We start from the raw sequence: 57,671 nt of genomic DNA, 5'->3' as shown, positions 1-57,671 counted from the left end.
CGGAATCGGACTGAAGAAGCTGGACAACGGCAAATACGAGGATGTTCCACCACCGGAAGGCATGGACAATGTCGCGTTTAGATTCAGTCTGGCGCCAGGCTATAACGCGCCGAATATTATTCCGTCCGAGAATTATTCGGAAGGTATCTTCATCACCCCGCGCGAGACGGAGGAACTGGCCGCTTTCGAACTGAAGGAACCGCTGCTTCGATACGGAACGATCAATACGCTGCTCGTCTACGATGCGGAGGACTATGAAGCGCTTGAGCAATTCAGTGACTTGAACGGCTGGAACGGCTACGTCAACAAGATTTTTGCCGACTTCGTTATCAACGGGCTGACGGACGAGAAGTGGGAGAAACATCTGAATCAGCTGAAAAAACTGAATGTAGATAAATTTCTGGAAATTCATTCGAAATATCAATTGAAATGATATGATGACAGCAGGTGGCTCCGTGTTTTTGTCTCGAGCCGCCTCCTTCCGTAAAAAAGGTCGAACCGCTTTCAGTCAGAGGAGGTTGGGGTTGTCATGGTCAAAAAGCGGGTAAGGCTGCCCATATACATGCAGTATTTGATTTCGTATGCGATCGTTCTGCTTATACCAACTTTCATTACAAGCATGTTCATTTACAGCAGCATTCTCGATAAAGTCCGGGCGCAGTCTCTGACGAACAACGAACAAATTTTGAAGCAGGTTGGAGAAGTCGTGGATACGCGCTTTAAGGAAATGGTCAGCATCGCGGCGGATTTGTCGACGAACCCGTTAGTGTCACTGAGCCAGTACGGGAACTATTTCTACTTCTATTCCATGCGGCACGCGATGAATTACCGAATGAGCAATACTTTTATCGATCAGGTGTTTCTATACGACCGCGAGAGAGAAAACTTTTACTCTTCGGAAAGCATGTATTCGCTGGATTTGTTTCATCAATTGTTCGCTTATTCGGAGTGGCCGGACGACCAGGTAAGAAACGAACTCAACACGGTCGCATACCCGTTGATCCGCAAAGCTGAGCCGCTGAACGGTGACCGGTATATTACTTATCTACGGCCGATACCGATATCGTCAAGCAAGCCGCGGGGAACGGCCGTTTATTTGATCAGGGAACAGACATTTCGCGACCTCTTGAAATCCGTTTTATTGTACAAAGGAAATGAAGCGTTCATTATCGACAACAACGGTACGGTCATAACTGGCGTTTACGGAGAGGAGCCCTTGGAACCGCCTCTCATTGCCGAATTGCTGTCCGCTGCGAAAAACAACGAGACCTTGCACAAGACGCGTTACGGCGAGCCGGTCTATGCGTCCGGAATCCAATCCAAAACGACCGGGCTCACCTATTTCGTACTTACGCCGAAGCAGGAGCTGCTTCGGGATGTCAATGAAATCAAGCAAATTGCGCTCATATCCTATGTGATCATTTTGCTGCTCGGCAGCATCGCGATTTACATCATCATGCGGTTTAATTACAATCCGATAAGGCGTTTGCTTGAAGCCGCGGAGCGCTGGAACCGGCAGAACGAATTCAACGAGCCCTATGTTCGCCAGCATTTGCTGCTTGGCCTGCTGCAGGGAAGAATAACGGATAAAGAGGAGTTTAACCGCCAAGGCGGTTTTGCCGGACTTAGCATGACCCGGGAAAACTACTTTGTCGCGGTCATTCAGAATGAGAACGGACTGGCATCCGATTCCGTAGACCGATCCTACTTCCGGGAACTGGAGCAGAAGGGGCATCAGGTTTTTGACGTGTATACGGAGGCAGGCGTTACGCTGATCGTTTCCGCAGAGGATAACCGGCTTATTCCAGAAGCCGAACTGGCCGCCCTGCAGACGAACTTAACCAGAAGCGTCATCCCGCCCGTTACGATCGGCGTCGGAACGGTTTTCAGCGAGTTAAGCCGGGCTACACATTCTTACATTGAAGCCTCTACCGCGCTGGACCATAAATTCATATACGGCAGCGGGAGGGTGTTGTTTTTCGCCGACCTTGATCTGAAGCTGACGAAGCAGGGCTGGGACGTAAGAACGTCCGTGGAAAACCTTCTCGTCCATATGGATCGGGGAGCGGTCGAGCAAGCGATGAAGACGGTTGAGATGATCTCGTCCGAAATCAGGGAGAGAAGCAATTCGTTGTTTCAAGCCAAATCGAGCTGCATTGAAGTGATCAATACGATTCTGAAATATTTGAGCCAGCATTACAATTCGGGTTCCAGTAAAGGCTCCATGCCGCTGCCCGATATTATCGCCTACGCCAACTTCAACTCCATCGACCGGTTGTTGGAGGAAGCTGTGAAAGTTTGCAGGATGGCTTGCGAGACGATCCAGAGCGTTAACCGGCATCCTGATCGTTCGGGTACGGACCGTATTATTGGGTATATTCAACAGCATTTTGACGATTACAACCTGAGCATTCAAAGCATGGCCGACGATTTAAGTTATTCGGTCTCATATATCAGCCGGATTTTCAAAGAAGAAACGGGAAGTACGATTATGGATTATGTCAAAGAAATGCGTATCGCCAAGGCGAAGGAACTGCTCAAGACAACCAGTATGCCGGTGCAGGATATCGTGGAAACGGTCGGATATAAGGATGTGTCCAGTTTCATTCGCAAATTCAAGCAAAAGCTGCAAATGACGCCCCAGGAATTTCGGAATTATTACAAAAGAAAATAAGAATAAGCCATCTAGATGCATTTTTAAATCGAATAAAGCGAGGTAAATCGAATGGCCGCTTACGAAAAATGGATTTGGATCGAGCTGTCGGCGCTCGTCCGGCAGTTGAGCCGGACGTGGAAGGAACGCGGCGTCGTGGCGCTGTCGTCAGGGGATGGTGACTGGGAATGAGCCGGCAAGGCGCGAAAAACTGGTACATTATCGACGGCTACTTGCCATACAAGGGAAAAGTGGACGGCGATATTTTCGAAGGCCACGAGGCGGTAATGATTTTGAACTGCCAATCGGAAGACGCAGAAGTGCGCATGGACATTTTTTACGAGGATCGCGAGCCGGACAGGGACATTCCCATTCTCGTCAAGGCGGAGCGGGTGAAATGCATTCGTATGGACCGTCCGGAGGAGATCGGCGGCATTCGGCTTGAGCGCCAGCTGCAGTATTCCCTGCGTTTCAGAAGCGACAAGGATGTCATCGTCCAGTATGGAAGAATGGACATCGCCCAGCCCAATTTGGCTTATATCGGCATGATCGGCTATTCGGAATAAAAAATCTTATAGGAAGGCTCCTCCTCGGGAGTCGTCTTCTTTCTTAATTGGAACAATGGTCCCTCACGCAGATCTTAACATATTGTTCAAAAAGCATTTGGAGGCCGTCGAAGTATTCGGCGGCCTGGATGTAGATGAAATTGGACGATAAGGGGGGAAACCATGAGTCCAAGTCTCAAATCTTCTTGTATTAGTAAGCAGAAAGTAAGTTTAAAAAGTTCCATGCGTTTAGTTTGGGAACAACACGTATACTGGACAAGATTGACGATCATAAGTCTGGCTATTAATTTGCCTGATGTAAGATTTACTACAGCACGTCTCCTCCGGAACGCTACATATATGGGAAATTTACTAAAGCCTTTCTATGGAGATAGAATAGCCGCAAGATTGAGCAACTTAACAAGGAAGCACTTGGTAATTGCTGTGGAACTTGTTAAAGCTGCCAAAGCAGGCAATCAAAAAGCTGCTGCTGCAGAGAGAAGATGGTACGCAAATGGAGAAGAAATTTCCGATTTCCTTAGTACAATAAATCCTTATATATCAGAAAATAAATTCAGTGTTTTCATGGTTTTCCTCCAACCTATATCAAGAAAACGAAAGAAATTCGAAAGACATTATTATTTTTATAATTATAGCATAAATTAAAAAACAACACGTCTGTTGAATAACCACTAAAAACCGTTGGTTCCCGACACGATAGACCGGTGAGTGGGAGCTTGACACACATGCTTTTCATCTTGGTCATGGACCAGGCGTACGGCAAGCTGGACTGATTGGATCGCATCAAACAAGAAGGGCAAGCGTTTCCGCTTTGCGCGAATACGTCCATCTGGAGAAGTCAAAAACGTTATGGCCGGCAAAGCCCAACGGAATCGCAGGTTATTCGTGATATCACTTGTCAACTTGGTACCCCGAAATGCCGTTCGGAAAGCATTATCGAGTCGTGATCTGTCAAGATTTCGAAGGCCGTGAAATCCGAATGGTAACTGATTTGATGCATGTAACGGGGGAGCAAATTACACAGATGTATAATGCTTGCTGGCAGATTGAGGTCTTTTTCCGCTGGATCAAGCAGGCTTGATCCGAAAGTATACCCCTGTTAGGGCTGTTGGGTAACAATTTCTGGTTATTCAACAGGCCTAAAAAAACAAATACATATGCAAACAAAACGAAAGAAAAAAACGAATTCATAAAATGTTTTTGTGCATTCTGAAAGTTCTATTTACTAAATTGTGATTATCTGATAATATCCGTAATATATTCTTTCGTTGTTATTTTCGAAAGAGCGTTATTTCTTTCGATAATAGAAAGGGGCGTAATTTTGATTGATAGATTGATTGAGAAGATTACGTTTTATACCAATTGGTAGCAATCATCCGGAAGCATCCAATGTGAAGACGAATAACGAATGGGGTGGAAGATCGTCAGCCATCCTCACGGGAAGAACGTCTCGGTCGGGCCATGATTCAATTTCTGACCTACGATCGGCAGGTTTGGGAGCCCGAATTGACGATCGAGGAGTGGGATGTCGGAGAATTCGACGAAACGGATCTTCCCGTCCGGATTGCCGACTTTACGAATCCTCTTTTTCAAACGCGGATCAAGGAAATCGTTAAGGTGCATTTGACGCAATTTCCCGGCATCGATTATTTGTTTCTGGAGTTCGAAGGTGTGAGAAGCACCGCTTTGCTAGTGATTTATGAGGACAAAGGGCTTCCCCAGCCGGAAGACGTTCATTACGATCCGGAGAGGTCCGCTCATTGCGAGCGTATAGGCCAGCAGCCGGAGATTATTTTATCGGACGAGGTACATGCGGTAAGGCAATGTCGGCGGGCGTCGTCGTACGGTTGGCAAGCATTCAGAAGATTCGCGGACCGCTATCGGTCGGAAAACCCCTGTCGCCGGACAAATCCTGCAAGGGGAATCATGGAGGGGACGATAATGCTGAAAGAGACGGCATATGAAAAATGGTTGTGGATCGAACTAATCGGCTTCGATAACGAGCTTCCCGATTTCGGAGTTGCGGCTTACCTCGACAAAATCGAGTTTACGCCCGTCGGCGTTTCGCTGCTCTTTTTTACACCTGACTTTGTTCATGTTTACGGAAGCTTGGATGAGGAGCGTATACTGCCGCCCGAAATTTGCTCGTACGCCGCGCGGCCGACCGGGAAGGAACATGACCGGCAAGTATGGACGAATGTTCAGCTTAAGCAGCTTGTCGCAGAGCTCCAGAAGCATGGGGTCGGCGTTTACTGCAGCTTTTTCAATTTGTTCCAGTACGAGCTGGACGGAGAGATTTACAAAGGCGAGTGGTGCGGCAGCCATCCCGAGCTTTACGAAATGGGCGGAAACGGCACGCCGTTTCTGATGTTGAACCCTCTTCGCCGGTACAAGGACGGCACGTTCTACGAGGACGATTTCGTTCACCGTCTGGCGGAAGCGATGAACGCTTACGGCTTCGACGGCTACCATGGCGCGGACGGTTATACAAGTCCCCGGATGTGTCTGGCATATGCGGACTATTCGGACGATATGGTGGAGCAGTTCGTCATGTCCGGCTGCACGGATCAGGACGACGAGAGGCTTGCCGCTTGTGACGGAGACGCAGAACGAATGAAGCGGCGGGCTGAATGGATTTGGGAGTCGAAGCGGCTGGAATGGATACGCTTTTATGCGGGCCGCTGGGAAACGTTCTGGCGAAAAGTCGTCGCCGCTGTGCACAAGGACGGCAAGAAGGTTGTGTTTAATACGGCTTGGACGAGGGATCCGTTCGAAGCGCTCTATCGGTATGGCGTCGATTACAGGCGAATTGCGGCTGCGGGTGTAGATGCTTTCATTGTCGAGGCCGGAGCCGCTTCCCTGTCGGCCGGGGGAGCCGACATCGAGATGGAGCCGCTCAATGAGTTCAAGGCGACGCTGATGGCGATCAAAGCGTATGTACCGGAGATGAAGCTGATCTATCTCAACACGATTCACGATACGATGGAACAATGGGATGCCATTCAGCATGCGCCTACGCTGCTGGAGCGGGATATTTACGCGCTGTCGAACGTGTTCTTGCATGACGGCGAAGGGAATGTGATCCGCTGCGCTTCCGGACTGATGGCGTGCCTTGCCGACGGCATGAGCCCGGATGAATGGAAATGGGTCCGCAACCGGTGGGACTTCGGGTTCGCTCATCAGCCGGACAGTACGGTTGGAGTAAGCCTCGTATGGTCCGACAAGGCTCTGTATGACGAGCTCGGCGAGTATAGCGAGAGCAGGGAGTTTTCCTCCCACAAATTCGCACATGAACTAATCGGCAAAGGAGCGCCGCTTCATTCGATCGTCCGGTCTGACGATCTGGGGCGGATGCATGGAGCGATTTTGGCCGCAAACGTGCATTTGCTGCCGGACGAGGAGCTCCGCCGTGTCCTGGACTACCGGAACGGGCCGGTCGTCGTGCTGGGCAGGATAAGCGGACAGCTAAGCGAGGCCGGTATTCGTATTGCCGATGAAGCGGGGCTGCAGCCGGACGATTTGTTTTGTGCGGTTCGCGATCTTCCCAATCACGGGAGTTTCAGGCTCATGGCCTTCGAAAGGGCGGAGAGCCGGGAGCAGGTTGAAATAAAGGCGGCGGACGATGCCATCTCATGGATTTACAGCTTACCGTTCCAGCCGGTTTCCGACTCGTTCCTGCGCGAATGCGCCGCGGGTATGACCGATTGCGCGGGCTCGCCCCGAATTATGACTGAGGCCGAATATGTCACCGTGGCGTCGACGGAAACTGCGGAAGGCACATGGTATCTTGTGATCGGTAATTCGAGCATGATTTACAGAAGACCGACGATCGATGTCGGCCGTACAATCGAGTCCGTCCGCGCCCGCGGGGGGTATCCATATCTTCCCGTTCGGCATAAAGGATCGAGCTTTACAGTGAAGGTACCCGGCCGGGGGATGGTTATGCTGGAGGTTCGTTTCGCTTGACTGCAAAAGGTTACCGGATTCTAAAAGTGATGCTGTTTAAAAACATGACCTAAGAGAATGGAGAACAAAACAAATGCTGAATATCGAAAGAGCGCTCGTCATTTGCGCGCATCCCGATGACGAGGTGCTTGGTCTGGGCGGCACGATCAAAAAAATGACGAATGCGGGCATCCAAGTCGATGTGCTCATGTTTGCGAACGGCAATGAGGGCTACACGACAATGGAAGACAAGGAACGCATCGTAGAGATCAGGCGCAAGGAGCGCGAGGCGGTGCAGCAAATTTTGGGCATTCGCCATTTTGAAACGTACGATTATGAGGATTACGCCATACCGGCCAACGAGGTTACATACAAGATTTGTATGAAGGCCATTCGCACGTACAAGCCGGATGCCGTCTTCACGCACTATTGGAAAGAATACAACACGCACAAGTCGGTCGCATCCATCGTCAGCGACGCGTTCTGGCAGGCGGGCTGGATCTGCTCGCTTGACCTCGGCGACCCCTGGAAAGCACAGGCGCTTTATCATTTTGAAGTGATCGAGCTGTTGCCGCATGTTTCCCACATGGTCGATATTACGGATACGTTCGAAGCCAAAATGGAAGCCATGCGAGCGTACGCCTCTCAATGCTCCGTCGTCTCTGGGGCTTTACAGCAGATCGAGGGCAAGGCGCTGATGCGGGGCGCGCAGGTCGGCTTGAAATACGGCGAAGCGTTCATCAAAAACATTAATCGGCCCGAAATCATTCGTTAAATGAAGAGGAGGAATAGGCATGGTCAACATACCGGTATCGGAATTCGGAGAAAGAATCGAGAGGCTGAGGGAGCTCATGCGTGCGGCGGACCTCGATGCATGCGTAGTTTACGGCGACGAATACAGACGGGAAAACTTGCGGTATGTCAGTAATTTTTGGCCGCTGTTCGAAAGAGGAGCGCTGATCGTTCCTCTGGCGGGAGAACCGGTGCTGCTGGCAGCCCCGGAGGGCGAAATGGTATGCCGGGAAATGACCGCTTGGCCGGATATCCGCGTTATTCCGGATTTCGCCTGTGTGACGGTTCCGGAGGAAATCGAATATCCGCAGGCTCACTTTACGACGTTCCAAAAAGTGTTCGACGAGCTCAGGCAGCGCGGTCCGCTTCGCAAGGCGGGGCTGGTAGGCGCGGACGCGATGTCGCATCAGGTATACCTAACGATCGTAAACAGCCTTGCGGATTGCGAGCTTGTCGACGCCAACTCCATGCTGCACGAGGTTCGGCTGATCAAATCGCCGCATGAAATCGCCTGCCTGAAAGAAGCGGCGCGTNTAAACAGCCTTGCGGATTGCGAGCTTGTCGACGCCAACTCCATGCTGCACGAGGTTCGGCTGATCAAATCGCCGCATGAAATCGCCTGCCTGAAAGAAGCGGCGCGTATAGCGGACAGCGCTTATCAAGCGCTGATGGATGCGGCTCAGCCGGGCAGGACCGAGCTGCAGCTTGCCGCGGCCGCACACGAAGCCGCCTACCGCGCCGGCGCGGAGACGGTGCCGTTCTGCCTTGTCTCGAGCGGGAAGCGGGTCGACACCATTATCGGCAGGGCAACGAGCAAGGCGATTGCGGACGGCGACATGATCATGGCGGCGCTGTCCGTCCAGTATGAAGGCTATATCGCGACGATCAATTTTCCGTTCGTTGCCGGCAGCCGCAGCGAGGAGCAAAGCCGCTTCATCGACTTGCTGATCGAGGCGAACGATATTGCCAAATCGATGCTGAAGCCGGGCGGGAAACAAGCCGATTTGGTTAAAGCGGTTAAAGATTATTTCCGCAGCCAGGGCGTCGACCGTTACGATTTATATCCTCCGCTGCACGGCTGCGGCGTCGCTGAAGCGGAATCGCCGTACCCGAATGAAGCCTCTACGGGTGAATTTGCGCCCGGAATGACGGTGAACACGGACATCAGCCTGTTCGGCCATCCGGAAGGCTCGAACCGCATAGAGGAGTGCTTCGTCGTTACGGAGGACGGCTATGAGCCGATGTCGGCGCTGGTTGGGCAATTGTGCAGGGAGTGGAAGGCGGAGCGCAGCGGACGGTAAGGCCTGGCATAAGTGTGGGATGGAAGGTAATAACCCAATCCATTAAGGAATTACGAAAAACGAACCGTTCTTATTAAAGCTGTCGTGTTGGACTTGATGCGCAGCACCGGGCACACGGTACTTCTGATAATATCCGTAATATATTCTTTCTATAATCGAAAGAATGTTACGTCTTTCGATTATAGAAAGTAACGTAATTTTGATTGACAGTTTGATTGAGAAGACGAATACTTGCAGACGGTTGTCATGCAGTTGAACCGAATAAAAAGTAGAGAGGAGCAAAAATGGAATGAGTACTTTGAAAATTGGTGTCATTGGCGCAGGTTCCATTTCTGAAGCGCATCTTAACGCTTATAAAGGAAACAAAGAGGTTGAAATTTTCGCAATTTGCGATCTGAACAAGGAAAGAGCGGAAGCTGCTGCTAAAAAATATGGCGCTTCTTATGTATATACAGATTACAATGAACTCCTGGCTAATCAGGAGATTGTAGCGGTCAGCATATGTACTTGGAACAATACGCATGCCCCAATCAGCAAAGCGGCTGTACAAGCGGGCAAGCATGTACTCGTAGAGAAACCACTGTGCCGCACGGTTGAGGAGGCACTTGATTTGCAGGAAGCGGTCCGCGCATCGGGCAAGATTTTGCAAGTCGGTTTTGTACGCCGCTATGATCCAAATGCGCAAATGCTGAACAAATTTATTCAAAACGGCGATGTTGGCGAAATCTATTATGCAAAGGCTTCCTCGCTTCGCCGTCTGGGCAACCCGGGCGGATGGTTCTCCGACTTCGAGCGTTCGGGCGGCGGTCCGCTGATCGATATTGGCGTACACGTTATTGACCTTTGCTGGTATATGATGGGCCGTCCGAAAGTAAAATCGGTCAGCGGCAATACATACAAAAAGCTGGGCAATCGCAACAATATCGAGAACCTGTCGTTCTACAAAGCATCGGACTACAATGCCGAGCTCAACACGGTTGAAGACATGACCAATGCGCTTATCCGTTTCGAAAACGGCGCTTCGCTGATGGTAGATGTCAGCTTCACGCTGCATGCGAAGAAGGACGAAACGATGGTTAAACTTTTCGGCACCAAGGGCGGCCTCGAAGTTGATCCGGCTGTCAGCATCGTGACTGAGAAATATAATACGATTTTGAATATTGATCCGCAAGTGGACGCTCAAAGCTTTGATTTTCCGCGCGCATTCCAGGCGGAGATAGATCATTTCGCAAACTGCATTCAAACAGGCAGCGAATCGATCAGCCCGGTTGAAGACGGCTTAGAAATAATGAAAATTTTGCGCGGCATCTATGAGTCTGCAGCTACTGGCACAGAAATTCACTTTAATTAATATAAAAAAGCGTACGCAGCGTCAAGGCGCAGCGGGAGAGGATGACATTCGGATGAAACTCGGATTAAGCTCCTACAGTTTGTCGCGCGCCATTCAGGCGGGAGAAATGACGATTCTGGAAGCTATCTCCTGGGTCAAGGACCATGGTGGCGAACATATCGAGATTGTGCCGTTCAGCTATGAGATGGATCAGAGCCTGTTTGAACAGATTCGCAACCAGGCGGAGAAGGTTGGCATTGAACTGTCCAATTATGCAATTGGCGCGAATTTTGCCGTAGATGATGATGGTGCGTACGAAAATGAAATTAGCCGCGTTATGAAAGAAGTGGAGAATGCCGCTGAGCTGGGCGTTAAACTGATGCGCCACGATGTTGCATCCCGCAGCGACATATCGATGAGCAATTTCTTGGCCGATCTGCCGAAGCTGGCAGAAGCCTGCCGCCGTATCGCGGATCATGCTGCACAATATGGCATTACGACCAGTGTTGAAAACCACGGGTACTACATTCAGGCAAGCGACCGGGTGCAAGCGCTCGTTCATGCGGTTGACCGTCCGAACTTCCGGACGACGCTGGATATCGGCAACTTCATGTGCGCAGACGAAGAGTCTGTCGCCGCAACGATAAAGAACTTGCCGATCGCTTCGATGATGCATATCAAAGACTTCTACCTGCGTCCGGCGAACGAAAACCCGGGACGGGGCTGGTTTCGAACAATGGCGGGCAACTATTTGCGCGGAGCCATTGCAGGACAAGGCGACATCAACATGCGCGGAGTGCTGCGAGCAGTGAAGGAATCCGGTTACGACGGCTTTTTGTCCATCGAGTTCGAAGGTATGGAAGATTGCCGTCTCGGTTCTGAAATCGGATTGGAGAATGTTCGCCGCATCTGGGACGAAGTATAGGCTCCGGTGCAGGAAAAGGGCAGTTGCCACAAAGGCTGGCGGCCGGTGGTCGACGGGCATTGACTATAACGATACGGAGGTTGGAGTATAATGGCGATTCCAAATAAAATTGGCGTCATCGTCGACAGCTTTAAAGTCGGTGTACGCAAAGGCTTAGTAAAAGCAAAAGAAGTAGGAGCGGACGGCGTGCAAATTTATGCCGTTAGCGGCGAGATGGACCCGGATAATTTGTCCACGGCGCAGCGGAAAGAGTTGAAAGATTACATCAGCTCGCTCGGACTGGAAATTTCGGCGCTTGTCGGTGATTTGGCTGGACACGGCTTCCAAGACAAAAACGAAAATCCGTGGAAAATTGAAAAATCGAAACGGATTCTCGATCTGGCTGTTGAACTGGGCACCAACATCGTCACAACTCATATCGGAATCGTGCCGGATGATACAAATGGCGAAGTTTACCACTCAATGCAAAAAGCGTGCGAGGAACTGAGTAACTATGCAACCAGCCTGAACGCCTATTTCGCGATTGAGACAGGGCCGGAAACATCCGCCCATCTCAAAAGCTTCCTGGATACACTGAGCACGAACGGTCTGTCCGTCAACTTTGACCCGGCCAATATGGTCATGGTTACAGGAGACGACCCGGTTCAGGGCGTTCATAACTTAAAAGATTATATCGTTCATACCCATGCCAAGGACGGGATCCGTCTGCATCAAGTGGACCCGCGTATCATTTACGGTTCGCTCGGCTTCGAGCCGCTAAGCCATGAGAAACTGGCTGAAATGGCTACAGACGGCGAGTTTTTGCGCGAAGTGCCGCTTGGTGAAGGCAAAGTTGACTGGCCGGCATATATTCAGGCGCTGCAAGATATCGGCTACAAAGGCTATTTGACGATCGAGCGCGAAGTAGGCACAAATCCGGAAGCGGATATTGCCAAAGCAGTCCAGTTCCTGAAACAATTTAAATAATCGAGTTTATGCGTAGTCTGGCCATGTTTAAAAGAGCAGCCGGTATTAAGAAGTAAGCATAAAGTGAAGCAGTAGTAAGTATTAAACAGTAAGCATTGGGGAGGGACGTCTAGTGGGTTATGATAAATTTGTGGGCCCTTGGAATGTAGAGAGCCTGCAGCAGGCTCCGTCCGTGAAATGGGGCAGTACGATCGAGCATCCCGATTGTACCCTGAGCCAGATTAATTACTCAAGCGAGCCTTACAAAGGCAAAGTTGCCGAAGTGTTCGCGTATTATGCCGTTCCAAGAAGCGTATCCGCTCCATTTCCCGCTATCGTATTGGTGCATGGGGGAGGAGGAAAGGCATTTACCGAATGGGCTGAGCAATGGGCGAAACGAGGCTATGCGGCTATTGCCATGGATTTAACCGGCAGGGACAGCGGTGGCTCCCGAATGGAAGAAGGCGGACCGGACATGACCGAAGAGAATATGTTTCGCGGTATATCCGAGGATGCTTTAACGGAGATGTGGAACTATCATGCAGTTGCTGCAGTTATTAAAGCAGTGAGCTTCCTGTCGGTTCAATCGGATATCGATTCCAAAGCGATCGGGATGATGGGCGTTTCGTGGGGAGGATACGTAACCGAAATCGTAGCGGGTCTTGATTCACGGCTTGCTTATGCGATGCCCGTGTATGCTGCCGGCTATTATCAGGAAGGATCCTGCTGGCAGAGCATTCTGCGGGGAATGGACGAGGAGAAACGCCAGTTGTGGACCACGAACTTTGACGTGAAACAATATATCGGACAGTCGATGTTCCCCATGTTGTTGGCAACGGGCACAAATGATACGGCCTTCTATCTGGATTCCTGGCAGAAAACTTGTCGGTTAGTTAAAGGGGAGCAAACCCTCCGATTGATCGCGAATTGGGAGCATTGTCATGAAACGCCGTGGGCAACCCAAGAGTTTGGCATCTATGCCGACTCGATCGTTAAGAATGCAGAGCCTCTGCTGAGGGTAACCTCTTCAGGGAGATCGGATGTTGAAGCATGGACCATTTATTACGGTTCTCGTCCGGTCCATTCGGTAAATTTGCATTATACTTCGGATAGCGGCGAGTATACTTCGCGAAGCTGGCAATCTAGTTCAGCCCGATTGGACGAGGAAAACAAGAAAGTATCGGCCCGTCCTCCCGCTGACGCGACTGCATATTTCTTTACGATCGAAGACTCAAGCGGAAATGTCATTAGTTCGGATTTAACCATTAGCTGATCTGTCAGCGCAAAGAGCAAGTAGAGCAAATCCCGACACACACCGTCGGTTTTTTACTTTTGCTAGGCACTCGAGACGTTGTGTCTGACGTGGCTGCGAAGCTCGGTTTCAACAATGCGATTCCACATTTGCGAGGGTGGTGGAAGTATTTCGTATACGGGAATGAAACAGTGTATTTTTTTGTGCAGTTTGCCTCAATGCGATATAGGAACATCATTTCAAAATGTATTTCAGCTCACTAGCATTTCATTACTGTTCTCAGAATCATCAAAATATTCGGCCTAATGGTCATTCAGACACGAAAAATCCTTTACAATGGAATGGAAGGTAGTACCTGCCCATAATCCACCGAAAAGGATCTGCCATGGGCAGGGACCCCCTATTCGGATGGCCATTCGTTTATCCCCATGGATTTCGCCTTACTCAGCTCTGCGAAATCGCAGATCAATGGCATCACAGAGGGAATTGACAAACGTACCATCGGCTATAAGCGACGCGAAGAAGCGTTACCTCCGGCTCCTCAAGTGATTGCGTCCATGATCGAGCGTGCCATTGCTGCCGGTGTCTCAGCATCTTACGCCTTAATGGACAGCTGGTTTACTCATGCGCCGCTCATTAAGGAAATAGTAGGCCGCGGGTAGCATGTCATCGGTATGATTAAGAATGATAATAAGCGATACCTCGTGAACGGAAATCGGCTGTCCCTGAAGGAATTATATCTGGCGGCCCCGCGAGTAACAGGGAAGAACGCCAACATCCTTCGCTCGATCCGGATAGAATTGGCTCAACCGATCCTGCCGGGCTGGAACGAAGTGAAGGGAATGCATGGGACAGCGGGCGCGTGGAAGGAGCATGTTTGAAGGAGCACCTTTGTAAGGGCATACCCGGTATGAAGGTCCCCTTTTAACGGCTGCTCCATTTATGTGAATCGAAATGTAAATGAGCGCCCTTCGTATTATCTATGTTTCTGACAATTCCGAATTGGTCCTCCCTTCTCAACAAAATTGCCGTTCGAAAAGAGAAGTCCGGTAATCTGTTCGTTGAATTATTTTATTTTGATGGAGACCGGTATGCCGTACGAAAAGGCTTCTGCTTCTTTAGGCAGAGGCCTTTCGCTAGTAATTTATCTCTTGCAGCTGGCCGGCACCCGCCTCAATTAAGCTGATGTTCTTCATGTTAAAGATGTCAAGAAACTGTTTATCCGGCGTTTTGTCGGTCACGATGATAGAAATGCGGCTGAAATCGGAAATTGGGAACAACACTTTAATATTGTTAAATTTGCTGTGGTCCGCGAGGATAATTGCCTCTTTAGTCGATTCGATCATCACTTTGCGAATGGCCGCTTCGTCTGCCGTCAAATCTCGCAGTCCTTCAAAAATGATCCCTTTGGGCGAAATAAATGCTTTGGACGTCTTCAAATTGCTGATGAACGTTTCTCCGAGAGGACCGTTAAACGAGTCCGTGAACGAATTGTACGAGCCGGGGATAGCATATAGGTGTATGCCTGGAGTCAGCTTCAACAAATTGATAATTGGCAGGCAATTCGTAATGACCGTAATGTTGGCGTTCGGGCTCAGCTGCGAAGCCAATATGACAGAGGTATTGCTAGAATCCAGAAATAACGTATCGCCGGGGACAATTAGTTCGGCTGCCCGTTTGGCAATCGCGGTTTTGGCCTCAAGAAGAGGCGTATTCGGTAAAATTCTTTCCTCGTGGGACGAGTTGTCGATAATAACGGCGCCGCCATGCGACCGCTCGATCCCTCCTTGTTTGGCGAGAAACTCAAGATCGCTGCGGATCGTCACTTCAGATACTTGGAAGAGTTCTTTGAGTTCTGTTATTTTGACAGTTTTTTTGGCTGAAATATACGAATATATAGCCGAACGTCTTTCATGTGTTTTCATGGTTTTCCTCCAAACTATATCAAGAAAACGAAAGAAAATCGAAAGAGATTATCTTTTTTTTATAATTATAGCATAAGTAAATTAAAAACAACACGTCTGTTGAATCACTAAATGGTAGAAAAAGAGCCGCTGACTGTCGGTAAAACCCGTTTGCCATGGGCTCCTTATCATGGCAGTAACGAGAAAGTATCAAACTGCATGTGGCTCTTCGGGCCTAGACGGAGCAACGCTACTAGTCGTAGAATCCGTTGGTTCCCGACACGATAATGCATTTCGATGTAAGGGGGCATTTTTTTAAAAATTAATACATCTTGGTATTGCAACCAATTTACAATTTCATGTGTTTTTGTCCGACGACACAAACAAAGGTGCTTTGAGTTCCCCGTAAATTAGGTTTTTTCTGTGACAGTCTTATTTGCCGCATGAACTTTAGAGCACCTCGAAAGAATCTTGATTTAAGTTAATGATGTGAAAAAGGCAATAGGATGCCCGGGATTCGTTTTTCCGAAGCCATGTATATGAATATATCCGTACGCCAGTAGACTCCCGTACACTCCATAGCAATGTGGGTAACATCCTTGGACTCGAGCCATGTCAGTAATTCAAATAAGTCCCGAGTCATCGTCGGGTACTTCCGAATTTCGATCTAAGGTGCTTCATTCGTTTCTCATGTCATTACACAAACAACGATGTTTTCTTGATGGACATCCATGCCGGCACAACGGGGAATTGAAAATCTTGTCACTAACTTCATTCAAGATAATCTAGAACGAATCATGAAAGCCGAAATACAAAGCTTCTTGGATAGCGACGATTCATCACAGTCCAACAGCCGGAATGGTTATTACAAACGCTCCCTACACACCAAGTTCGGCCTCATCGAGGACCTTCAGGTTCCACGGGATCGTAGCGGCGAGTCTCAAACCCAAATGTATCAACCTTACCAGCGACGTGACGGTTGGTTGGAAGATGCGGTCATCCCAAACAATTTTACACCGTCAACATCTTGGGCATTTCTCCAGCAATAGCTGGGACTATTATGTTAGTAGTTAGGATTATTGATGCTTTATTTGATATTTGGTTGGGGGCCATGATTGATTAAGTAAAAACAAGATGAGGGAAGTTTAGACCACTTTACAGTATTGTATCTATACCTCTTGCTTCCGTATGACGTTTGTCGTGACGAATTCGGACTTTGGCTCCCGTACGATTCCGGAGAGCAATATCCTGCTCCGCTGTATACCGAAGCTTCCTTTCGGGCCGCTTTCCTGGACCCGAGAAAACCTCCGATTATCGCCATCAACACTACGGCGTTAAGTATGAAATGAAATGTTTTCTCTCAAATTCTTCTGTTTTCTTGGTACAATATAGTCATACATCGTAACTACTTAGGTCTACCTTCTCAAATTTGAGTATTAATTTGTCGGTCGAAAGGTAAGTGGGAAATTGTGGATAACACATTGTTCATCACTTACTCGTAGAGGCTGAATTTCATGAAATTTACAGAAGAAGAAGTCCTTACTATCAGCATAGGCGATCGTGAAATTGCTAAACGAACGTTGGAAGTGTTGTTGCGAGGACACCAAGTCATTACCGCTATGCTTGATCGGGCGATTGCCGCAGGACTATCCGCCTCTTACATATTAATGGATAGTTGGTTCACGCTATGACCGCACGCTTGGCTGCTTGTTTTATGATCTATGTGATGAAGTGAGTTCACTAGACTTGGCGATGCGTTACAACAAATGATTAAGTTAATCTATGCAATCGCCACAAAAGCAGGCAAGAAACTTGCCAAGCTAATTGAAAGTCAACTCCAGCTTTTGATTGCCGGTTTACCCAAGTACATCACAATATTCATTGGAGTGATAGTAATGAGGATCCGTTCTTTCGGTTATTTCCCTAAAACCTCAGATAAATCAGCCAAGCCAGAGGGCGGGGGCATCCATCCGTACTATGAGCTGCTGTATGTGTCCCGAGGGACGTTCAGTCTGGAGTGGCTAGGCGAACTGTATGTCTGTACGGGGCCCTCCGTATTCCTACTAACGCCGAACAGCCCACATCGTCTGGAGGTGTCATGCGGAATGATCGAATATTTCTATATGGAACTAGAGTTGGATAATACGAATACGTATCCTTCCCTACCACAGATCATTCAATGGAATTCGATGCAGGGCAGTGTGGACCACTCTTCCGGCTTGACTGCGCTTCTTTTCAGAAGCCTTGATTTACTGCGAGACACAGCCATCGAATTGGAGGAAATCCAGCACGGGCTTTTTGAAGAGATTACGGTGTTAGAGACAACCAAGATCCTATACCTTATTCAGGAGATCCTTGATCATGGCGCCAAGCGATTGAGCAGTCATCATAAAGAGGGACATGAGCCTTTAGTAGAGTCCCTACTGAAGTATTTGGAGACCAACTACAAAGAGAACATCACCTTGCAATCGCTATCTCTACTAGTCCATTTGAGCGAATCCTATTTGATCCGCATTTTCAAGTTGCACACAGGAATAACTCCGTTTCAATACCTAGAGAATCTGCGTATGGAGGCGGCAGTCAGTTACCTGCTGAATACCTCTTTCACAATTCAGAAAATTAGCCAATTAACTGGGTACAACAGCATTCACTATTTCAGTCGGCATTTTAAACAGAGATACAGCGTAAGCCCATCTCAGTGGCGGAACGAGCAAAGTGTTCGTTAAAAAATGAAGATTGTGTTTTCTCGTTTTCTCTTGAATGGATAGACTTCTGCAAGTTGCATATCTATATATAGTCAATGTTTCTAAATCATTATATTAATTAGTTACTGGAAGCGCCTCGATCCCTCGTGTTAAATACCATTCCACTGTTCATGGAAAATAGTTCTCCCGGTCACACCCATTGGTAATTCTTGACCTGGGTGACGATAAAGCACAGATCCTCTTTCTCGGGAAGTATACCGAATCCTATACACTTAGTGCTGTAAGCACGTCATTTCCGTCTGTCAGTTCAAGTGTGGAACAGTTCACTTGACCCTGCCATAAACATCAATTCACACGTTTAACCTTCATTCTTATTGTGCTTATGTCAGAAACGGACCTTCTCCCGGAGAGGCAGTGTAGCTCCCTCCATGCAGAAAAACTAAAAGGAGCCTTTAAGTAACATTATCGATTAATACCTTTGTCAATATATTGCAAATGGTTGGTTGTTTATAAAGTGAACTATGTTGTAGTATTTTTCGTATTATGCGATATAGTACAAAGACAAATTGGGTGGATCTTTATAAAATATATAGGTATAGCAAACGCTTTCGAATAATGCAGCGATAGTAACAGTTGGCTCTGGCAATTATACACTCGAGTATGACCTTGAAAAAGTAGCTGAATATACTCTTGGAAGTTAGCGAACATAATGTAACATTTTATGAGGAGAGATGGAAAATGGCCGATACGGTTAGAGACGAACTTTCGAAATATGCACGGAAAATCGTTGCCAAGGGACTCGTGGTAGGGCCAGGGGGAAACATCAGCGCCCGCTCGGGCGACACGATGTACATATCCCCAAGCGGTTTCGATCTGGCGGAAATCGATCTTAAGCAATGGTGCGCTGTTGATATCCCCAGCGGACAGGTAGAAGATGGCGCGCTGCGTCCTTCGTCGGAAGTTTTGATGCATCTAGATATCTATCGCACCAGGCTCGACATTCAGGCTGTCGTACACACTCACCCTGCCTATTGCATTGCGTTGGGTCTCATTTCCAAGGACCTGCCGATGATGTTTCCGGATCAGGCTGCACTTTTAGGGGAAATCCGATTTGTTGATTATGTATTACCTACGACACAACAATTGGCAGATTCCGTCGCAGCTGAAATCCAGCATGCTGATACGTTACTTCTAGGAAATCATGGCCTCGTGACCGCGGGCAAAAATCTACGCGAGGCCTATTACCGCACTGAAGTAGCAGAGGAAAGCGCAAAAGTATATTTACTGGCCAGCGCTGCGGGCAAGCCCAAATTGTTGACGAAACAAGAGATTGCGGAAATCCGCGGATTAGGTAGTGAAGCTTATCGAATTGCTTTGCTACAACAACAATCCTAAAAGGATATGAGACAATGTCGATACATGTATTGAGACTACTTGCCTTTGATTTCGGTGCGGGAAGCGGCAGAGCGATTGCTGGGGAGTTTGATGGAAATAGGATCCGATTGAAAGAAATCCATCGGTTCGCCAATGAACCGGTTTCTCTGCAGGGCCGTTTGAATTGGGATTTCTTGAGGTTATTTGCAGAGCTGCAGAAGGGGCTGTTGGCTTTTAAAAAACACTACGGCACGGAACCGGATTCCATAGGTGTCGATACTTGGGGGGTCGACTTCGGGATTATCGACGGAAACGGCATCTTGTTAGAGAACCCATACCACTATCGGGATTCACGTACTACAGCCGTGTTCAATGCGGTTATGAATGAGTTTTCCAGGAATGAGTTGTACCAGTCATCCGGCATACAACCCGCTCAAATTAATACGATGTTTCAGCTGCTTGCATGGAACAAAATCCGCTCCTACACGCTTCCAAATAATTCGAAGCTGCTCTTTATCCCGGACCTGTTCCATTATTATCTAACCGGCGTCCAATCGGCGGAATATTCTATTGCCAGTACTAGCGGATTGATTGAGCCTAACAGAAAAGAATGGAACCATGCACTCATGTCCAGATTATCTACTGACAGCTCGTTGTTTGCCCCAGTGATTATGCCTGGCACACGTATCGGGGCCTTGCAAACAGGAGTCCGAAACGAACTGCAGGTCGGCCCCATTCCAGTGACCGCTGTCGCCTGCCACGATACTGCTTCGGCGGTTGTCGCGGTTCCTGCCCACGGTAATTGCGTATTCATCAGCTGCGGCACTTGGTCAATTATGGGAGTGGAAACGAATCGGCCGATCATTACTGAACGGAGCGAAGCTTTGGGATTTAGTAATGAGGGAGGCGCCGGGGGGAAAATCAGATTGCTAAAAAATCTGATGGGGTTGTGGCTGCTTCAGGAATGCAGGAGGCAATGGGAGCTGGAGGGCAAATCATTCACTTGGCCGCAGCTGCAGGCGATGGCGGAACAAGTTACGGGAAACGAATGCTATATCGACCCGACAGATAGCCGTTTTCTTGCGCCGGGAGATATGCCAGAACGCATCCGCATTTACTGTAGACTGACCGGGCAGCGCATTCCTGGGACACATGCAGAAATCGTTCGTTGTATCCTCGAAAGCCTCGCTCTTGCTTACAAGCAGGTGCTTTTGGAATTAACAGAGCTAACGGGCTGGGAATTCTCACAGATTCATATGATAGGAGGCGGTATCCAGAATTCGCTGCTGTGTCGCTTGTCAGCAGACGCTACCGAGACCCAAATTGTGGCTGGTCCTATTGAAGCGACGGCTATCGGCAATTTGCTGATGCAAGCCGAAGGCATCAGGGCGCTGGAAGGCCTTTCGGAGATTCGGAATGTCGTACGCCTCTCGTTTCAGCCTGTTGTGTACGACCCGGGTTCCTCCCAGCTTTGGAAAACTAAATATAAGGAGTTCACCATGGTGGTGAATTCCGCATTTAATAACCGTTGAATATCCGGGTTTTAACCTGAAGACAGTTTATCAAGAGGATGAAGCCATAGTATAGTTCATTTGTACGATTCGGCGGAAAATATAGCGAGCATTATCGTGAGGTTTTTAGAAAAAAAGTGGAGAATGCTTCACGCATTTTTCAAATAAACGGAGGAATGTCTCTTGGCTAAATACTCAGTGATTTTATCTAATGTTGGGTCCTGTGCGGACCGATATGTACCACAAGGATACGATGATCCGTTCGAACTCTCGGAGTTGTTTGCAAGGGCTTCCTATATTCCCCAAGTGTCCGGAGTCGAGTTGGTCGGAACATGGCATGTGCAGGATAATAAGGTGAAGGAGCTGAAAAAATATCTGGATGAGTATCAGCTTCAGTTATCCTCCATCATCCCGGACCACTTTGGTCAAGCCAAATGGAAGTATGGCAGCTTCGCCTCTCGCGATCCGCATATTCGCCGCCAAGCCGTGGAACATGCCAAGGCGATGATGGATGTGGCCGCTGAACTGGGTGGGAACCTGATTAGCTTATGGCCAGGCCAGGATGGGTATGATTATGTCTTCCAAAACGATTATATCCAGGAACGAAATTATATTGAGGAGGGCATCCGCGAAGTATGCAATTACCGGAAAGACATCAAGGTAGGGCTGGAATATAAAATCAAGGAGCCCCGCACGCACAGCTACATCAGCACAGCGGCCATCACACTGCTGCTTATTCAGGAGATTGGGGCAGGTAACTGCGGAGTAACGATTGATTTTGGACATGCAATGAACGCTTATGAAAATCCTGCGGAGACGGTGGCTCTGCTGAAAAAGTATGGCGACAAGCTTTTCCATGTCCATATGAATGACAACTATCGGCATTGGGATGACGATATGATGGTCGGAAGCGTACACACTGTTGAAACACTGGAATTCTTTTACTGGTTAAAGCGTACGGGCTATAACGGATGGCTTTCGATCGACCAGTATCCTTATCGTGAAGATAGCCTGGAAGCTGTGCAGGAAGGCGTTAATGCTATGGAGGATTTTGTGGAATTGGTTGATCGTTTGCCTGCTGATGAAGTAGAGGCTCTGATCCAAAGCGGCAATACGGTTCAGACGAGAGCATTCTTACGGAAGCTGCTGCTTTCTTAAGCGCCGTTTGTGAGGAAAATGGGCAAAGGAGTTAAGTCACATGCAATGACTTAACTCCATTATTTGCCGAGCCAATGGAGTGCCGTAACCGTCTGGCGGTCGATCTTCGGCAGCGTGCGCAAGCCAAGGAACACGGCGACGATGCCGATCGGCTTCGTGATAAGCTGGTATCGCTCGAAGAACCGGATCTGGTTAAGCTAAGCAGCTGCCTGTTCCGGTTCAAATCGATCGTAGCTAAGATGAAAATAATAATAGCCGAGCGTTCCCGAGAAACGGCGACTGCTTCTTGCAGGCAGAGGCCGTTTTTTTTGCGTTCAGGCGAAAGATTGGCCAATAAAAAAAGCACCTTCTACAGCAGCACAGGTTGACCCCTCAATGGGTGTAACCGATATTGCTATATAAAATGCCGATAATGAATCTTGCGGCTTGAATGATCGTCTTCGCGCAAGTTGCTACGATTCCTGCAATTGGGCGGAATCCGTTGTGATCAAGCCGATTTGTTTTTTATTAAAAATGTCGAAAAACTGTTTTTCCGGTGTTCGGTCCGTAACGACTGCTGAAATACGGCCAAAATCGGAGATCTGGAACAATACCTCAAAATTGTTGAACTTGCTATGATCGGCGAGGATGATCGCTTCTTTCGTCGATTCGATCATGACTTTGCGAATGGCGGCTTCGTCCGCCGTAAGGTCCCGCAGCCCTTCGACAAGAATGCCTTTGGGCGAAATAAAAGCTTTTGACGTTTTCAACTGGCTGATGAACGTTTCCCCAAGCGGTCCGTTAAACGAGTTTGTGAGCGGATTATATAAACCCGGGATGGCATACAGCCTGATGCCCGGAGCGAGCTTCAGCAAATTGATAATCTGCAGCGAATTCGTAATGACCGAAATGTTCGAATCCGGGCCAAGCTGGGAAGCCAATACGACCGAGGTTGCGCTCGAATCCAGAAATAACGTGTCGCCGGGAACGATTAGTTCGGCGGCTTTTTTGGCAATCGCGATTTTGGCGTCAAGCAGCGGCGTATGCGGCAAAATGCCTTCTACCGGAGTCGAGTTGTCGATAAAAGTGGCGCCTCCGTGTGACCGTTCGACTCTGCCTTTGCTGACCAGAAAATCAAGGTCGCTGCGGATCGTGACTTCGGAAACATGAAAAACTTCTTTCAATTCCGATATTTTGACGTTTTTTTTGACGGAAATATACTGGAAAATCTCCTGTCGTCTCAGGAATGTCTTCATTCAAATCCCCCATTGATATGGAATAAGCCTCGGAAAACCAGCTAATCGCTTAAAACGAAAGAAAAACGAAAGCGAAGTTGTTTTTCACATTCTAACATATTGGTTTCGAAAAACAAATATAAAAGAAAACAAAACATAAAATAAATTTAAACAAAGAAAATATTTTTGTTTATGACGAAAATTATGTTTACTAATTCCGATAATTTTGATATTATCCAAGTAAAGATCTCCTGATTGTCTTTCGAAAGAAAGTAATTGCTTCCGTTGTCTTCGGAAAACGTAAGTTATAATCGAAAAGAGGTGATTGCATGGGGTCATAGACGATTATTCGCAGACGATCGCGGAACAATTGAATCGAATGTACGCTTCGCAGCGACAGGCGATGGAACAAACGGCGAAGCTGCTTGCCGATACGATCGAGCGGAGCGGATCGTTGTTTATTTTCGGGTGCTCGCATTCGAGCATAATGGCCCAGGAGTTGTTCTATCGGGCGGGGGGATTCGCGCTGATCAATCCGATATTTGCCCCGGGGCTTACGCTCGAAACGCCTCCGGTCACGCGAACGACGAAATTTGAAAGGGTTTCCGGCATTGCGGAAGCGGTGCTCAGCGAATCGCCGATTAAGCCCGGGGACGTTTTGATTTTATGTTCGATATCCGGGCGCAACATTGTGCCGATCGAAATGGCCCAATATGCCAGAGATCATGGCGTTCACATCGTGGCGGTCACGAGCGTCGATTATGCCAATACGGTGGACAGCCGGCATCCGAGCGGCCGCAAGCTGCATGAGCTGGCCGACATCGTGCTCGACTGCTGCGCGGTGCCTGGAGACGCGGTGATTGAGATTGAAGGTCTACCCGTCAAGACCGCTGCGACATCGACGATAACCAGTATCGCGATGCTCCATCCCGTGATGGCCAGAACCATCGAGCTTTTGATCCACAGAGGACATGCGGCGCCGGTTTTTGTGAGCGCCAATGTCGATCACGGAGATGCGCATAATGAAAGATTGCTGCAATCATACCGGAACCAGATTCATTATTTGTGAGAAAAGAGGGTTGATGAAGAACATGTTAGCCAATGAAATTTTAGCCGAGTACCGCCAATTGATCCTTACCATCGAGCAAAACCAACTCGCGGTCATTGACAAGGTTGCTGCCGTAACGGCAGATTCAATCGCGGCAGGAGGCTCTCTGTATATTCATGATCGGGGCCATTTGCTGAATTACGAGCTGTTCCATCGTTCCGGAGGATTGGCGCTGCTGAAAACGCTTCCGCTATCCGCATCAACCGGCGAAGGGGTGCAAGGCGAGCTCGGCGCGGCGGAACAAACGGTGTCCCAATCTTCCTTGCGGGAAGGTGACATATTGATTCTCGGCTCCGTCTCTGGACGTGCCGCATCCGTCGTGGAGCTTGCGATGCAAGCGAGAAAACGCGGTGTCGTCACGGTTGCGCTTACGGCAATGGACTATACGTCGCAGACGCCGTCCCTGCATCCGAGCGGCAAACGGTTGTTCGAAGCATGCGACTACATATTGGACATCATGACGCTAAAAGGCGATGCAGCTCTTTCGGTGGAAGGAATGGAGGAGAAAATATTGCCGACCTCCGGTATCACCTCCGCTGTCGTCGGTTGGTGCTTTATCGCCCAGCTCATCGAACATATGCTGCGCAAAGGCCTTGTCCCGTCGGTGTTTCGGAGCGTCAGCATGCCGAACGGCGAAGCGCAGATCGAAGCAACGAAAGCGCGGTTTCAAGAGCTTGGCTACTGATTGGGGGGATCCGCGTGACGCGAATCATCTTGAGTATCGAAAGCGGCGGCAGCAAAACGTTATGCCTGCTGCAATCGTCCGAGGGCGAGCTGCTCGGGTGGGGTCTTGGCGGACCGACGCATCATTTGTCCTCGGAGGCGGCTGTATGTTCCATCCAACAATCGATCGAGATGGCGATGGAGAGCTCGGGCGTCGCAAGCACGCAAGTTTCCCTCGTTTGTTCCTCTCAGCTTGGTCATTTCGATGCTCTCCGCACGGCGCTCGGGAGGAATGGGCTTAAAGAGGAGTTTGTGTTTGTCGACGAGCCGACGGCCGTGTTGTACGGAGCGTTATGCAGCGATTGGGGCGTTGTCGCTTTGAGCGGCACCGGCTCGTTCGTGTATGGCAGGAATCGGGCGGGCGCAAGGCTGCTCATCGGCGGTTTGGGGGATTTGCTTGGCGATGATGGAAGCGGTTACGAAATAGGAAAGGAAGGATTACGAGCAGCGCTCCGTTATTTGGAAGGCTGGGGAGAGCCCACGCTGCTGGCCGATGAGATTTGCAAGGAATGGAACATCACCGAATTTATTTCGGCCGTAATTTTTTTGAATCCGGTCAGCCGAACGATTGCGAAGAACGTATTTCAGTCATTGCCCGACAACTACCGGCATTTGATCGCGAGGCTAAGCCGTGTCGTCGCAAGGTGCGCCTATCAAGGGGATGCCATCTCCCGAGCGATCATTCAACAAGCGGGGCAGAAGCTGGCCCGTCAAGTCGTTGCGGTATGCGAACGGATCGACATGGGCGATGCCACGATTCCGATCGGATATGCCGGCGGCTGCTGGCGGATCGGCGAGATGCTAACTGAAGCGTTTCAAGAGACGCTGCGCTCCGGGATGACCAAGTCCTACCAGGTCGTACCGCAAATGCTTGAACCGGCGTTTGGCGTTTATTTGGCTGCATTGAGCCATATCAACGAACCATGGAGCGTTACTTTGCTTGAGCGTTTGGAGCAGGACAATGAATATGTTAAGAAAGCAATATCCATGTAAGACGAACATTTGGCTATTTCATGCTGGAGGCTCCTGAATTATGGGAAATATTAAATTTCATCATGTGTTTAAATATTACAAAGGTGAACCGAACCCTTCAGTGAATGACTTCCACCTTGACGTGGCCGACGGCGAATTTCTCGTGCTGGTTGGACCTTCCGGCTGCGGCAAATCGACGACGCTGCGGATGCTCGCCGGGCTTGAAGAAGTGTCGGGAGGAGACATTTACATCGGCGGCAAGTTCAGCAATTTCATATCGCCGAAAGACAGGGATATCGCGATGGTATTCCAAAATTACGCCCTCTACCCGAACTTGTCTGTTTATGACAATATGGCGCTTGGCTTGCAGCTGCGCAAAGCAGCCAAACACGAGGTGGAGCTGCGCGTGAATCGGGCGGCGAAAATGCTTGAAATTTCGCATCTGCTCGGCAAAAAGCCGAATCAGTTGTCCGGAGGACAAAAGCAGCGGGTTGCCTTGGGAAGGGCGCTTGTGCGCGAGCCGCAAGCTTTCCTGATGGACGAACCGTTGTCCAATCTGGATGCAAAGCTGCGAGCCCAGACGCGAGCGGAAATTATTAAGATACATAGTCAGCTCCAAACAACGTTCGTGTACGTCACCCACGATCAGACGGAAGCGATGACGATGGGGACGCGGATTGTCGTCATGAAGGACGGCCTCATTCAGCAGGTGGCTCCTCCGCAGCAGTTGTACGACGAACCTTACAACATGTTCGTGGCCGGATTTATCGGAACGCCGCAGATGAATTTCCTGAACGGCGCGATCGTGCAACAAGAGGGCGCCTTCTATTTCGAGACGAGGCGGCTCAAGCTGCGAATTCCGGAGGCGTATAACCGTTATTTCAAATCAGCGGGAACGAACCTGCGGCATGTGGTACTCGGCATACGTCCCGAGCATGTCGTTTGCGAACCGGATACAGTCGGGATCGAAGCGTATGCCGGGTGGCGTTTTATTGTTGCCGTGGAGATGAAGGAACAGATGGGCTCGGATACATTTGTTTACGGGAGAGCCGGCGAAGATACGCTGATTGCCCGGGCCGACGCGCATACGCCGGTGAGGGCGGGGGATTCGCTACAGCTCGCGCTGCGTATGGATAAGGCGCATTTTTTTGATCAGGAAAGCGGCGTTTCGTTATGTTACGCGGAGAGTCGGCCATGAAGCGGCGGTTCAAGCGAAGAACCGTTATCGGCATCGTATGGGGCGTCATCTTGTTGGGCGCCGTTGCGTTATGGTCGGCACGCGATATGCTGAACGAATCGGTCACGATTCCGGTGCTTGATGCAAGCGCTATCAATTTATCTTCGGCAGACGCGGAAGCTTCCGGCGGAGAATCGTTGTCATACGTTCAGTGGCAGCGCAGCGAAACGTTTCAGGCGTTGGGGCGAAGCTCGAATGGGGGCAGCCGCATCGCCATGACAGCGGCCGAACCGGCGGCAGTTTCCGAGGATGCCGGAATCGGCTTTCGCAAGGACGAGGAAATCGGCGCTGCGGTAGCCGACTGGCACGAAGCGAAAGGCTGGCTGGAGTGGCACATCGACGTGCCGCAGGACGGACTGTACGAGCTTGCCGTGGAATATGCCCCGCTCAAAGGCAGCTTCGCATCCATCATACGCGGACTTCAGATTGACGGGAAATACCCGTTCAAGGAAGCGGAGCATCTTACGCTCGACCGGGCCTGGAGGGACAGCAAAACGCCGTATGACAAAAACCAGCTCGGCAACGAAATCCGCCCGGTCCAGGAAGAGCTCGGCGGATGGAGGACAGCGGCGCTGACGGACTATGGCGTATCGTCCGAGCCTTTGCTATGGCCGCTGACGAAAGGGCCGCATACGATCCGGATGACGGGCGGCCGGGAGCCGCTCGCCTTGAATACGCTGACGTTTACGGCGCCGGAGCCGATTCCGGCTTATGTGCGGTACGCTAAGCTGCACGAGACGGATTCGGCCAAGTCCGCGCCAAGCTGGTTCGGACAGTTCGAGGCGGAGCATTACGCGCGCAAATCGGCGATCGGCGTCCAGACGCAAAGCGTAGCCGAACCGTATATGTCGCCCGACCCGAAAGGCCGTCTCATCTATAACGCGCTTGGCGGCGACCGCTGGCTGAACGCGGGCGAGTGGGTCGAATGGGAGTTCGAGGTTCCAGCAACCGGCATGTACGCCATCGACCTGAAATATTTGCAAGGCTACAACGGCAAATCGAATGCGTATCGTACCGTCATGATCGACGGCAAGGTGCCGTTTAGCGAAATGCTCCATTATACGCTGCAGGCGAACACCGGCATGGAGATTCGTACGATCGCCGACGACAGCGGACAGCCGTATCGCTTTTATTTGACGGCGGGCGCGCACAAGCTGAGGCTCATTGCCGATGCCAGCCCGGTGAAGCCTGCGGTCATCGCGCTAAAGGAGAAGCTGAAGGAGCTGGCGGCGATCGACCGGAATATCCGCGTTATTACGGGCAATTACGGGATGGGCAGTTCCATGAACCTCGATACGGGGCGCACATGGGATCTGAGAGCGTATGACCCCGACATCGAGCGGAAGCTGGAGCGCATTGTCGGCGAGCTTACGACGATCCGCGATTATGTGGACGGCTTGAACGGCTACGTCACCGATCCGACGACGGCGATCAGCGCTGCGGCAGGCAATCTCGAAGAACTGCTGGACGACGTCAACGATATACCGAACCGGGTGCAGGTGTTCGCGGACATTCAATCGAGCCTAGGCACCTGGATGAAGCAAATGGAAAGCCAGGCCGTGCAGCTTGATTACATCGTCGTCCGGACGCCGGAAACCGATCCCGGTTTGAAAGAGCCGGGCGTATGGGACCGCATCCGCTACAGCACGGTCAACTTTGCCCGCACGTTTTTTCAGTCGTACGACTTGAAGGACCTGAACGAGGATGATGCGATCACGGTATGGGTGCAGCGGGGAAGAGACTATGTCGACTTGCTGCAGAAGATGATTGAACAGGATTTCACGCCGCAAACGGGCATTAAGGTGAACGTCAATCTGATGCCAAGCCCGAACGTGCTGATGCTCGGGCATGCGGCAGGCGATCAGCCGGACGTCGCGCTTGGCGTCGGCATGGAAATGCCGGTTGACTTCGCGATGAGGGGAGCATCGGCCGATTTGAGCGGGTTGCCGGGTTTTGCCGATGTACAGAAGAGATTCAACCCGGGCGTGCTCCGTTCCTACCAATATAACGGCGGCACGTATGCGCTGCCGGAGACGCAGTCGTTCGCGGCGATGTTCTACCGGACCGACGTCTTGCAGCAGCTCGGATTAACGCCGCCGGATACGTGGGAGGACGTGTACCGGATGCTGCCGACGCTGCAGGAAAACGGGATGACCTTCTATTATCCGACCAAAGAGTTCGTCATGCCGTTTTACCAGCACGATGCGGAGTTTTATTCGCCGGACGGCATGGAGGCGAACTTGAAAGATGCGCCGTCCATCGCTGCATTCAAGCAATGGACCGACTTGTTCAACAAGCAGGATTTGCCGAAAGACGTGCCGGCATTCTTCAACCATTTCCGGTTCGGGGATATCCCGATCGGCATCGGCGATTTCAGCACCTATGTCCAGCTGCAAGTCGCAGCGCCGGAAATCGCCGGCCGGTGGAGGATGGCGCCGCTGCCGGGAATGAAGCAGGCAGATGGCCAAGTCGCCCGCTGGTCGTCGCAGGGGTCTTCGGCTGCGATGATGATGAAGAACAGCGCGAAGCAGGAGCAAGCATGGAAATTCCTGCAGTGGTGGACCTCGACCGAGGTGCAGAGCCGCTATGCGAGCGACATCGAATCGTTCGCGGGCCTTGAATACCGCTGGAACACCGCGAACGTCGAGGCGATGAAGCTGCTCCCGTGGCCGGCCGAAGATTTGGCCGTGGTGACCGAGCAGGCGCGCTGGGCGAAAAATCCGCCCTACGTGCCGGGATATTATTTCCTCGGCCGGGAAATGGATTTCGCCTGGAACAATGCGGTCATCGGCCATATGCCGCCGCGGGAGGCGCTGGAGAAGTCGGCAAGCTCGCTGCAGCGGGAAATGGCGCGCAAGCAGATGGAGTTCGGCCTTACGCCGGGCACTGATTTGCACGTGCCGCAGCACGATAAGCCATACGAAGGGAGTGAGCGATGATGCGGTCGAGAACGCAGCTCAGTAGTGGAAAGCAAGCGGAGCCGGGAGCGGTCGTCGCCATTCCGCAGCCGGCGGGGGAATCGCCGGCATCCCGTTTCGCGCGAAGGCTGCGGCGGTTTATGAGCGAATGCTGGCGCGACCGGATGTCCTACCTCTTTTTGGCGCCGTTCCTGCTTTGTTTCGCCTGTTTTATTCTGATTCCCGTCGTGATGGCTGCGCTGCTCAGCGTAACTTCCTTTAACGGCTTCGAGTTCCCGCGGTTTGTCGGGGTGAGCAATTTTATCAATTTGGTAACGCAGGATCTTGTATTCATGAAATATACGCTGCCGAATACGTTTACGTTTGCCGTCATCGTTGGCCCCGGCGGTTATATCCTATCGTTCATTTTCGCCTGGCTCATTCATCAGCTGCCGAAAGGCATCCGCGATTATTTCACGCTTGCGCTATATGCGCCTTCGATGGCTGGAGGGGTGGCCTTGTCCGTCATCTGGATCGCCACGTTCAGCGGGGACCGGGTCGGCTATTTGAACAATATGTTGCTGAAGTGGGGCTTCATCGAATCGCCGCAGGTATGGCTGCAGGATCCGAAATATTTGATGACGATCATGATTATCGTCACCTTGTGGACCAGCATGGGGGTCGGATTCCTGGCCATGCTCGGCGGCTTGCAGACGGTTAATACCGAGCTGTACGAAGCCGGGCGGATCGACGGCATCAAAAACCGGCTGCAGGAAGTGTACTACATCACCGTTCCGTCGATGAAACCGCAAATGCTGTTCAGCGCCGTTATGGCGATCGTCGGCACGCTGAAGGCGGGAGCGATCTCGACGCAGCTGACCGGTTCGCCGATTTCCCCGAGCTATTCGGGGCATCTGATCACGAACCATATCGACGATTACGCTTTTTTGCGCTACGAGTGGGGTTATGCTTCGGCCGTATCCGTCGTGCTGCTGCTCATCTCGTATTTCATCATGCGTTTCTGCTACAGATTGTTTGCCGCCAAAGAGGGGGAATGAACGATGGCAAACACCGCATCGGGAACGATAGATCCGCAGGCGGCACGATCTTTTCGCCCGGATCGTACTTTATCCAGGCTGTGGAAGCGGGGCAAGCGCGTTTCCGTATTCCAGACGCTGCTGGTTTTGTTTCTAACCGCCCTAGGATTGTTTATGCTGCTGCCGATCGTGTTCTTGTTCAACAACGCTTTTAAGCCGCTTAACGAATTGTTTTTGTTCCCGCCGACGATTTGGGTGAAGGAGCCGACCATGCGCAACTTCGAGCAGCTGTTCCTTCATTCCGCAGCGGGCGTCGTCCCGTTTACGCGGTACTTGTTCAATAGCGTCATCGTTGTTTCGCTTTCGCTAATCAGCGTCATTCTGGCGAGCACGATGGCCGGCTACGTCTTATCCAAGCATCGGTTTCACTTCAAAGCGCTCATCATGTCGCTCATTATGCTGTCGCTTATGTTCGCGCCGGAGACGGTGTCGATCCCGCGATATTTGATGGTCAGCGGACTTGGCTTGACCAACACCTATTTTGCACACGTGCTACCGTTTATCGCTTCGCCGGTGGCCGTGTTTCTGATGAAGCAATTCATCGATCAAATTCCGGATGCGCTCATGGAGGCGGCGAAGCTGGACGGGGCAAGCGACATGTACATTTTTACCCGGATCGTCATTCCGCTGACGGCGCCGGCGGTCGCAACGATCTCCATCATTACGTTCCAGGCGGTTTACTTGGACGGGGAGGGCTCCACGCTGTACACGCAAAAAGAAACGATGAAGACGCTTGCCTTTTATGTCACAAGCTTGACGGCCAACTTGCAGAACAGCGTCGCCGGACAAAGCATCGCGGCCGCTTGCGCGCTGCTGATGTTTATCCCGAACCTGATCATGTTCCTGCTGTTCCAGCGGAAGATGATCCAGACAATGCTGCATTCGGGCGTGAAATAACGTGGGGGGAAAAAGGATGAGGATGAACGATCAAGCGATACGCCTGTTCCCCAAAGCTTTGCTGCTGCTCTCCCTTATATGTCTTCTGTTTCCGAGTACGGCCTCTGCCAAACTGCCGTACCAAACCTGGTTTATCGACGAAGTATCCGGTCAGATGATTCAGACGCAGCCGCTTTACGTGCCGGACGGCATCATCGGTTGGCAGCAGCTTGAGATCCCGCTCTCGGAGCCAAGCGATTTGTTCATGACGGGAGATAATCGCGTTTATGTCGCCGATACGGGCAACAGCAGAATCGTCGAGCTGGACGGCAAAGGGAAGTTTGTCCGGTCGATCGGTGACGCAGACGGGGACGGCAAGCTGAACCGGCCGCAAGGCGTGTTCGTGGCGAAGGACGGCCGCATTTACGTTGCCGATTCGGACAACAATCGGGTCGCCGTATTCGCCGCGAACGGCCGGTTCGAACGCGCCTTCGCCAAGCCGGAGTCGCCGCTGCTGCCGAAGGATTACTTTTTTGTGCCAAGCAAAATCGTCGTGGACGACCGCGGGGTCATGTATCTTGTCGTGAAGGATTCGTACCAAGGGCTGCTCCGGCTTACCTCGGACGGCAAGTTCGGCGGCTTTTTCGGGGCGAATAAAACGGAGCTTTCGTGGCTCGATCGGTTCAAGCGGATGCTGCTGAACAAAGAACAGATGGACAAGGAAGTCGCGAGACGGCCAGGAGCCATCGAAAACGTAACGCTCGCCGGGGACGGCTTTCTTGTGACGGCCAACACTGGCGTAACTAGCGGTCAATTGAAGAAGTTGAACGCCGGCGGCAGGGATGCGTTCGAGAATAAACGTTTTTTTGAATCCCAGCTATCCGATGCGGCGGTCGACGTGAACAGTTTCTTATACGGCATCAACCGTGAATTCGGAGAAATCTCGATATACAATCCGTTCGGCGACGTGCTTTATTATTTCGGCGACAAGGACGCCGCTTCCCGCCAGTCGGGCGTGTTCACCTATCCGACGAGCATTGCGGTCGGCAGCGACAACAGGCTGTGGGTGACGGACAGCGCAGCGAATACGATCCAAGTATTCAAGCGGACCCCTTTCGGCGATTCGTTCCTGACGGCAACGAAGCTGTATTATGAAGGCCGGTACGCGGAGAGCAAGCCGTATTGGGACAAAGTCATCCAGGACAACGGCATGATGAATTTATCCTTCGACGGGCTTGGCAAAATCGCGCTGCACGAAAAACAATACGAATCGGCGATGGCTCATTTTGAAGACGCTTATGATGCCAAAGGATATTCCGAGGCGTTCTGGAGCGTGAGGTATGAATGGATCCAGCGTTATTTCCTGATCGCTGCGGCAGGATTGATTCTGGGCGGATGGGCGGCAATTTGGCTCTCCCGCAGAGCGTTGGCTTCTGCGCGGGGCCGAGTCTGGCCGCCGGCGGCTGCCAGGCTTGGGAAGGAAGCCGCGGACGGAATTTATTTGATATTCCATCCTTATGAAGGGTTCTATCGGCTAAAGGAACGGAAAATATCGTGGACGATGTTGGCCCTGATCGTGGTGCTTGCTGCAGGAACGAAGCTCGTTTCGATTTACGGCATGGGCTTTATATTCCATCCTTACGATCTGAGCAAGGTGAACGTGGGGCTATCGCTTGCGATGCTGTTCGCGCCATGGATCACTTGGATCGTCGCCAACTATTTGGTAAGCGCCGTGAAGGGCGGCGAAGGGCGCTTCCGCGAAGTGCTGCAGGCAAGCGCCTACGCGCTGATTCCGTATATCGTGCTGACGGTGCCGGCCATTCTCATTTCGCGGATCGTCGTGGCCGAGGAACGGATCGTCGTCGACTCTATCGACAAACTGGCCTGGATATGGCTTGCGGTACTCTTCTTCGTCATGACCCAAGTGATCCACAATTTCGATTTCCTGGAAACCGTCAAAAACGTGCTCATTACGCTGTTCACGATTGCGGTCATTTGGATTTTCCTCATCATCATTTCGGGGCTGGGCTACAACCTGCTCGACTTCTTGCAACAGATTTACCGGGAGGTGACCTTTAGTGGCTAAAGCGGGGACGCCGCATGAACCGATGCGGCCGCAGAGCAATAACGGCACTAGGAGGCTTTGGCCGACAACCCGGCGAGGATGGACTTGGCTATTGGCCGTGGCGGTTTGTGCCATAGTACTCGTAGTTTATATTCTGGTTGCCGTCACCCGCAAACCGCTGCCGACGCTTGCGGAGATGGGGATCCAGGTGCCGGAGCGTGCCGCAATGTCGGTATATTCGGATACGCCATGGAATCCGGGACCCATAGATGGGTCCGGTTTCGCCGTGGCGGCCGAGAATGGCGACTATATGCTGCTGGTTGAGCCGGGTACCGGACAAATTGCCGTGAAGGAACGGCAAAGCGGCTACGTATGGCGCAGCAATCCGCCTGCCTCGAAGCTGGAAAGCGATATCGCGAAGGGTCAGCAACTCACCAATTTGCAGTCGCCGTTCGTGCTGGAATATGTCGTTGCCGGCAAAACGCAGCGCAGCCTGACAAACGCTTTGGAGCCCAAACCTAATATCGGTTTCATGAAAACGAAGCAAGGCATCCAGGTGACGTATGATTATCCGGAACTCGGGTTGTCGCTGGCGCTTCAATATGAGCTGACCAAGGACGGATTGGAAGTATCGGTTCCGTCGGCCGGCATGAAGGAGACAAGCGACAATCTGATCCTGTCTTTGCTCGTCCTGCCTTATTTCGGCGCGGTGTCAGGTGCGGAGGAGGAAGGGTACTTGTTTGTGCCGGACGGGCCGGGAGGATTGATTTATTACGATCGCCCCCGTCCCGCATTAAACAATAAGTATAATTTTACGATTTACGACGAAGACCCTGCCAATCTGCAGGAACGTCAGGTGTCTCGCGAGTCGATTGCCTACCCGGTATTCGGGCTGAAGCGCGGCGATCGGGCTTATGCGGCAATCGTCGAGGAAGGCAAGTTCACTGCGCGCGTTCAAGCGGTCATGGGCGGGCTGCAATCATCGTATCACTCGCTTGGGGCCTTGTTCCAATATCGTGAAGAATACCACCGGAAAGTCGGCAAGCTGGCGCCGCCGGTCCCGACGATCCAAAAAGACCGGGTGAAGGAAGACCGCCGCGTCGAATACCGCCTGCTCCAAGGGGCCGCGGCTGATTATAGTGGTATGGCCGCGGCGTACCGGAATTATTTGCTGGCAAGCGGCCGGCTTGGCGAGGCGCTACCCGAGCGGGACCATGTGCCGCTCGTCCTGTCGCTTGTCGGCGGGGCGACACAAACAAGTTCCAGCGGCGACAGATACGTTGCGGCAACGACGTTCGAGCAAGGCGAACGCATCGTCGAAGAGCTGGCAACCGCCGGCGTCGCGGATATGCGCGTCCTGTTCCGCGGCTGGCAGGACGGCGGCTTCCGCAATTCCGACCGCCGCTTCCCTGTAGCGTCGCCTCTTGGCGGGGCCGAAGGAGCCGAGCGATTCGCGGCGTCGCTGCATAAGCGCGGCATCCCGCTGCTGTTCGACGATTACGCCGCATGGATGGACATCGACCATGCCGATGCCGCGATCAAATCGGACGGCATTCGCGGCATCGATACGATTTTGTATCGCGACCGCAAGGGAGAGAACTTCTTGTTCAAGCCGGATACGGCGGTCCGGTCGGCGAAACAAACGATCGACCGATTGGCCGCGCTAGGCGTCGACGGCATCTTCTATGACGCGCTCGGCCGCACCGTATTCAGCGATTACAACGTATCGCAGCCCGTATCGCGCGAGCGGACCTCGCAGCTGTACGCGGAGCTGCTCGCCTATGCGAAGAAGCGGCTCGGCTCGTCCGCAACCGATCGAGGCAACGATTATGCGCTACGCGGCAGCGATTTGCTGACCCGCTTCCCGCTCGAATCGAGCTACGATGTCTTGATCGACGAAACGGTGCCGTTTTATCCGATGGCCGTCCACGGCTCGTTGTTGTATACGGGAGTCGAAGGCAATCTTCGCGATGAATACGACAAGCAGCTGCTGAAGTCGATCGAATACGGGGCGGTACCCTATTTTATGCTGACGTACGGGCGCAGCCGCGAGCTTCTCGGGACGGATTACGCGACGCTGTTCAGCGGCGAATTCGCGGTTTGGAAAGAGCGAGTCATCGCGGAATACAAAGCATTCGACCGATTGGCCGGCGTAATGAACAAGCGGATGATCAACCACAAGAAGGCGGCGGAGGACGTGTTCGTCACTACGTATGAGGACGGCACCCAAGTTACGGTCGATTACAAGGCGAACCGATTTGACGTGAAGAAGGGAGGAGCGACGCCATGAGCCAAAGGATGAAGAGCAAGTCGGGGCAGCTGCAGACGGCTGATGGCATAGGGGGCGAAGGGCATAAGGCTGTCAGCCCGGATGCCGGTGATAGCGGGCTTTCCCCATTAACCGAGCGTCAGCGTCGCGCCGGCGCCTTCCGCTACCGCTGGCGGGAATACCGCACAGGGTACATCTTCATGCTGCCGTGGGCGATCGGATTTTTGGTTTTCGTTGCCGCCCCGCTCTGCTGGTCTATATTCAACAGTTTCAACAAGGTTAGAATTACGCCGCAGGGGTTCAAATACGAGTGGATCGGCTTGGACAATTACCGCAAGGCGCTGTTTGAGGACAATGTATATCCGATTACGATGATCACCTATTTGCAAGAGATGATACTAATCATCCCGCTCATTCTCATTTTCTCGTTTCTCGTATCGCTTATGCTGAATCAGAAGTTTCCCGGACGCACATTCGTGCGGGCGATCTTCTTCCTTCCGGTTATCTTCGCGACCGGGCAAGTGCTGACCGAGCTGTTCGTGCAGGGCGCCGGCAAGCTGCCCTTTATCGAACAGTACAACCTGGAAGGCATCGTGCGCGAATACGTCAGTCAACGGATTGCCGATTCGGTGCTCAGCGTACTGAGCAAGACGATTATTATTTTATGGTACTCTGGCGTGCAAATCTTAATTTTTATTGCCGGCTTCCAGACGATTCCGAAAACGGTGTACGAAGCGATTCGCATTGACGGCGCGTCGCCGTGGGAAAGCTTCTGGAAAATTACGCTGCCCGGCATGGTTCCGTTCATCGGCTTGAATGCGGTGTTTACGATCGTCGACCTGTTTACGTTCCCGTTTAATCCGGTTATGGATTTCGTGAAACAGAATATGTTCAACCCGCAGACAGGCTACGGTTATGCCAGCGCATTGGCCTGGTTGTATTTCGCCGTGATCTTCGTGCTGCTGGCGATTGTGCTTGGATGGACGTACCGCACCGCGGTCAAGAGGGGGGCGACACAATGAAACAGACGGCAAAAACGGAAAAAGCAATCGTCCAGCTCACAAGGGAAGCTGGTCAAATATGGCACAGCCGGGGTATGCAGCATTTCAAGCGACGCATCCTCGGCCAATACGTCAGCGACGGCTGGCTTTTCCGAATCGCGCTTTTTTTTATACTCGCGGTCATCGCCTATTTGTACTTGCAGCCACTGCTGTACATGATGACGACAATGGTGAAATCGGTCAGCGACTTGATCGATCCGGCCATCAAATGGATTCCACGAGAGCTCAACTGGAAAAACCTGATGGACGCATGGCGGGGACTCCATTATCCGAAGGCGTTCGGCATTACGTTTGGCATTTCGTTGACATGCTCGGTGCTGCAGGTCGTCTCGTGCGCCATTACCGGCTATGCCCTTGCCAGATTGAAATTTCCCGGCAAGAATGTGGCGTTCATACTGGTCATTGTGACGTTTCTCGTGCCGCCGCAAATTACGATCATTCCGCTGTATGCGATTTTCGGGAAGCTGGGCTGGATCAATACGCCGCTTGTGTTCATCGTGCCTTCGTTGTTTGCGCAAGGGCTGCGCGGGGCATTGTTCATTATTATTTTCCGCCAATTTTTCCTGACGCAGCCGAAAGCGCTGGAGGAAGCGGCCAAGATGGACGGGGCTTCCGCATACCGGCTGTTCTTCCGCATCATGCTGCCGCTGGCAAAGCCGGCAATTGTCGTCGTATTTCTATTTTCCTTTATATGGTACTGGAACATGTATTACGAGCCGTCGATGTTTCTGAACAAGGAACTTTTCCCTTTGTCCATAAGGCTGAATATGCTGAACGACGAACTGATTGGCGACTCCCGGATCAACTTCACCACCGCATTCGGTAAAGACCCGGTATCCGAGGGGCCGAAGATGGCCGGCGCTTTTCTGATCATCATGCCGCCACTCATTATCTATGCCTTGGCGCAGCGCTGGTTTACCGAAGGGATCGAGCGAACGGGCTTGGTGGAATAGCAGGCAGGTAGCCGATTCGAAGCTTGTCATGCTAGACGCGAAAGGGGTGATGCCATTTATCGCATCTTGGGTCCGGCACAGATGAATGTATAATTCAATAAACATGGGGAGGGTTTTACGGATGATTAGAAGGAAAAAGGTGTTTTCGCTGCTCATGGCGTGCATGTTGGTCGCTGTTTTGATGCTGTCGGCATGTTCCAAGGAAGAGCCGAAGAATGAAGCGAATGCGGGCGACAAAGGAAATGTGGAGCAAGGCAAGGACAATCAACAGCCGGAGGAGCAAAAGCCGGAAGGGACAAAGCCGGAGGAGCACGAGCCGGTCACGATCCGGCTGCTGACATGGTTCGTCGGGGATTATCAGAAAGAATTCGATCTGTTCCATGAAAAATATCCGTGGATTACGATCGAGCCGCTTGTCGTTGGCGGCGATACCGAGATGATGGCGAAGCAAGCTGCGCTTCAGGCCGCGGGCGATTCTGCCGACCTTACCTGGATTGCGGACTTGAGCGTCTGGATCAAAGACGGATTGTTGGAGGACTTGGCGCCATATGTAGCGGCCGATCAGACCATTAAAAATGCGGATGTGGCCGAAGGGTTCGTCGATGCGTTCAAAACCGGGGACAAAATGTATGCGATGCCGTTCTCCAAAATTGCCGAATGGATTCTCGTCAACAAAGATATGATGCAGAAGAAAGGCCTCGAAATGCCGTCGAACGACTGGACATACGATCAGTTCTTGGACCTGGCCAAAAAGGGAACCGACGCAGCTGCAGGCGAATATGGGATCGCCAACGACAGTTTATTCATGAGTCACTTCAAGTGGTCGGTACCGGTCGCGAACGGCAATGCCGACAACCTCGTCTACATGAACAGCGATTTGACGCAAAGTGTGGCGAACAACCCGGCAGTAATTAATGATTTGCGCTGGGTTCAAGATTTGACGACGAAATGGCACGTCATGCCGACGCCCGAGGAAGCGCAAAAAATCGGATGGGACGGTAACAGTGCCTTCCTGGCGGGGAAAGCGATGTTTGCGCTCGGAGCGGACTGGACGTTGCCAGGGCTCGTGAAGGAAGCCAAATTCAACTGGGACATTCTTCCGATGCCAAAGGGCAAAGCGAAGCAGGTGACAACGCAAATCCTAGGTCCGATCGGCATTTTGGCGGCATCGAAGCATAAGGAGGAAGCATTCAAATGGCTCAGCTTCCAATTCGAATTGGAGGCGCAAAAATGGATGCTGACCAACGGCTCCAACACGTATGTCAACTATCCGGAACTGGATAAATACATCGATGAGGTTTCGTTATGGAAGGGCAAAAATATTGAAGCGGTCAAAATTTCCAACAAAATGTGCTGCAGCCTTCCGAACGCCAACATCCCGCTTTGGGGCAAATATAACGGGGAAGTTGATGGTGCAGTGACTGGAATGCTGCAAAATGGCGGCGACTTGAGCTCGATTATTGCCTCCGTCGACAATTGGAATAAGGAGACACTAAAAGCGCGCGAAGAACTAGGATGGAAATAGCGATCGAGGGAGGCGCGCGTTGACTTCGGAAGCCGCGTCTTCCTCTTCTTCTCCCCAAATCGAGCTCTTTTTAAAACGTTTCGTTTAAATATATCTAACGAAATGTATTGCGAATTGTTTTCTTACTAAATTGAAAGTTTGGGGGTTATGTTATGGCCAAAAAGAAATTTGGAGGCTTTGCGACCTTAATACTTACCGGACTCGTTCTTACTTCCGTGCTCCCGGCCTGCGTCTCGGCGGACGAAGCCGGGAAGAGCCATTTCGGCAAAACAGAGTTTCCGATCGGCATTTTCTGGCCCCCGCCACCGCAGGAAACGACCGATGAGAAATACGCCGAGCTGAAAGCAATGAACGTCAATTTTATCGTTGGCGGCAACGGGCTGGAAACCCGCGAATCGAACTTAGCCGCATTGCGATTGGCTGCCAAATACGACATCGGCCTGCTTGCCGCCGATCTTCGGTTTCATATGAAAAACGACCATGAGGCCTTCATTGAAGAGACTGTGCAAGATTACGGCGGTCAGGAAGGATTACTCGGCTATCATCTGCTCGACGAACCGGATGCGCTCAAGCTTGCGCATACCGAATACTTAAACCGGCTTTTGAAGAAAAAAGACCCGAAGCATCTTGTCTACGTCAACCTGGATCCGATATACGCAAACGCCCAAGTACTTCAGCTCGATCAGTATTCCGGCACCTATGTTACGCCGGATCAACCGATTGGGCAAACGTTTCGGACGACAGCCGCTCAAACTTCGATTTCAACCGTTCAATTTTATATCGACTTGAACCAATGGTCCGAAGACGAGCGGCTTACATTGACGCTATGGGATTCTCGCGCAAAGAACAGTAAAATCGCCGAGAACACGCAAGGAAAACCGGCCGGTCGATATTCGGTATTTACGTTAAACGCGCCGGTAAACCCGAACAGCACCTATTATATGGAACTGACGCACAACGGGGGAGGAGACCGAAGCATCGGCTGGCTCGTTCATTCGAACATCGGCGACAATTGGCTTCAAGGCGGCACGGCTTACAAAGGCGATGTACCGCTCGACGCCGATCTTTGGTTCGCCTTCGATCAAGCCATCGAACCGATCAGTTACGAGGATTATGTGTACCGCTGGGCTAGAACGCATCCGGACGTCCTGTCCTTCGACCATTATCCGTTCATGTACAACGGAGACATGCGCGGCGATTATTACGCCAATCTGGAAGTTATCCGCAGGCAGGCGCTGGCCGCAGGCATCGACTTCTGGTCGTACATCCAGTCGATCGGCATTACCGATGCCTATAGGCAGCCGAACGAGCAGGAGTTGCGGTACCAGATCTATACGAACTTGGCGTATGGCGCCAAAGGGTATATGTATTTCACCTATTGGACGCCTGAGCCGGGAGCGGAGAAATTTTTCAACGGCATAATTTTGAGGGACGGCACCCGGAACGAATCTTATGAATGGGCTAAGAAAATCAATGCGGAGGTTCTTAACCTCGGGCCGGTGCTGCTCGGTCTTACCTCCGAAGCGGTCTATCACACGGGGCAACTCCCAATGTCGACGACAGCGCTGCCGGACGACTTCTACTTGCAGCCGGACGACCGTCAGCAGCCGTTTGTCATCGGCTCGTTCACGAACAAGAAGGATCGGCGTTATGTCATGATCGTTAATCGAGACTTCGAGCACGAACGGACGATGTCGTTTGCGATCGCAGGCAAACCGAAATCGGTGAAAGAAATATCGAAGGAAACCGGCGGAGAGACCGCTGCGGATTACGACAAGTCGACCGGCAAGCTGACCGTGACGTTCCAGCCAGGCGAAGGCCGATTGTTTGCTTTACCAAAAGAAAAGTAACCCCATTTCATCGGATGAGGTGAAGGTAAATGAAGCTGATAAAAATGTTTATCCCGGTTTTCGTTATCTTAACCATGCTGATCGGCGGAAGTGTATCGGCCGATTCAGCGAATATAGATCAAAAGGGTAACGATGCCAACGAAGAACCGGCGTTCCCTATCGGCGTATTTTGGATCCCTTTTGTCGATAAAATCAACGATGACGCGATGCAGGCAATCAAAGATATGAACGCCAACTTTATTTTGCCGATCCATCATATCGACATGTTTGATCGTGTCGATTATGTTCTCGATTATGCGGAAAAGCATGGATTGAAGGTATTGGTAGAAGACTACCGGCTAAATTTTCTGAACGGCAACAAGCCGTCAGACGAGTTGATGAAAGAAATTGCAGAGCATTACAAAAACCATCCCGCGCTGCTCGGCTACCATGTGGTCGATGAGCCGCAAGGCGACGAAGCGCTTGTAAAATTGAAGGAATCGATCGATGTGCTGAAGGCGGCCGATCCGAACCATATGGCGTTCGTGAACTTGACCGGTTATTTTGACAATTTTAATCATACCGGAATTTTCCGCCCGCTGAACGGCGAATATGTGACTCCAGCGACACCGCTCGGTCAAACGTTTCGCACGAAGCCGGATGAAAGGGAAATCAAGTCGGTTCAATTGTATCTTGATCCCCGCATGTGGACGGATGATGAAAAACTAACGGTAACGATTTGGGACTCCCCTGCCAAGAAAAAGAAAATTGACAGTACGACGCTGTCCTCGGAGCATTCCAAATTGTTTCCGACGTTTGAATTCAGCGGGAACGTGAAGGTGAGGGGAGATACCGAATACTACTGGGAGCTTACCCATGAAGGCGGTGGAGACAACTCTGTGGGCTGGGTGATCCGGACGGAGAACAACGACGACTGGTATCCGCAAGGGACTGCGTATGTCAATGGAACGAGCATTCCCGCCGACTTTTTGTTCCATGTCAATTCATCGTTTTACGAAGCGAATTACGTAGCCCAATGGGCAGGCTACAAGCCGGATGTTCTGAGCTTTGATTCGTATCCGTTCATGGAAGGCGGAGGCGCTTCCGACAACATGTTCCGGACGATGGAGATCATCCGACGCCATGCGCTGCTGAACGGCTTGGACATTTGGTCGTACATGCAATCCGTCGGCATCGACGGCAGTTTGCGGGCGCCGAACGAAGGCGAAATGAGATACCAGCTGTATGCGAATTTAGCCTACGGCGTTAAAGGAATTATGTATTTCACGTATATGACGCCTTATCCTCCAGAGTTTCATGACGGTTTGTTATTGCCCGACGGCACGAAGAACGCGTCGTATTATTGGGCGAAGCAGCTCAATGCCGACCTGCTGAAGCTGGGCCCGACCTTGAAAAAACTGACTTCACAGGCCGTTTATCATACGGGCGGCGAGATTCCGGCAACGACGGTCCGGCTGCCGGACAAATTCGAATTGCAGCCTTCCGATCCGTCCGCTCCGTATATCATCGGGCAGTTTGAAGATAAAGACGGGCAGCAGTATGTGATGATCGTCAACAAGGATTACGCGAATCCGCGCGAAGCCGTGTTCACGTTCAAGAAGAAGCCGAAATTTGTTGAAGAAATATCGAAGGCGACCGGACAATCGATTGACACCAACTACGACCGGAAAACGGGAACATTGACCTTCAACCTGGCTCCGGGGGAAGGCAAACTATTCAAGCTGCCGGAGAAATATTTTAAGAAATAAATATTTTAGGCTTTCAAAGGCCATATTCCCGGACTACGGGGATATGGCCTAACTCGGATGAAATGGCGCTAAATATTTGGACAGGTTGTAAATTCATTTTATTGGAGGCCCGAAGATATGGAAACTTATCAGCATGCCGAAAGAAAAATGGAAATGCATATGCTGCCCGCTACAAGTATCGGAGACTGCATGATCGTCAAGTTTCAAAATAAATCAATGCTCATTGATACGAACAGTCAAGTGGATAAAGTAAAAACAATTGAAAGCTGCAAACAACTCGCTCCCAAAATTGATTATATTATGATTTCGCACTATCACGATGACCATGTCGGGGTGTTGGAGGAAATTGCCGGAGCATGCGATATTCGAGGGGCGACGGTTTTCCTGCCGCAAGATATCGAACCTTCGTACCTGTCGTCAAGCGAAGAATTGTCGAAAACATTTTCTCTGGTGCAAAATGTGATTGCGAACTATGAACTAAACGCGGTGTACCCGGATGAGAACACGATGTTGAATATAGACGGTGTAGAAATTACGTTCTACAATACGGATCACGATGACTACTATGCGCAAGGCAATGCGGATACGTTTGATTATAACAACATGTCCTTGTGCGCTTTGTTTAAGCTGGGGCATACGAGCATTTTCTTCTCCGGGGATCTTGCGCTTTACGGCCAACAGAAAATCACGGACGCATTGCCTCCGGTCACGATTTTGAAAACGCCGCACCATGCGGGCGACCCGATCGAATATTCGCATTTGCCTTTTTATCAGCTGTTGCGGCCCAAGTTGATGCTTGGCTGTTCGCCTTGCGGCGACGGATGGGATTGGTTGCGACACCGTTCATTCGTCTACAAGTATGCTCAAGCGAACAATATCGACAATTATGCCACCGGCAATACCGGCGAAAAGCTTGTTCTTTATGTGGACGATTACGGCTATCATTTGGACGGCGGCAAAACGTTTACTTTGGAGTTGACCCCCGAAGAACTACACATTTGCAAAGGAGTTACATCGAAACTGTGACATGTTACCAGCAGACCGCGCTACCCCTCCAGCAAATAAGTCGCCGGAAAGGCCGCGTAATCGCCGATGCTCTCTCCCAGTTCCGCGGGGACGACCCGACAAACTTCCAACGATTGGGGGAGCGCTTCACGGCGAAGGATCTCCAGCATCGGCGGCTCCAGCAGGGTCTGCTGTCGTTCTCCAGCAAGATGCACAGCGTATATTCAACTGCTGAACCCTACTTCCCTCCAAAATCAATTCCATTTCATTGAAGTCGTGACCGTGAAGGTCGAAGCTGCGTTTTACCCGGTATTCGGTTATTTTCATGATCCTTCCAACGATCTAATGAGAAATCTTTGAACGACTTTGGGGAGCCCGATGCTGGAAATCTGAACATAGGGTTCCTATCAACTTTCCGGTGTTCTAGTCTCGCAACTCCACCCATATAATCTACGGAGCTAGTAATCCGGGAGATAGGATGGTGGGAATGATGTCGATGGCGAGGACGAGGATCGTGATCGAGTCGAACACGACGGACAAGCTTTTCATAGGCGGCAAGCTTGAGAGAATCGCGCGGAAAAACGGTTTCGCTTTGATATATGGAATTGTGGTGGCGGTACTAACGGTGGTTGGATTGCTTGCCGTCTCGCCGATGCGGGTGCATGCGGCTGTTGAATCGGATCAGGCTGTGATACAGGAAAAAAGAAGCGTTGTGAAGTCTTCCTATGTCGTACCAACGAAACCAACGGTGTATTTGACCTTCGACGACGGCCCGAGCAAGCTGACCCCGAAGGTGCTGGATATTTTGCGCAGCGAAGGCGTGCCGGCCACTTTTTTTGTGCTGGGCGAACAGGCGAAAACACACCCGGAGTTGATCAAGCGGATCATCAAGGAGGGACATGCCCTCGGCAACCATAGTTATAACCATGAGTACAAGCAGTTATATTCGGGCTACGAGCAGTTCATAGGCCAGATACTGGAAACCGAGGACATTCTGAATGACATTGTCGGCATCCGGCCGAAGCTCGTAAGGGCTCCCGGCGGAACGTACACGAACTTCGACGCATTGTACTTTGCCAATTTGAAGGAAGCGGGATACATCCTTTTCGATTGGAATATCGATAGCGGCGATGCTTTGCGCAAAAATGTCCCGATGAAGGAGATCGTCGCGAAGGTCAAGAAGTCGGCGCTCCAGCATGAAACGATCGTATTGATGCATGATGGCGGGGGACACGAAGAGACAGTGAAAGCACTGCCTGAAATCATCCATTATTTCAAAAACAGAGGTTATGCGTTCGCCGCGATTACGCCCGAGGTAAAGCCGGTTCAATTCCCGATTGCGAAGCATCTGAAATGGAACAGGGGGACAAGCTCCTCCGATCTGGCGAAAAACGGCGGGAAGAAGACAGAGGAGGACAAGTCCGCTGTGGGACAACAGACAGCAGCTCAGCAGTTCGGGCAACAGACCGCACAACAGACCGCACAACAGACCGCGCAGCAGACTATGCAACAAACGGCGCAATCGGCCGCAAAAGAACCGATCGCAACGCAGCCGAAGTTGCACGCCGGCTCGCAAGAGTCTACTGCTGAGCAGCGCACTACCAAGACAAAGGGCAGGCAGCTTATCGCTGCGAAGACCGATGCAGCTGCTTCGACGAGCCGGGCGAATTCGGTGCTCACCCTGCAGATCGGCGACGACGAGTTAAGCTTGCAGCAGCATCAATTCGAATTGCGGAACGGCGTCGTTTATGTTCCATTGCGGGCGCTAATCGAAGGGATGGGAGGCGCGGTAGTTTGGAACGAGTCACAGCAATCGGCGCAGTTCCGTATCGGAGGCTACGACGGAGAGCTGAGCTTGCCGAAGCAGGAGCTTCAGCTGTCAGGTAGCGGGCAGGCACCACAGACGATAGGCTCCTTCGACTACCGATGGAAGACAGGTAGCATCCTCGTTCCTCTGCGTCAAACCGTCGAGCTGATACAGCACACCGTTGAGGCGTACACGATGCAAGCCGGGAAGATCGAAATTCGCGTTGCCTGAAGGTGCGTCTAAAAATGAATCGGGATGGGAAAGCTAGGTAGTATATTTGCAAATCTACCAAATGATCGGAGGATTTCCCTACCATGTCGGTACAATCGCCGTCTTTTCTATTCGACAAGCCAAAAGATATGATAGAACGCGCCGTTGCGAGAGTCGAAAAAGTGATCGTCGGCAAGCACGATACGATCTCGTTAGCGATGATTGCCCTATTGAGCGGGGGCCACATTTTGCTTGAGGACGTGCCGGGGGTCGGCAAAACGAAGCTCGCGAAGGCGTTGTCCGGCGTTATCGGCTGCACCTTTCGCAGAATTCAGTTTACCCCGGATTTATTGCCGTCGGACATTACGGGCGTATCGGTATATAGTCAAAAATCAGGCGATTTCGAGTTCCGTCCCGGCCCGCTGATGGCGCATATCGTCTTGGCTGACGAGTTGAACCGGACATCGCCGCGTACGCAAGCCGCGCTGCTCGAAGCAATGGAAGAAGGAAAGGTAACGGTGGACGGCGCCACGTACCGGTTGCCTGAGCCGTTCATCGTCTTGGCTACGCAAAATCCGTTGGAATACGAAGGGACGTACCGTCTGCCGGAAGCGCAGCTGGACCGGTTCATGATGAAACTGCATTTAGGTTATCCGCAACCGGAACAGGAGGCGGATATGCTGGGACGCTTGCAGTCGGCGCCGCCGGTGGAGCAATTGAAGCCTGTGCTCATGCGGGAAGAACTGCTCGCTTTGCAGCATGAAACGCGTGCCGTTCATGTAGAAGACTCGCTTAAGCGTTATATCGTCGCGATTACGCATGCAACCCGCCAGCACAAGGACATTGAGCTCGGGGCAAGCCCGCGTGCTTCATTCGCTTTGCTTCGCGCCGCGCAAGCGAAGGCTTTTATGCAGGGCCGTACTTATGTCGTGCCGGACGACATCAAGCAGCTGGCGACCGTCGTTTTGGCCCATCGTCTGCTATTGAAGCCGGAAGCGCAGCTGTCCGGAAAGCGGGGAGCGGCGATCGTGGAGCAAATTTTGTCGGGAGTTGCGGTGCGATGAACGAACGGCTGCGATTTGCGAGTTTGCTGCTGTTTTGCGGGATGTCGTTTGCGCTTGGCTGGTGGCGCGGAGGGCTTGCCGCTTGGTTTTTGTTTTATGGCGCCTGCGCGCTGCTGCTCCATTGTTTTATCGTCTATCTGTTTTCCATGCGGCATATTGAAATCGAGCGCGAGCTGTCGCCGGTCAAGGTGATCGCCGGCGAACCGGTCACCGTTACGTTGACAGTGCGGCTTCGATCCTGGCTGCCGCTTGTTTGGCTTGTTGTCTCTGATTGCTGCGTTACGGAGCAGTCGGACAATTTGATAGATTCCGCCGGAAGTATAGGAAAGCAGCGCCTGGTCCACCGGAAGCTGCTGTTTCCGTGGTTCCGCAACCATATCGTCTACCAATACCGCCTGACCCAATTGCAGCGGGGAAGCTATCGTTTTATTTCTACGCTATGCATGACGGGTGATTGCTTCGGTTTTGTAACTAAGAAGAAATGGAGCCGCGCAGAAGCGGCATTTCTCGTATTTCCGCGACCGCTGGAGGTTCGGCTTGCGCATTGGAGCGGCGGCGAGCAGCTTGCGCTTGACAGCGTACAGGCGAGGCTGCACCGAAACGGAGATATTCCGGCCGGTTTCGTGCGCGACTACGTCAGCGGCGATCCGATCCGGCGGATCCATTGGAAGAGCACGGCCAAGTCCGGCGAGCTCAAAACGGCGATGACGGAAATCGAATCCAGCCGTCCGCTCTTGATTCTGCTCGACGCGTCGGCGGCGAGCTACGGGTCATTGCCGCGAGGCGAAGCTATATTCGAGACGTGTTTGACGGCGGCTGCGGGTCTGCTTCGGCATGCCGCCGCACAGAAGCGAAGAGCCGCCTTCGTATGCCGGAGTGCCGTGCCGTATTCGGTGCCGTTCGGACACACGCTTGATATGCCGCGGGAATTTTCTTTTTTGGCCACGGCGGCATGCAATGGGCAATCGGCTTTTCGCGATGTCGTGCGGGCGGAGGGCGAGCAGTTGTCAAGCGATGTGCTGCTCGTATGCGTGACCGGCTCATTGGACGAAAGTCTCGTGGAGGAGCTGCTGCGGCAGCTCGCTTGCGGAAGGAAAGTCGAGTTCGTTTACGTTTACGGCACGACGGCTTTATCGGCGAAGGACCGGCAATGGAAGCAGCGGCTGGAACAGTCGGGCTGCCGGTTTACCGCTTTGTCCTGCCCTGCCGCTGAGCCGCAGCCGAAGGGAGGTGTCGAGGATGTCGGACCGGTTGGCGCCTAACTCGTCGTTTCTTCAGAAGCGAGCCTCCCAAGCTCAGGATCTCGACGATCCCGGGCCGTTGTCCCGGAGTTTCGTGTTATCGCTGCTGCTGTTCTTTCTTTTTGCCGAATGGGTTCTTCCGCTTGTTCGGATGTCGGAGATAACGCAGCTGTATCGGATCGAACCGATCTTTGCGGCGATTGCCTGTTTTTTGCTCGTCGGCATTTGGCGAATACCGTGGTGGGGCGCTTGTCTCGCGAATAGCTTGATTTGCTTCGGGCTTGTCGCTTATTTGTTCCACGGCGAAGCGGGATTGCCTATGCTGGATTGGTTCATCCGGTACATCGCGTCATTGCCGGAAGAAGGGGGAAGGCTGCTCAGCGCCGAATTCAGCGCAATAACGGGGCCGACGCGTACGCTGATATTGTTTGCCGGCTGGGCCATGTTCGTTTCCTCCATCCAATCGTTCGTGTTTTATCGTCAACGCGGACTGCTGTTCGTCGGCGCTACGTTGATATATTTGTTCGCTTTGCAGCTGTGGCTGGGCATCGATACGACTGCCGGAATCATTCGTGCCGCCGCCGAAGGGCTGCTCTTCCTCGCGCTGCTGCGCATTCCGAAGCTGGAACGGCTGTTGATGCTGCCGACGCGCCGCCCCGGCTGGCCCGCCGGCTGGTTGGTCGCGAGCGTTACGGCAACCTGCTGCGGCATAGCGGCCGCGTGGTTATTGGCGCTGCCGTCGGATCGCCCGATCGAGCCGATCCGTTGGCCGGAACTCGCCGAGGCGTGGAGCGCCCTGCCGTTTTACGGCAGCGGAAACGGCTCCGGCGACCGGCCGGCGCAGGTGGAGGCGAGAATCGCCACGACCGGCTACGGCTTCGACGATACGAACCTCGGCGTACAGCTTACGGCCGACAACTCGATCGCATTTACGGCCAAAACTCCGCTGCCGACCTACTGGCGGGGCGAGTCGAAGAGCGTTTATACCGGCAAAGGCTGGACGCAGCTTGATCGTTCTTGGCTGGAGATCGAGCCCGGTTCGACGATGCCGCGGACGCTGCTCACGAACCTGACCCAAGCGACGCCGATCGAGCAGGAAATCAGTTTGCCGCGAGCGGGCGGCATGGATATTCCGGTGCTCGCGGGCGGCGCTATCGCCAAGGTCGTCGACGTATCGACGACGCAAGGCGGAAGCTTCGGCGGAGCGCTATGGTACGACGCCGGAAGCGGCGCTTACCGTCTCAAGCCGGATTCCCCCGGCAAAGGGACGGGAGACGTCCGCACGGCCACGGTTACCGGCGACGCAAGCGGAAACGCTGAGCAGGATGAGGCAGTTGAAGCCAGGTCGCCCGGGGGATTAGGCGCTTCGGCGGAGAGAGTCGCCCATGGTAGATCGGCAACGATAGATTCGGCCGTCATGCCCGGCTTAACCGGTATGACCGACAAGCCTTACTCGCCCGAAACGACCGGCGCAGCCGTATCGTCCGGTCTGCTCGTCGTGCCCGATATGGCTGTCACGCCAAACATGCTCTCAACGCCCGACATGCGGGCTACGCCCGGCATGACCGGCACCAGCACGACCGGCACGCTTGCCGCGGCCGAAACCCTCGGTACGTCCGGCATCGTATATAAGCTGCAGGTAGAGGTACCGGCTTGGGATGCCGAGGCGCTTAGGCGCGATCATGCGCCTGTGCCGGACGAAATCGCCGCCGAGTACTTGCAGCTTCCGGAAAACTTGCCGGACCGTATCGGCCGTTTGGCCGCCTCGGCAGTCGTCGGGTTCACCGATGCATACGACCGCGCCAAAGCCATCGAAAGCTTCTTGAGGCAAAATTACGCCTATAGCTTGAATTCAAGCGAACCGGCCAAAGACGAAGATTTCGTCGAACATTTTCTGTTTACGCAAAAATCAGGGTATTGCAATCACTTCTCGACGGCGATGACGGTCATGCTTCGTTCTATCGGCATCCCTGCCCGTTGGGTAAAAGGCTTTGCGCCCGGCGAGCGGGACTCGGAGGACGGTTCTCTATACACGGTTCGCAACAGCGACGCGCATGCCTGGGTCGAGGTTTATTTCCCTTCTTACGGATGGGTCGCGTTCGAGCCGACTCCGGGTTTCACCGGCCACGGCTCCGAAATCGGCGGTGCAGCAGCGGTACAGGCGGTGACAGTCGATGCCCGAGTTATGCCTGCGATGGCAGACAGCCCGATCCTGCGGCGGATGCTTGAAGCGCAGATGAACGGCCTTGTGCTGGCAGCGGAGTATGTCGCGTGCTGGGAACGTTCGCTCCCAGCTGCGGAGAGTGCTGGAGCTGCGCTGTTTTATAGCGCAATCGGTCTTGCTGCTTGTGCCGCTTTGTTCGGCATCTTGTGGCTGTTCCGAACCCGATTGCAGCTAAGCCTGCTGCTATACGCCTTGCGCTATCGCAAACCTAACCATCGCGTAATTATCCGAATTTGCGATTTGTTATGGAGCAGGGTGTACCGGCAGTTCGGGCGCAAGTCCGCGGATCAGACGCACCGGGAGTTCGTGAATGCATTATCGCTGCCCGAAGGCACAACGCGCGATACGCTGCTGCGATTTCTTCGGGATTATGAATATGCAAGGTATAGTGCTTCCTCTCCGGAATACCGTCTTTGGACGAAAGCGCAAACGGAAGAACTGTGCAAAAATATGATGAGCCTGAAACTGCGTTAATCGGAGAAAATCTTATCCCTTTTCAGGTTTACACAATCTTTACATTCGTTTAACCGTGCATTGACACTTTATTCCGACGGAAGCCGTACAATGAATGGATTAAGCGATCGGTCGATTGCAAACCTATGAGCGGCGGTGCATGGAATGGGATGGCTTTGGATATTGGCGGCTTTAACCGTTGAAGCTGCAGGAGTGATCGCGGTGAAATTTGTTCCGAAGTTGAGCAGGAACGGTTCAATCGCGGTGATGGCTTGCTGCTTTGCCGGCAGCGTGGCTTCATTCGTTTGCGCCTTGCAAACGGTCGAATTGTACGTTGCTTTCGGATTTTGGGCGGGAGCGGGATCTTTGCTGCATGCCGCGCTTGGCATGTATCTTTTCGAAGACCGGATGTCTCTTGTCAAAATGATTTCGTTTCGCATTGCGATAATTGGCGCGGTTGGTATGCAGCTGGACGGATATACGCTTGAAGCGGGTGTTTTATAAGAATGCAAGATTAAAGAAGGGCCTTGATGCAAGGTCCTTTTTCTTTTGCACGGTAGAATTAATCCGGGAAGGACGGGTAGTGTTTAAGTCGGTTGTATATACTGTTTTATATATAATCGGTAAACGTAACCACCAACTCATGCGGTGGGAACCGTTTGTCCTTGACTCCGCTATTTGCGGTTATATATAATAAAATTTATTGCAAATGCGGATATTTTCAGGAGGTTCGGCAATGAACAAGCCCAATGAGCTTATCGTCGTCATCGATTTTGGCGGCCAATACAATCAACTTATCGCACGCAGAATTCGCGACCTTGGCGTCTACAGCGAACTGGTGCCTTACAACACGACGGTCGAGCGGTTACGCGAACTGAACCCGAGAGGCATCGTATTTTCGGGTGGTCCAGCAAGCGTATATGCGGAAAATGCACCTTCGGTCGATCCGGCGATTTACGATCTCGGATTGCCGATTTTGGGAATTTGCTACGGCATGCAGCTGATGTCGCACCAGCTCGAAGGCAAAGTGGAACGCGCCGACAAACGCGAATACGGCAAGGCCGACGTCGATTTTACGCAATCGTGCGAGCTTGTTCGCGGACTCGATGCGAAGCAAACGGTATGGATGAGCCACGGCGACCTGGTGTCCAAGCTGCCTACGGGCTTTATCGTGGACGCAAGCACGGACCATGCGCCGATTGCGGCGATGAGCCATCCGGAGAAAAAGTTCTACGGCGTGCAATTCCATCCGGAAGTGCGTCATTCCGTATACGGCAACGATATGATTCGGAACTTTATTTACGGCGTATGCGGCTGCGAAGGCAACTGGTCGATGGAAACGTTCATCGAGGATACGGTCCAGGACATTCGCAAGCAAGTAGGCAGCAGCAAAGTATTGTGCGCATTAAGCGGCGGCGTCGATTCCTCCGTCGTAGCGATGCTGGTTCATAAGGCGATTGGCGATCAACTGACTTGCATGTTCATCGACCACGGCTTGCTGCGCAAAGGCGAAGCGGAAAGCGTCATGGATACGTTCGTCGGCAAATTCGACATGAAGGTTGTCAAAATCGATGCACGCGAGCGGTTTTTGGGCAAGCTTCAAGGCGTAGACGATCCCGAGCAAAAACGTAAAATTATCGGCACGGAATTCATTCGCGTATTCGAAGAAGAGTCGGCGCGTTTCGACGACTTCGAATTTTTGGCGCAAGGCACGTTGTATACCGATATTGTCGAGAGCGGCACAGCCACGGCGCATACGATCAAGTCGCATCATAATGTCGGCGGATTGCCGGAAGATATGAAGTTCAAGCTCGTTGAGCCGCTCAGCGCCCTGTTCAAGGACGAAGTGCGCAAAGTCGGATCGGAATGCGGCCTGCCGGACGAAATCGTATGGCGTCAACCGTTCCCGGGCCCTGGACTTGCGATTCGCGTATTGGGCGAAGTAACCGAGGACAAGCTGAAGATCGTTCGCGATTCCGATGCGATTCTGCATGAGGAAATCGCCGCGGCCGGCTTGAAACGGGAAATCTGGCAGTACTTCACGGCGTTGCCGAACATGAAGAGCGTTGGCGTTATGGGCGATGCCCGGACGTATTCGTATACGGTCGGCGTTCGCGCGGTCACTTCCATCGACGGGATGACGGCGGATTGGGCGCGGATTCCGTTTGAGGTGCTTGAGAAGATCTCGAACCGGATCGTCAACGAAGTCGAAAACGTCAACCGCGTCGTTTATGATATTACGTCCAAGCCGCCGGCAACGATCGAGTGGGAATAAGGGCGTATTCGGTGTAAAACATAGGGGCATGCTAATCTTTAGGCGACCGTTCGAACGGAGCCGGGGGCATGCCCCTTCCTATTTCGGGTTCCCGGAAGTGCTGGAAGGGGTCGAAGGAAGGAAGGCCTGCTTTGTGGGGTTGTTTCTTCCTATTAATATAGGTTCGGTTTGTTTAAATTCAGTTTATTTAAGTTCGGTGATGAATCATGACGTTCTTTGTCGTAAGCGCTTGAATCGAGATTAATCCGCATTTTTCACGAACGTTAGCAATAATTTTTCGACAAAATATTCGTTTTTTTGTTGACAAGGCCGAATTAGGTACATAGAATTATAAATGAATAACATCATATCTTTTCGTATAATCTCAAGAATTGGCTTGAGAGTCTCTACGAGGTCACCGTACAATGATCTGGCTACGAAAAGAGGAACCGTTATCCTTGCAATTGGGAGGATAATGTTCCTTTTTTGGACGGAACCTAGGAGATGAGCGCATCCTAGGTTTATTTGTTGTTCCAATCCACAATTTGAGGAGGAGTTTTTTCGGTATGGAGCGTTTCTTTAAACTAAAGGAACACGGAACAAATGTAAGAACCGAAATTTTTGCAGGGTTAACCGTATTTATGACGATGGCTTATATTTTGGCCGTTAACCCGAACATTCTTAGCGCATTCGGATCAGGCGCGACGGGAATGCAGTGGTATCCGGTATTTTTGGCGACAGCGGTTGCGGCCGGCGTAGTTACGATTTGTATGGGGCTTTTTGTTAACTTTCCAGTAGCGCTCGCACCGGGAATGGGATTAAACGCGTATTTTGCAACGGTCATTCTTAGCTCGCAAGGTACTTTTACTTGGCAAATGGCGCTGACTGCCGTATTTATTTCGGGGATTATCTTCATCATTCTGACGGTAACGAAAGTCCGTCAAATGCTATTGGTTGCTATACCGGACAATCTGAAGCACGCGATTACGGTCGGTATCGGATTGTTCATCACGATTATCGGTCTGAAAAACAGCGGTTTGATGACGGTCGCCGTTGAAACGACCAAAAACGTTGAAGCAGGCAAATATACGGACTTGCTTTCCTTCGAATCGATTATTCACTTGGGTAACCTGGAAGACCCAGGGGTACAGCTTGCTTTGATCGGACTCGCGCTCATTTCGATTCTTATGGTTTTGAAAGTGCGTGGCGCGATTTTGTTCGGAATTTTGCTGACGACGGTTATCGGATATTTTATGGGGCAAGTGAACTTAGACTCGTTGTCCAGCCCGGATGTCAAATGGATTCCGGACTTCACGCAAATGAATTTCGCCAGCTTTGACTTCCAAGGCATTATGACGGCGGGGATCGTATCCGTTATCGCTACATTTACATTCGTTGAGTTGTTCGATACGTTCGGTACGCTGGTAGGTACGGCGAACCGCGCGGGCATTATGAAGAATAAAGAAGAAGGCAATAAACGCGTAGGTAAAGCGATGTTCGTCGATGCAATTGGCGTCAGCGGCGGCGCGCTTGTTGGGACAAGCACCGTAACGGCGTATGTCGAAAGCTCCGCGGGCGTAGCCGAAGGCGGACGTACCGGTCTGACTGCGGTAACGACGGGCGTATGCTTCTTGCTTGCTTTGTTCTTGGCTCCGATTGCAGCCCTTATCCCGGGTTCCGCAACTGCTGCCGCATTGATCGTCGTTGGCGTACTCATGATGCAGTCGGTCAAGGAAATCGACTTTAGCGATTTCGTTATTGCAATTCCTGCATTCTTGACGATCGCTCTGATGCCTTTCACTTATAATATCGCTAACGGGATCTCCTTCGGTATCGTTACGTATGTTATTCTTGCAGCTGTAGCTTCCTTAACGGGCAAAGGCAAATATAAAATCCACTGGCTGATGTGGGTGCTCGCAATCTTGGTTGTTCTGCGGTACGCACTTACGGGCAGCGCAGGTTAATGCGATTTGTTGGGCGGCGCCTTATGGCGTCGCTTTTTTTTGTGCCACTGTAATACAGCTTCAACCTGCCTCATATTCGTCCCTGGCCCGTGCCATCCCCTCGCAAATTCGTCCTTGCTGATCAATTTTTAGCTAACCCGTCTCAACCCGATCAAACCCGTTTGTAATGCATAATTCAGGACGCTGCGCGACATCGTCATAGGCCAATGAAATCACCTGATACCCCATCGCGGTCAAAAAAGTTTCCCTATTCAGTTCATTACAATATTTTTGCCTATCCATATCCCGAACATGCGGGCCGAAACCTTTAATTTCGATAATTAGCTTCACTGATCGCGTCAGCCAGGCGAAATCGCAAAAATAAGATAAGCCCCGCCAATCGAGCACTTCAAACTCCGGATGCAAATCATCAAAATTTCCTCGAAGCGGCCACCAAACGTTTCGACAAAATAAGATCTCGGCCTCCCGGTGCCCTCGCTCCAATCGTCCCTTGCGTTCTCCGTGTCTTCTATTTAGATGGTATTGAATGAATGCTGCATGTATTTCCTCGAAATTCATCTACGATCGCCTCCCAAATGCAAAAAAACGCCCCAATTCCATTCTCAAGTAATGGATCGGGACGTTCTTCGTCTCATATGAGTTATTATAGTGCAGTTGCGATCATTTCACCAGTCCGTTTCAAAATACGAAATCGAGCGCATCATTAGGCGATATTATCTATTATGACTTAGAGTTAACCTGGATATCGATCTGGAATAATTTGTTGTTGCAATGTATCGTTGATATTTGTTATATTATTTCTTGTCGCTTCGGACGGCAGCATTCGAACAAGATTTCGCAAGAAACTTGAAGCATAAAAAAATTGATGCTTGGAAAAAATAAGTACTTGCATCGATTAGGCGAATGTGATATATTATAAGGGTCGCCGCTGAAACGGACGACAAAATACGACAGAAGATGCTGAGCATCGACATCGTATCCACAAATTGTTCTTTGAAAACTGAACAACGAGCGAATAAGCCAAAGTTTTAAAATGAGCACAATCAGCTTTCTTTAATGGAGAGTTTGATCCTGGCTCAGGACGAACGCTGGCGGCGTGCCTAATACATGCAAGTCGAGCGGAGTTATTCCTTCGGGGATAGCTTAGCGGCGGACGGGTGAGTAACACNCTTTTCTTTAATGGAGAGTTTGATCCTGGCTCAGGACGAACGCTGGCGGCGTGCCTAATACATGCAAGTCGAGCGGAGTTATTCCTTCGGGGATAGCTTAGCGGCGGACGGGTGAGTAACACGTAGGTAACCTGCCTGTAAGACCGGGATAACTATCGGAAACGATAGCTAAGACCGGATAAGAGCTTTCCCCGCATGAGGAGAGCTGGAAAAGTGGAGCAATCTGCTGCTTACAGATGGACCTGCGGCGCATTAGCTAGTTGGTGAGGTAACGGCTCACCAAGGCGACGATGCGTAGCCGACCTGAGAGGGTGAACGGCCACA

Annotated in this window: 43 protein-coding genes, 1 rRNA gene, 3 pseudogenes and 1 riboswitch (1 of these 48 running past the window's edge); of the genes and pseudogenes, 43 read left to right on the top strand and 4 right to left on the bottom strand. The window is 51.6% G+C overall.

Annotated elements, in window-relative coordinates:
* The 12 genes and pseudogenes from AC0LWM_RS24040 to AC0LWM_RS23985 all read left to right on the top strand — a co-directional run.
* Nucleotides 1–433: the 3' portion of an extracellular solute-binding protein gene (locus AC0LWM_RS24040; protein WP_474677544.1), read on the top strand. 1,142 nt of this gene lie to the left of the window's left edge; the window shows 433 of its 1,575 coding nt (coding positions 1,143–1,575); its start codon lies beyond the left edge, outside the window; it ends in the stop codon at nt 431–433.
* 96 nt (nt 434–529) lie between these two features.
* A complete protein-coding gene (locus tag AC0LWM_RS24035; protein WP_474677543.1) occupies nt 530–2,674 on the top strand; it encodes a helix-turn-helix domain-containing protein in 2,145 nt (714 codons plus the stop codon).
* Between the two features lie 167 nt (nt 2,675–2,841).
* Nucleotides 2,842–3,219, top strand: coding sequence for a sensory rhodopsin transducer (locus tag AC0LWM_RS24030; RefSeq protein ID WP_474677542.1), 378 nt, complete (start codon nt 2,842–2,844; stop codon nt 3,217–3,219).
* 162 nt (nt 3,220–3,381) lie between these two features.
* A complete protein-coding gene (locus AC0LWM_RS24025) occupies nt 3,382–3,864 on the top strand; it encodes a hypothetical protein (protein WP_474677541.1) in 483 nt (160 codons plus the stop codon).
* 768 nt (nt 3,865–4,632) lie between these two features.
* On the top strand, nt 4,633–7,185 hold the full coding sequence (locus AC0LWM_RS24020; protein WP_474677540.1) for an alpha-amylase family protein: 2,553 nt from the start codon (nt 4,633–4,635) through the stop codon (nt 7,183–7,185).
* A gap of 73 nt (nt 7,186–7,258) precedes the next feature.
* Nucleotides 7,259–7,939, top strand: a complete 681-nt coding sequence (locus AC0LWM_RS24015; protein ID WP_474677539.1) for a PIG-L deacetylase family protein — start codon at nt 7,259–7,261, stop codon at nt 7,937–7,939.
* A 19-nt stretch (nt 7,940–7,958) separates the two neighbouring features.
* On the top strand, nt 7,959–9,257 hold the full coding sequence (locus AC0LWM_RS24010; protein WP_474677538.1) for a M24 family metallopeptidase: 1,299 nt from the start codon (nt 7,959–7,961) through the stop codon (nt 9,255–9,257).
* Between the two features lie 289 nt (nt 9,258–9,546).
* Nucleotides 9,547–10,608, top strand: a complete 1,062-nt coding sequence (locus AC0LWM_RS24005; RefSeq protein WP_474677537.1) for a Gfo/Idh/MocA family protein — start codon at nt 9,547–9,549, stop codon at nt 10,606–10,608.
* A gap of 52 nt (nt 10,609–10,660) precedes the next feature.
* Complete coding sequence (locus AC0LWM_RS24000; protein ID WP_474677536.1) at nt 10,661–11,512, top strand: sugar phosphate isomerase/epimerase family protein; 852 nt, start codon at nt 10,661–10,663, stop codon at nt 11,510–11,512.
* A gap of 90 nt (nt 11,513–11,602) precedes the next feature.
* Nucleotides 11,603–12,478, top strand: coding sequence for a sugar phosphate isomerase/epimerase family protein (locus AC0LWM_RS23995; protein WP_474677535.1), 876 nt, complete (start codon nt 11,603–11,605; stop codon nt 12,476–12,478).
* A 112-nt stretch (nt 12,479–12,590) separates the two neighbouring features.
* Nucleotides 12,591–13,730, top strand: coding sequence for an alpha/beta hydrolase family protein (locus tag AC0LWM_RS23990; RefSeq protein ID WP_474677534.1), 1,140 nt, complete (start codon nt 12,591–12,593; stop codon nt 13,728–13,730).
* A gap of 380 nt (nt 13,731–14,110) precedes the next feature.
* Nucleotides 14,111–14,524, top strand: a pseudogene (locus tag AC0LWM_RS23985) (IS4 family transposase); the annotation flags it as partial.
* A gap of 321 nt (nt 14,525–14,845) precedes the next feature.
* On the opposite strand, the gene AC0LWM_RS23980 reads toward AC0LWM_RS23985, so the two are convergent.
* Complete coding sequence (locus AC0LWM_RS23980; protein ID WP_474677533.1) at nt 14,846–15,634, bottom strand: DeoR/GlpR family DNA-binding transcription regulator; 789 nt, start codon at nt 15,632–15,634, stop codon at nt 14,846–14,848.
* A 710-nt stretch (nt 15,635–16,344) separates the two neighbouring features.
* On the opposite strand from AC0LWM_RS23980, the pseudogene AC0LWM_RS23975 reads away from it, so the two are divergent.
* The 8 genes and pseudogenes from AC0LWM_RS23975 to AC0LWM_RS23940 form a co-directional block, all read left to right on the top strand.
* Nucleotides 16,345–16,614 (top strand): annotated as a pseudogene (locus AC0LWM_RS23975) (transposase); the annotation flags it as partial.
* Entirely contained in the window at nt 16,593–16,736 is a 144-nt protein-coding gene (locus AC0LWM_RS23970) for an MFS transporter (RefSeq protein ID WP_474677532.1), read from the top strand. The pseudogene AC0LWM_RS23975 and the gene AC0LWM_RS23970, both read left to right, overlap by 22 nt.
* A gap of 391 nt (nt 16,737–17,127) precedes the next feature.
* Nucleotides 17,128–17,304, top strand: coding sequence for a hypothetical protein (locus AC0LWM_RS23965; RefSeq protein WP_474677636.1), 177 nt, complete (start codon nt 17,128–17,130; stop codon nt 17,302–17,304).
* Between the two features lie 75 nt (nt 17,305–17,379).
* Nucleotides 17,380–18,339, top strand: a complete 960-nt coding sequence (locus AC0LWM_RS23960) for a helix-turn-helix transcriptional regulator (protein WP_474677531.1) — start codon at nt 17,380–17,382, stop codon at nt 18,337–18,339.
* A 717-nt stretch (nt 18,340–19,056) separates the two neighbouring features.
* Nucleotides 19,057–19,713: a class II aldolase/adducin family protein gene (locus AC0LWM_RS23955; protein ID WP_474677530.1), complete on the top strand. Its 657-nt coding sequence runs from the start codon at nt 19,057–19,059 to the stop codon at nt 19,711–19,713.
* 14 nt (nt 19,714–19,727) lie between these two features.
* Entirely contained in the window at nt 19,728–21,224 is a 1,497-nt protein-coding gene (locus AC0LWM_RS23950; protein WP_474677529.1) for a rhamnulokinase, read from the top strand.
* A gap of 162 nt (nt 21,225–21,386) precedes the next feature.
* Entirely contained in the window at nt 21,387–22,361 is a 975-nt protein-coding gene (locus AC0LWM_RS23945; protein ID WP_474677528.1) for a TIM barrel protein, read from the top strand.
* 74 nt (nt 22,362–22,435) lie between these two features.
* The gene (locus AC0LWM_RS23940; protein WP_474677527.1) at nt 22,436–22,729 is read left to right on the top strand and encodes a hypothetical protein; all 294 of its coding nucleotides are present in this window, start codon (nt 22,436–22,438) and stop codon (nt 22,727–22,729) included.
* An 84-nt stretch (nt 22,730–22,813) separates the two neighbouring features.
* Here AC0LWM_RS23940 and AC0LWM_RS23935 read toward each other — a convergent pair whose 3' ends face one another.
* A complete protein-coding gene (locus tag AC0LWM_RS23935) occupies nt 22,814–23,596 on the bottom strand; it encodes a DeoR/GlpR family DNA-binding transcription regulator (protein ID WP_474677526.1) in 783 nt (260 codons plus the stop codon).
* A gap of 304 nt (nt 23,597–23,900) precedes the next feature.
* Here AC0LWM_RS23935 and AC0LWM_RS23930 point away from each other — a divergent pair, with 304 nt between their 5' ends.
* The 15 genes from AC0LWM_RS23930 to AC0LWM_RS23860 all read left to right on the top strand — a co-directional run bounded on the left by AC0LWM_RS23930 (nt 23,901) and on the right by AC0LWM_RS23860 (nt 44,982).
* Nucleotides 23,901–24,644 (top strand): sugar isomerase domain-containing protein, encoded by a 744-nt coding sequence (locus AC0LWM_RS23930; RefSeq protein WP_474677525.1) that lies wholly within the window; start codon nt 23,901–23,903, stop codon nt 24,642–24,644.
* Between the two features lie 13 nt (nt 24,645–24,657).
* Nucleotides 24,658–25,368 (top strand): sugar isomerase domain-containing protein, encoded by a 711-nt coding sequence (locus AC0LWM_RS23925; RefSeq protein WP_474677524.1) that lies wholly within the window; start codon nt 24,658–24,660, stop codon nt 25,366–25,368.
* 14 nt (nt 25,369–25,382) lie between these two features.
* The gene (locus AC0LWM_RS23920; protein WP_474677523.1) at nt 25,383–26,399 is read left to right on the top strand and encodes an N-acetylglucosamine kinase; all 1,017 of its coding nucleotides are present in this window, start codon (nt 25,383–25,385) and stop codon (nt 26,397–26,399) included.
* Between the two features lie 40 nt (nt 26,400–26,439).
* Nucleotides 26,440–27,576, top strand: coding sequence for an ABC transporter ATP-binding protein (locus AC0LWM_RS23915; protein WP_474677522.1), 1,137 nt, complete (start codon nt 26,440–26,442; stop codon nt 27,574–27,576).
* Nucleotides 27,573–30,554, top strand: a complete 2,982-nt coding sequence (locus AC0LWM_RS23910) for an extracellular solute-binding protein (RefSeq protein WP_474677521.1) — start codon at nt 27,573–27,575, stop codon at nt 30,552–30,554. The genes AC0LWM_RS23915 and AC0LWM_RS23910 overlap by 4 nt, the downstream gene beginning before the upstream one ends.
* The gene (locus AC0LWM_RS23905; protein WP_474677631.1) at nt 30,554–31,570 is read left to right on the top strand and encodes a carbohydrate ABC transporter permease; all 1,017 of its coding nucleotides are present in this window, start codon (nt 30,554–30,556) and stop codon (nt 31,568–31,570) included. Before AC0LWM_RS23910 ends, AC0LWM_RS23905 begins: the two co-directional genes overlap by 1 nt.
* Nucleotides 31,571–31,573: 3 nt before the next feature.
* The gene (locus AC0LWM_RS23900) at nt 31,574–32,506 is read left to right on the top strand and encodes a carbohydrate ABC transporter permease (RefSeq protein WP_474677520.1); all 933 of its coding nucleotides are present in this window, start codon (nt 31,574–31,576) and stop codon (nt 32,504–32,506) included.
* Nucleotides 32,507–32,522: 16 nt separating this feature from the next.
* Nucleotides 32,523–34,571: a YIP1 family protein gene (locus tag AC0LWM_RS23895; protein ID WP_474677519.1), complete on the top strand. Its 2,049-nt coding sequence runs from the start codon at nt 32,523–32,525 to the stop codon at nt 34,569–34,571.
* Nucleotides 34,564–36,840 (top strand): DUF5696 domain-containing protein, encoded by a 2,277-nt coding sequence (locus AC0LWM_RS23890; RefSeq protein WP_474677518.1) that lies wholly within the window; start codon nt 34,564–34,566, stop codon nt 36,838–36,840. Before AC0LWM_RS23895 ends, AC0LWM_RS23890 begins: the two co-directional genes overlap by 8 nt.
* Complete coding sequence (locus AC0LWM_RS23885) at nt 36,837–37,841, top strand: carbohydrate ABC transporter permease (protein WP_474677517.1); 1,005 nt, start codon at nt 36,837–36,839, stop codon at nt 37,839–37,841. The genes AC0LWM_RS23890 and AC0LWM_RS23885 overlap by 4 nt, the downstream gene beginning before the upstream one ends.
* Nucleotides 37,838–38,833, top strand: a complete 996-nt coding sequence (locus AC0LWM_RS23880; RefSeq protein ID WP_474677516.1) for a carbohydrate ABC transporter permease — start codon at nt 37,838–37,840, stop codon at nt 38,831–38,833. The genes AC0LWM_RS23885 and AC0LWM_RS23880 overlap by 4 nt, the downstream gene beginning before the upstream one ends.
* A gap of 121 nt (nt 38,834–38,954) precedes the next feature.
* Nucleotides 38,955–40,358 carry an extracellular solute-binding protein gene (locus AC0LWM_RS23875; RefSeq protein WP_474677515.1) on the top strand — a complete coding sequence of 468 codons (1,404 nt, stop codon included), beginning with the start codon at nt 38,955–38,957 and terminating at the stop codon, nt 40,356–40,358.
* Between the two features lie 152 nt (nt 40,359–40,510).
* Nucleotides 40,511–42,208 carry a beta-galactosidase gene (locus AC0LWM_RS23870; RefSeq protein WP_474677514.1) on the top strand — a complete coding sequence of 566 codons (1,698 nt, stop codon included), beginning with the start codon at nt 40,511–40,513 and terminating at the stop codon, nt 42,206–42,208.
* Nucleotides 42,209–42,237: 29 nt separating this feature from the next.
* Nucleotides 42,238–43,956, top strand: a complete 1,719-nt coding sequence (locus AC0LWM_RS23865; protein WP_474677513.1) for a glycoside hydrolase family 5 protein — start codon at nt 42,238–42,240, stop codon at nt 43,954–43,956.
* A 117-nt stretch (nt 43,957–44,073) separates the two neighbouring features.
* Nucleotides 44,074–44,982 (top strand): MBL fold metallo-hydrolase, encoded by a 909-nt coding sequence (locus AC0LWM_RS23860; RefSeq protein WP_474677512.1) that lies wholly within the window; start codon nt 44,074–44,076, stop codon nt 44,980–44,982.
* 20 nt (nt 44,983–45,002) lie between these two features.
* On the opposite strand, the gene AC0LWM_RS23855 is transcribed toward AC0LWM_RS23860, so the two are convergent.
* Nucleotides 45,003–45,131, bottom strand: a complete 129-nt coding sequence (locus AC0LWM_RS23855) for a hypothetical protein (RefSeq protein WP_474677511.1) — start codon at nt 45,129–45,131, stop codon at nt 45,003–45,005.
* A gap of 308 nt (nt 45,132–45,439) precedes the next feature.
* On the opposite strand from AC0LWM_RS23855, the gene AC0LWM_RS23850 reads away from it, so the two are divergent.
* The 7 genes from AC0LWM_RS23850 to AC0LWM_RS23820 all read left to right on the top strand — a co-directional run bounded on the left by AC0LWM_RS23850 (nt 45,440) and on the right by AC0LWM_RS23820 (nt 56,178).
* Entirely contained in the window at nt 45,440–46,999 is a 1,560-nt protein-coding gene (locus tag AC0LWM_RS23850; RefSeq protein WP_474677510.1) for a polysaccharide deacetylase family protein, read from the top strand.
* An 83-nt stretch (nt 47,000–47,082) separates the two neighbouring features.
* Nucleotides 47,083–48,042 carry an AAA family ATPase gene (locus tag AC0LWM_RS23845; protein ID WP_474677509.1) on the top strand — a complete coding sequence of 320 codons (960 nt, stop codon included), beginning with the start codon at nt 47,083–47,085 and terminating at the stop codon, nt 48,040–48,042.
* Nucleotides 48,039–49,304: a DUF58 domain-containing protein gene (locus AC0LWM_RS23840; RefSeq protein WP_474677508.1), complete on the top strand. Its 1,266-nt coding sequence runs from the start codon at nt 48,039–48,041 to the stop codon at nt 49,302–49,304. Before AC0LWM_RS23845 ends, AC0LWM_RS23840 begins: the two co-directional genes overlap by 4 nt.
* Nucleotides 49,282–51,981, top strand: a complete 2,700-nt coding sequence (locus AC0LWM_RS23835; protein WP_474677507.1) for a transglutaminase TgpA family protein — start codon at nt 49,282–49,284, stop codon at nt 51,979–51,981. The genes AC0LWM_RS23840 and AC0LWM_RS23835 overlap by 23 nt, the downstream gene beginning before the upstream one ends.
* Nucleotides 51,982–52,125: 144 nt before the next feature.
* Complete coding sequence (locus tag AC0LWM_RS23830; RefSeq protein ID WP_474677506.1) at nt 52,126–52,464, top strand: DMT family transporter; 339 nt, start codon at nt 52,126–52,128, stop codon at nt 52,462–52,464.
* Nucleotides 52,465–52,696: 232 nt separating this feature from the next.
* The gene (guaA, locus tag AC0LWM_RS23825; RefSeq protein WP_474677505.1) at nt 52,697–54,235 is read left to right on the top strand and encodes a glutamine-hydrolyzing GMP synthase; all 1,539 of its coding nucleotides are present in this window, start codon (nt 52,697–52,699) and stop codon (nt 54,233–54,235) included.
* A 334-nt stretch (nt 54,236–54,569) separates the two neighbouring features.
* A riboswitch (purine riboswitch) is annotated at nt 54,570–54,671 on the top strand.
* A 109-nt stretch (nt 54,672–54,780) separates the two neighbouring features.
* Entirely contained in the window at nt 54,781–56,178 is a 1,398-nt protein-coding gene (locus AC0LWM_RS23820; RefSeq protein WP_474677504.1) for an NCS2 family permease, read from the top strand.
* A 162-nt stretch (nt 56,179–56,340) separates the two neighbouring features.
* Here the strand turns inward: AC0LWM_RS23820 and AC0LWM_RS23815 are convergent.
* Nucleotides 56,341–56,736 (bottom strand): annotated as a pseudogene (locus tag AC0LWM_RS23815) (DUF559 domain-containing protein); the annotation flags it as partial.
* Nucleotides 56,737–57,354: 618 nt separating this feature from the next.
* Between AC0LWM_RS23815 and AC0LWM_RS23810 the strand changes: the two are divergent.
* A 16S ribosomal RNA gene (locus AC0LWM_RS23810) occupies nt 57,355–57,671 on the top strand; the annotation flags it as partial.

Source organism: Paenibacillus sp. sgz302148, assembly GCF_056120465.1.
Note: the sequence above shows the minus strand (reverse complement) of the source record. Positions and strands in the feature narration are given on the sequence as shown.

Bases quoted from the DNA above. Each gene is read 5' to 3' on its own strand.
- AC0LWM_RS24035 (WP_474677543.1), top strand. From the start codon at position 530: ATGGTCAAAAAGCGGGTAAGGCTGCCCATATACATGCAGTATTTGATT.
- AC0LWM_RS24030 (WP_474677542.1), top strand. From the start codon at position 2,842: ATGAGCCGGCAAGGCGCGAAAAACTGGTACATTATCGACGGCTACTTG.
- AC0LWM_RS24025 (WP_474677541.1), top strand. From the start codon at position 3,382: ATGAGTCCAAGTCTCAAATCTTCTTGTATTAGTAAGCAGAAAGTAAGT.
- AC0LWM_RS24015 (WP_474677539.1), top strand. From the start codon at position 7,259: ATGCTGAATATCGAAAGAGCGCTCGTCATTTGCGCGCATCCCGATGAC.
- AC0LWM_RS24005 (WP_474677537.1), top strand. From the start codon at position 9,547: ATGAGTACTTTGAAAATTGGTGTCATTGGCGCAGGTTCCATTTCTGAA.
- AC0LWM_RS24000 (WP_474677536.1), top strand. From the start codon at position 10,661: ATGAAACTCGGATTAAGCTCCTACAGTTTGTCGCGCGCCATTCAGGCG.
- AC0LWM_RS23995 (WP_474677535.1), top strand. From the start codon at position 11,603: ATGGCGATTCCAAATAAAATTGGCGTCATCGTCGACAGCTTTAAAGTC.
- AC0LWM_RS23980 (WP_474677533.1), bottom strand. From the start codon at position 15,634: ATGAAAACACATGAAAGACGTTCGGCTATATATTCGTATATTTCAGCC.
- AC0LWM_RS23965 (WP_474677636.1), top strand. From the start codon at position 17,128: ATGAAATTTACAGAAGAAGAAGTCCTTACTATCAGCATAGGCGATCGT.
- AC0LWM_RS23960 (WP_474677531.1), top strand. From the start codon at position 17,380: ATGATTAAGTTAATCTATGCAATCGCCACAAAAGCAGGCAAGAAACTT.
- AC0LWM_RS23955 (WP_474677530.1), top strand. From the start codon at position 19,057: ATGGCCGATACGGTTAGAGACGAACTTTCGAAATATGCACGGAAAATC.
- AC0LWM_RS23950 (WP_474677529.1), top strand. From the start codon at position 19,728: ATGTCGATACATGTATTGAGACTACTTGCCTTTGATTTCGGTGCGGGA.
- AC0LWM_RS23940 (WP_474677527.1), top strand. From the start codon at position 22,436: ATGGAGTGCCGTAACCGTCTGGCGGTCGATCTTCGGCAGCGTGCGCAA.
- AC0LWM_RS23935 (WP_474677526.1), bottom strand. From the start codon at position 23,596: ATGAAGACATTCCTGAGACGACAGGAGATTTTCCAGTATATTTCCGTC.
- AC0LWM_RS23925 (WP_474677524.1), top strand. From the start codon at position 24,658: ATGAAGAACATGTTAGCCAATGAAATTTTAGCCGAGTACCGCCAATTG.
- AC0LWM_RS23915 (WP_474677522.1), top strand. From the start codon at position 26,440: ATGGGAAATATTAAATTTCATCATGTGTTTAAATATTACAAAGGTGAA.
- AC0LWM_RS23910 (WP_474677521.1), top strand. From the start codon at position 27,573: ATGAAGCGGCGGTTCAAGCGAAGAACCGTTATCGGCATCGTATGGGGC.
- AC0LWM_RS23905 (WP_474677631.1), top strand. From the start codon at position 30,554: ATGCGGTCGAGAACGCAGCTCAGTAGTGGAAAGCAAGCGGAGCCGGGA.
- AC0LWM_RS23900 (WP_474677520.1), top strand. From the start codon at position 31,574: ATGGCAAACACCGCATCGGGAACGATAGATCCGCAGGCGGCACGATCT.
- AC0LWM_RS23895 (WP_474677519.1), top strand. From the start codon at position 32,523: ATGAGGATGAACGATCAAGCGATACGCCTGTTCCCCAAAGCTTTGCTG.
- AC0LWM_RS23885 (WP_474677517.1), top strand. From the start codon at position 36,837: ATGAGCCAAAGGATGAAGAGCAAGTCGGGGCAGCTGCAGACGGCTGAT.
- AC0LWM_RS23880 (WP_474677516.1), top strand. From the start codon at position 37,838: ATGAAACAGACGGCAAAAACGGAAAAAGCAATCGTCCAGCTCACAAGG.
- AC0LWM_RS23875 (WP_474677515.1), top strand. From the start codon at position 38,955: ATGATTAGAAGGAAAAAGGTGTTTTCGCTGCTCATGGCGTGCATGTTG.
- AC0LWM_RS23870 (WP_474677514.1), top strand. From the start codon at position 40,511: ATGGCCAAAAAGAAATTTGGAGGCTTTGCGACCTTAATACTTACCGGA.
- AC0LWM_RS23865 (WP_474677513.1), top strand. From the start codon at position 42,238: ATGAAGCTGATAAAAATGTTTATCCCGGTTTTCGTTATCTTAACCATG.
- AC0LWM_RS23860 (WP_474677512.1), top strand. From the start codon at position 44,074: ATGGAAACTTATCAGCATGCCGAAAGAAAAATGGAAATGCATATGCTG.
- AC0LWM_RS23855 (WP_474677511.1), bottom strand. From the start codon at position 45,131: ATGCTGGAGATCCTTCGCCGTGAAGCGCTCCCCCAATCGTTGGAAGTT.
- AC0LWM_RS23850 (WP_474677510.1), top strand. From the start codon at position 45,440: ATGGTGGGAATGATGTCGATGGCGAGGACGAGGATCGTGATCGAGTCG.
- AC0LWM_RS23845 (WP_474677509.1), top strand. From the start codon at position 47,083: ATGTCGGTACAATCGCCGTCTTTTCTATTCGACAAGCCAAAAGATATG.
- AC0LWM_RS23840 (WP_474677508.1), top strand. From the start codon at position 48,039: ATGAACGAACGGCTGCGATTTGCGAGTTTGCTGCTGTTTTGCGGGATG.
- AC0LWM_RS23835 (WP_474677507.1), top strand. From the start codon at position 49,282: ATGTCGGACCGGTTGGCGCCTAACTCGTCGTTTCTTCAGAAGCGAGCC.
- AC0LWM_RS23830 (WP_474677506.1), top strand. From the start codon at position 52,126: ATGGGATGGCTTTGGATATTGGCGGCTTTAACCGTTGAAGCTGCAGGA.
- guaA (WP_474677505.1), top strand. From the start codon at position 52,697: ATGAACAAGCCCAATGAGCTTATCGTCGTCATCGATTTTGGCGGCCAA.
- AC0LWM_RS23820 (WP_474677504.1), top strand. From the start codon at position 54,781: ATGGAGCGTTTCTTTAAACTAAAGGAACACGGAACAAATGTAAGAACC.